We start from the raw sequence: 56837 nt of genomic DNA on the forward strand, positions 1-56837 counted from the left end.
CTGAGCATGTTTGGCGACACCGACGGCAAGCGTGACGCCATGCTGCGCTTCACCAAGCCGGTGACCGGCGGATATTACTTTGCGCCGTCGCTGGATCGTTTGCTGGCGCTGTAATGTTTGCCGGATGGCGGCTTTGCCTTATCCGGCCTACAAATACTACAAGTACAACGTCTGTTCCTGGCGCGCCGCGTAGGCCTGATAAGCGTAGCGCCATCAGGCGCGAATGCGTTGTTGTGCCGGATGATGGCTTCGCCTTATCCGGCACAACAGTGAAAAATACCAATCCCCGCCTTGGCGGGGATTATTTTTACCTAAGATTTACCTTAATTAGTGAGCTGTTACTCAGCACTTATCTGTTTTTACTGTATTTTCAGTGTTAATGGAGTGTGAGACTCCATTTTCACAAGGAGAGCATTGAAATGGGTAAACTCACGGGCAAAACAGCATTGATTACGGGCGCATCACAGGGCATTGGCGAAGGCATCGCCAAAGTATTTGCACGTCATGGCGCGAACTTAATCTTGCTGGATATCTCCGATGAGATTGAAAAGCTGGCCGATGAACTGGGTGGCCGCGGGCATCGCTGTACCGCAGTGATTGCGGATGTGACCAATCCCGCGTCTGTAGCAGCGGCGCTGAAGAAAGCGAAAGCGGTGGAAGGCCGCATCGACATTCTGGTCAACAATGCGGGCGTTTGCCGTCTGGGAAGCTTCCTCGACATGAGTGACGAAGACCGCGACTTCCACATTGATGTGAACATCAAAGGCGTCTGGAACGTGACCAAAGCCGTTCTGCCGGAGATGATCAAGCGTAAGGACGGGCGCATCGTGATGATGTCATCGGTTACCGGTGATATGGTGGCCGATCCGGGGGAAACCGCCTATGCGTTATCGAAAGCGGCAATCGTGGGACTGACCAAATCGTTGGCGGTTGAGTATGCCCAGGCGGGGATTCGCGTGAATGCGATTTGCCCGGGCTACGTGCGTACTCCGATGGCGGAAAGCATTGCGCAGCAGTCAAATCCCGCCGATCCGGAATCGGTACTGAGCGAAATGGCGAAGGCTATTCCGCTACGCCGACTGGCCTGTCCGCTGGAAGTGGGTGAACTGGCGGCCTTTCTCGCGTCCGATGAATCCAGCTATCTCACGGGCACGCAAAACGTGATTGATGGCGGCAGTACGCTGCCGGAGACCGTCAGCATCGGGGTCTGACGACCGCATAGCCCCTTCTGACACTCAGGAGGGGTTTTCTCTTATTCCCTTTTCAACTTTCAAATCAGCAAACGGTATATAAAACCGTTACTCCTTTCACACTCGTTATAAATATTATGGCTATTAGAAAGTCATCAAATTTATAAGGGTGCGCAATGGCCGTTAACTTACTGAAAAAAAGATATCTGACGCTGATGGCGTCGCTGTTACTGGTCGGTCAGGCGCAGGCGACGGAGCTATTGAACAGCTCGTATGACGTCTCCCGAGAACTGTTTGCCGCCCTCAACCCGCCGTTTGAACAGCAGTGGGCGAAAGATAACGGTGGCGATAAGCTGACCATTAAGCAGTCGCACGCGGGCTCCTCAAAGCAGGCGCTGGCGATTTTGCAGGGGCTGAAAGCCGACGTCGTGACCTACAACCAGGTGACTGACGTGCAGATCCTGCATGACAAAGGCAAGCTGATCCCGGCCGACTGGCAAAGTCGTCTGCCGAACAACAGTTCACCGTTCTACTCCACGATGGGATTCCTGGTACGTAAAGGCAACCCGAAGAACATCCATGACTGGAACGACCTTGTCCGCACTGACGTGAAACTGATCTTCCCGAATCCGAAAACGTCTGGTAACGCGCGTTACACATATCTGGCAGCATGGGGTGCAGCTGATAAAGCGGACGGCGGCGATAAAGCCAAAACCGAACAGTTCATGACGCAGTTCCTGAAAAACGTCGAAGTGTTTGATACCGGCGGTCGCGGCGCCACCACCACGTTTGCCGAACGCGGACTGGGCGATGTACTGATAAGCTTCGAGTCTGAAGTGAACAACATTCGCAAACAGTATGAAGCGCAGGGTTTTGAAGTCGTTATCCCGAAAACCAATATTCTGGCCGAGTTCCCGGTCGCCTGGGTGGATAAAAACGTCCAGGCTAACGGCACCGAGAAAGCGGCGAAAGCCTACCTGAACTGGCTATACAGCCCGCAGGCGCAAACCATCATCACGGACTACTACTATCGCGTGAACAACCCGGAAGTGATGGACAAGCTGAAAGACAAATTCCCGCAGACTGAACTGTTCCGCGTGGAAGATAAATTTGGCTCCTGGCCTGAGGTGATGAAAACCCATTTCACCAGCGGTGGTGAACTGGACAAACTGTTGGCGGCGGGGCGTAAGTAATGTTTGCAGTCTCCTCCCGACGCGTGCTGCCCGGCTTTACCTTAAGTCTGGGCACCAGTCTGCTGTTTGTTTGCCTGATTTTGCTGCTGCCGCTCAGTGCGCTGGTGATGCAACTGGCGCAGATGAGCTGGGCGCAATACTGGGAGGTGATCACCAATCCGCAGGTGGTCGCCGCCTATAAGGTGACGCTGCTGTCGGCGTTTGTGGCGTCGATTTTTAACGGCGTGTTTGGCCTGCTGATGGCGTGGATCTTAACCCGTTATCGTTTCCCGGGGCGGACGCTGCTGGATGCGCTGATGGATCTACCGTTTGCCCTGCCAACGGCAGTCGCAGGTCTGACGCTGGCCTCGTTGTTTTCCGTTAACGGTTTCTACGGCGAATGGCTGGCGAAGTTTGATATCAAGGTGACGTACACCTGGCTCGGCATCGCGGTGGCGATGGCGTTCACCAGTATTCCGTTCGTGGTGCGTACCGTGCAACCGGTGCTGGAAGAGTTAGGCCCGGAATACGAAGAAGCGGCGGAAACGCTGGGGGCCACGCGGCTGCAAAGCTTTCGCAAAGTGATACTGCCGGAACTGTCTCCGGCGCTGGTGGCGGGTATCGCGCTGTCGTTTACCCGCAGCCTCGGCGAGTTCGGCGCGGTGATTTTTATCGCCGGCAACATCGCCTGGAAAACGGAAGTCACCTCGCTGATGATTTTTGTCCGTTTGCAGGAGTTTGATTATCCTGCCGCCAGCGCCATTGCTTCAGTGATCCTCGCAGCATCGTTGCTGCTGCTGTTTTCGATTAACACCCTGCAAAGTCGCTTTGGCCGACGTGTGGTAGGTCACTAATGGCGGAAGTTACTCAATTGAAGCGTTATGACGCCCCCCGCATTAACTGGGGAAAATGGTTTCTGATTGGCACTGGCATGCTGGTGTCGGCATTCATCCTGCTGGTGCCGATGATCTACATCTTCGTCCAGGCGTTCAGCAAAGGGTTGCTGCCCGTGCTACAGAATCTGGCCGATCCGGATATGCTACATGCCATCTGGCTGACGGTGATGATCGCCCTGATTGCGGTGCCGGTGAACCTGGTGTTTGGCATTCTGCTGGCCTGGCTGGTGACCCGTTTTAACTTTCCAGGACGCCAGTTATTGCTGACGCTGCTGGATATTCCCTTCGCCGTCTCGCCGGTGGTAGCGGGGCTGGTATATCTGCTGTTCTACGGCTCCAATGGTCCGCTGGGCGGCTGGCTGGACGAGCATAACCTGCAAATAATGTTCTCCTGGCCGGGGATGGTGCTGGTCACTATCTTCGTCACCTGTCCATTTGTGGTACGTGAGCTGGTGCCGGTGATGCTCAGCCAGGGCAGCCAGGAGGATGAAGCGGCGATTTTACTGGGCGCATCCGGCTGGCAGATGTTCCGTCGCGTGACGTTACCGAACATCCGCTGGGCGCTGCTGTATGGCGTGGTGCTGACCAACGCCCGTGCGATTGGCGAGTTTGGCGCGGTGTCGGTAGTGTCCGGCTCGATTCGCGGCGAAACCCTGTCGCTGCCGTTACAGATTGAATTACTGGAGCAGGACTACAACACCGTCGGCTCTTTTACCGCCGCCGCGCTGCTAACGCTGATGGCGATTGTTACCCTGTTTTTGAAGAGCATGTTGCAATGGCGCCTGGAAAATCAGGAAAAACGCGCGCAACAGGAGGAAAATCATGAGCATTGAGATTGCCAATATTAAGAAGTCTTTTGGTCGCACCCAGGTGCTGAACGATATCTCACTGGATATTCCTTCAGGTCAGATGGTTGCCTTGCTGGGGCCGTCCGGTTCCGGTAAAACCACGTTGCTGCGTATTATTGCCGGGCTGGAGCATCAGTCCAGCGGCCATATTCGCTTTCACGGTACCGACGTCAGCCGCCTGCATGCCCGCGAACGTAAAGTCGGTTTTGTGTTCCAGCACTATGCGCTGTTCCGCCATATGACCGTATTCGACAATATCGCCTTTGGCCTGAACGTCCTGCCGCGTCGTGAACGCCCCAATGCGGCAGCGATCAAAGCGAAAGTGATGAAACTGCTGGAGATGGTGCAACTGGCACACCTGGCGGATCGCTTCCCGGCACAGCTTTCAGGGGGGCAAAAACAGCGTGTCGCTCTGGCCCGTGCCTTAGCCGTTGAACCACAAATTCTGCTGCTGGATGAACCGTTCGGCGCCCTTGATGCGCAGGTGCGTAAAGAGCTGCGTCGCTGGTTGCGTCAACTGCATGAAGAGCTGAAATTCACCAGCGTTTTTGTGACACACGACCAGGAGGAGGCCACCGAAGTGGCAGACCGCGTGGTGGTGATGAGCCAGGGCAATATTGAACAGGCCGATGCGCCGGATCAGGTCTGGCGTGAACCGGCGACCCGCTTTGTGCTGGAATTTATGGGCGAAGTTAATCGTCTGCAGGGCACGATTCGCGGCGGACAGTTCCATGTTGGCGCGCACCGCTGGCCGTTGGGCTATACGCCTGCGTATCAGGGGCCGGTGGATCTGTTCCTGCGTCCGTGGGAAGTCGACATTAGCCGCCGTACCAGTCTGGATTCGCCGTTGCCGGTACAGGTTATCGAAGCCAGCCCGAAGGGGCACTACACCCAGTTAATCGTGCAGCCGCTCGGGTGGTATCACGAACCGCTAACGGTGGTCATGCAGGGGGATGATGCCCCGGTGCGCGGCGAACGTCTGTTTGTCGGCCTGCAAAACGCGCGGTTGTATAACGGTGAGCAGCGTATTGAAGGTATTGTGCAGTTTGAACGTGAACTGTTTGAACAATCAGCTTAATCATTTCGATCTTCTCTTTTAAAGGCTCACCCGGTGGGCCTTTTTTATTTTATAGCCTCTTCTCCCTCACGAATTATTAAGAAAACTGACGATAATGTCACAGAGAGTTACGCATCAGTGCCATTTTTGCGTAATGACTTGGCATCGCTATTACTGTCTAATAAAACGATATCGCAAGGATATCATGTCTGTTAAATGTAAGGATATAAGCTGCGTCTCTTGGGGGAGTAATGGTTGATATCAAACAGTGTGAAGATTTTTTCCCCTCAGATGCTCATGCGTTTTGTGTTTTTATGCTAAACAACCAGTCAATGGCTGATTTGCACGGACATGAGTTTGATGAGCTGGTGATTGTGCGTGGCGGTAGTGGTTTTCATATTGTTAACGATCATGCTGAGATGATCCGTCGCGGTGATTTCTTTTTGGTGACAGCGAATGACGTCCATTATTATGAGTCAACCAGTGAACTTTGTCTTATTAATATTTTAATTCATCGGGGGCGTAATTTTAAATACATTAAAAATATCGATGATATGATTGATGCACTCAGTATTAGCACTCATCCTTTTAATGATAATTATCAGCCCCTGGTCGATGAAGTGTTGGATTCGGTAGTGATGCTGGCAGAAAGCATCAGCCAGCGCCGGGATGACGCTTTTGATGCGCTCTACTTTTCTGGTACGGAATCTTCATTTTTGAAAATATTAACCATTCTGTGCCAGTGTGTGATGGAATACAAAGGAATACCTATTGAAAGCAAAGGGAAATTTTATCTTCTGGATCAGGTCAGGCAAAAGTATGCGCAGGAGATCAACTGGAAAAGCGTCTGCGAAGAGAGCGGTATTGCCTTACGCACGCTGTACCGTTTTTTTCATGAAATGACCGGGCAAACCCCCGAGAAATTTCAACAGGTGTACCGTCTGTTAAAAGCACAAGAGTTATTGAGAACCACTGATATTCCTGTGAGTCGGATTGCGACATCGTGCGGGTTTTCTAATCCTACGCGTTTAACCGAGGCTTATCGCCGCTATTTTCGGCGCACGCCTTCGCGGGAACGACAGATGAGTTTATCTGTTCAGTCTGATTCATAATGATTTAACTGATTTTTGCCAGTAATGACTTAAAGGCGTTCAGACTTTGAGTTGGCTGACTTTTGTCTGGGGTAACGAGAGTGATATTCAGCATTTTTCATTCAGGAGTCTGTTTATTCGTTAATTAACATAAATGGAGTAACTATAATGCCTGAGATAAAAAAGCAGAATCCCTGGTATATTGGTGTGGTATCAGGGATGGCCTCATATATTGATTCTGCAGCCATTGTCTCTAATGGTACTGCGCTGGTTATTTATCAAAAATCGCTGGGAACGACATCCGCTGAAATTGGCACGCTTTCTGGTGTATTGACATTGTGTATAGCACTGGGCGCTTTTTTTGGTGGTCGCCTTGGAGATTATTACGGACGACGTACCGTTTTTATTATCACCATGGCAATGGTTCTGACGGGTTCTTTATTATTAGCCTTTGGTCCGAGCTTCACGTTACTACTGGTCGGCACTATTTTTGTCGGGCTGGCAACCGGGGCCGATCTGCCCGTCTCTCTGGCCACTATCTCAGAGGCGGCTTCAGATAAGAATCGGGGCAAAATTATCGGTCTGTCGAATTTACTCTGGTTTGCCGGTATTTGCTCGACCATGGCGCTTTCTGCCCTGATCGGTGGTTGGGGGAAGCCTGGCGCGCAAATTCTTTATATGCATGTTGGCGTTGTCGCCGCGCTTCTGCTGATCTTGCGGTGGTCTTTGCCGGAGTCGCCCATGTGGTTGATCGCGCGTAAAGAGCGACTAAGCGGAAAAGCGACGGTGCGGGCGCAAAAGAATTCTTATGCGGATTTGCTTCGCGGAAAGTACCTGTGGCCCTTTGTAGCACTCTGCCTGTTCTATATGTTCACCAATCTTGCGGCTAATACCGGCGGCCAATTTGGGGCTTACGTGGCGGTGAATGTGGTGGGAATCACAGTTGAAAAGAACGCACTGTGGAATTTACTGCTGATGCCCGTGGGGATGGTATCTGGGCTGCTGTTTATGAAGATGGTGGACACTGAAAAAAGGATGCGGGTGTTCATTATCGGCGCCTGCTTTTTTGCCGGGGGCTTCTTTATGCCGGTATTGCTGCAATTTTCGCCGGTGTCGTGGTTCTGCTGTCTGCTGTTCACCGCGATTGGCAGCGGGATGGCGTTTGAAGGGATTATGAAGGTCTGGTCGCAGGAATCTTTCCCGACCATGCTGCGCGCCACGGCGCAGGGCGCGATTGTCGGCCTTGCGCGGCTGACCTGCGGCGTGCTGGCCTTTGTCACGCCGGTGCTGCTCGATGCAGGCCCGATTGTTCTCTACACCATCCTTTCCGCCGTTGTGGCTTCAGGCATGTTAATTGGCTGGTTTTGTTTTCATGGCAAATCACGCAATGAGTTTTTGAGTGAGTCAGAGACGATTCAGGAAGCCACCTCACAAACTATGCCGGTCCCCGTGCGTACCTCTGTCCCCCATTAATGTTATCCGCAAGGAGAATTGAATCATGCTGTCAGTCAGTCAACTTACTTTGAATGGAGAAACGGCGTTAACCGGCGTGGATAGGCTGCCGCTTATCGGCTGGAAGATGCAGAGTACGCAACGCAACGTTTTGCAGCGTTCATGGCACTTGCAGTGCAGTACCCGGACTGATTTTTCAACGCTGGCTTTTGATAGCGGTGTTGTGAATAGCGAGACGTCGAATAATATCGAATTGAACGAATTCACGCTTCGGCCTTCTACGCGCTATTTTCTGCGGGTGCGTATTACCGCCAACAACGGCGAACGCAGCGAGTGGAGTCCGATGGCACAGTTCGTCACGGGGCTACTGGATTTACCCTGGAAAGGGACCTTTATCTCAGCGGAAACGCTGCAGGACAAGGCGAACTCAAAAGCCACACTGCTGCGAAAAGTCTTTTCAGTGACGGCTGAAAAGAAGGTGGCTAGCGCTTATGTGCATGCCACGGCATTAGGCATTTATCAGCTCTTTCTGAATGGGCAGCGAGTGGGAACGGATGAACTCACGCCGGGCTGGACCAGCTATCGGTACCACCTTTTGTACCAGACGTACGATATTACGGGGTTGTTGAACAGCGGGGAGAACGTAGTTGGTGCAGAGCTTGGGGCGGGCTGGTTCAAAGGGGATATGGGGTTCAGTCGCCACCGCAACTACTACGGGGAGCAGACGGCGTTATTGTGCCAACTGATGATTGAGTATGAAGACGGGTCTCAGCAGAGCGTGGTCAGCGACCTGTCATGGTGCGGCAGCGATTCTGCACGCCAGTTTGCCGAAATCTACGATGGTGAACGCTATGATGCCTCTCTGAATCGACAGGGCTGGCAGCAGCCGGACTTCAATGATTCGGCCTGGCGCAACGTTTCTGTGATTCCCTGGGAGAAAAACGCTCTGGTTGCCCAGGGTGCGGGCACCATCAAACAGATCGAACGTCTTCCTGTTGCTGCACTGATTGTGACGCCCCAGGGCGACAATGTGCTGGATTTCGGCCAGAACATGAGCGGTTGGGTGGAATTCCGTGTGAGGGGCAAGCCCGGTGACAACGTGGTGTTGCGTCATTTTGAGACGCTCGACGCCTGCGGCAATGTCTATCTCGACAATTTACGCAGCGCGAAGCAGCTTGTGGAATATACATTGAGCGGTGAGGGGGAAGAAGTCTGGCATCCTCGTTTTAGCTGGCAGGGATTCCGTTATGTGAAGGTTGAGGCGTACCCGGGCGAGCTCAACCCGAACAATTTTACCGCCATTGTCATTCATTCTGCGATGCAGGCAACCGGGCAGTTTGCCTGCTCAAATCCGGACCTGAATCAGCTTCACCACAATATTCTTTGGGGGTTGAAAAGCAATTTCGTCGATGTACCGACCGATTGTCCGCAGCGCGATGAACGTCTGGGCTGGACGGGCGACGCGCAAATCTTCTGTCGTACGGCCAGCTATCTGATGCAAACCCGCACCTTTTTTGCCAAATGGCTGACGGATCTGAAGTATGACCAGACGCCAGAAGGCGGGGTGCCGCATGTGATCCCGGATATTCTGACCGGGCATTGCAGTCAGGATAAATTCCTCGCAGAAGGTGGAACGCACTCAGCGACAGGCTGGGCGGATGCCGCCGTGATCAATCCGTGGACGATGTATCTGATGTATGGCGACAAGCGCATCCTGCAAAATCAGTATGCCAGCATGAAAGGTTGGGTCGATTTTATGCAGGCCCATGCTGACAATGATATCTGGCGCTATAAGCTACAGTTTGGTGACTGGGTGGCGCTGGATGCGCAGGAAGGCAGCTACTTCGGCGCCACGCCGGAAGACCTGCTGTGTACAGCCTGGTATGCCTTGTCGACGTCATTGTTTGCTAAGACGGCAGAGGTGTTGGGCCACGAAGACGATCATCGATATTACAGCGCACTACAGGCCAGAATTGTGAAACGCTTCCATGCGCGTTTCTTCACGCCAGAAGGCAATCTGACGGCGCAGACGCAAACGGCGCACATTGTCGCGCTTTGTTTCGATCTGACGCCCGTAACCCTTCGTCAGCGCGTGGCGGACAGGTTAGTCGCGTTGCTCAATGAGCACGACGGGCATCTGGTGACAGGTTTTCTGGGTACACCGTATTTCTGCCATGCGCTAAGTCAGAATGGTCGGGCAAAAGAAGCCTGGGCGCTGTTGCTGAAAGACGACTTCCCGTCCTGGTTGTATCAGGTGAAAGCCGGGGCGACGACGGTGTGGGAACATTGGGATGGCATCAAGCCAGACGGTTCCATGTGGAGTGCGGACATGAACTCATTTAATCATTACGCCTACGGCGCAGTGGGCGAATGGTTGTATCGAACTGTCGCAGGGATTGAGGCTGATGAATCAGCGCCTGGCTTTAAGCATGTGATGATTTCGCCTCTGCCCGGTGGCCAACTGAGCTGGGTTCAGGCAACCTATGAATCAATTTACGGTGAGATTGCCGTAAAATGGCAGGCTATCAATGGCAAGGTTGCCATGACTTTCCGCATTCCGGCGAATACCACTGCAACGGTGAAATTGCAGGCGGTAAAAGAGATCGAAAATTCAGACGGACTGGCATTTCGTCGCTCAGACGCGGGCTGGTCTGCGACGGCAGGTTCTGGTGAGTACCGTATCGACTATTTACCCGATGATTCAGTAGACCTGACTTTCACAGACTGATAGCTTTATTGCATCCTGATGTTGCCGGGTGACGCTCCGCTTACCCGGCATTTTTATTGGAATGCAGAAGTGACGACATTAGAAAACACCATTGGCAATACTCCTTTAGTCAAGCTCCAGCGCCTGACGCCGGACAACGGCAGTGAAATCTGGGTCAAACTGGAAGGTAATAACCCGGCAGGATCGGTGAAAGATCGCGCCGCGTTATCGATGATTGTTGAAGCGGAAAAACGCGGCGAGATTAAACCTGGCGACGTGTTAATTGAGGCCACCAGCGGGAACACCGGCATTGCGCTGGCCATGATTGCCGCGTTGAAGGGCTATCGCATGAAGCTGCTGATGCCGGACAACATGAGTCAGGAGCGTCGTGCGGCGATGCGCGCCTACGGTGCTGAGCTGGTTCTGGTCACCAAAGAGCAGGGGATGGAAGGAGCGCGTGATTTAGCGCTGGAAATGGCCCAGCGCGGCGAAGGTAAGCTGCTGGACCAGTTCAACAACCCTGATAACCCGTACGCGCACTACACCACCACAGGGCCGGAAATCTGGCAGCAAACGTCCGGACGCCTCACCCATTTTGTCTCCAGTATGGGGACTACCGGCACCATCACCGGGGTTTCCCGCTTTCTGCGCGAGCAGGCCAGCGCGGTCACCATTGTGGGGCTGCAACCGGAAGAGGGCAGCAGTATTCCGGGGATTCGCCGCTGGCCAGCGGAATACATGCCGGGCATTTTTAACGCTCAGCTTGTCGACCAGGTCGTGGATATTCACCAGCGGGAAGCGGAGAACACCATGCGTGAACTGGCCGTGCGTGAAGGGATCTTCTGTGGCGTCAGTTCAGGCGGTGCAGTCGCTGGCGCGATACGCATTGCGAAAGTGAATCCAGGCGCGGTGGTGGTGGCGATTATTTGCGATCGCGGCGATCGTTATCTCTCTACCGGTGTGTTTGGCGAAGAGCACTTCAGCCAGGGCGCAGGGATTTAATCATCTGCCTGGCCCGGCCCTGGCCGGGCTATGTGGACTAACTCTGGCGTTTTTTCACCAGCAGATCCAGGAACTGCCAGAGCTTTTCATTCATCTCCCGGTAATCCCATTCGCGCATTTCCGCATTCGAGCGAATAAAACGCTTCCCTTTGGCTTCTGCCAGCTCCTGTTCAGAGTGCTGGATCAGCCCTTCCACCGCCTCGGCGGTAAATTCCATGTGGCACTGGAAGCCATAGACGAAATTGCCGTACTGCACTATCTGCCGTGGACACCCAACGCTTGCGGCAAGTACCGTTGCTTGATCGGTAAGCCCTGGCATGTCGTTGTGCCAGTGACCGACGGTGAGCGGAGATCCGAAGTGGGCAAGCAGCGGATGCTGCTTGCCTGCTTCGCTCAGGGTGATGGGATAGTGACCAATCTCTTTCTCCGGGCTCTGGCAGACTCTGGCTCCCAGCGCCTCACCAATCAGCTGTGAGCCCAGGCAGATCCCGACCACAATACGACCCGCCGAGATGGCCTGGTTAATCAGATGCTGTTCGGCCAGAGAATCAAAGTAAGGGCACTCTGCGAGCGTGGTGCGGGGTGATTGTGGGCCGCCAAAAACGACCAGCATATCAAAGCCATCGGCGTTAGCCGGAACGGGTTCGCTGTCGTAGACGCGAGTCCAGGTGATGCTGTAGCCACGCGCTTCGGCCCACGGCAAATAAGCACCGGCCGATTCAAACGATTCGTGAATGATAAAATGGACGTGCACGGTGCTCTCCTGTTATTGGCCCAGCGCCTGATGAATGTGGGCGGCCAGGCGGTTGATGTCGTTGTCGTTGAGTGTGGAAAGGGTAATGCGCAGACCCTGTGCGGGCGTGTTGACGCCGAAGGCTTCGCCTTCACGCACCAGCCAGCCGAATTTCGCCAGCGCGAATGCGGTGTTCTGACTGGCTTCGGCGAGCGGTAGCCACAGGTTCAGGCCATCGCCGGGGAAAAAGTGGCTGATGCCTTTCGCGTGCAGCGCCTCAGCCAGTTTACGCTGTTGATCGGCATAAAACTGGCGGGTTTCCGTGAGGGTTTGCTGCCAGATGGGGTCTGCCAGACAGGCGTAAACCAGATCCTGCAAAATGTGGCTAACCCACTGACTGCCGGCGTTAAGGCGCAGGCGTAGCTTTGCCGAAGTAGCGGGATCGCTGGCGACAATGGCAAGACGCAGGTCCGGGCCCAGCGCTTTCGACATTGAGCGAACGACCGACCAGTGGAGCGTTTCTGCTGCAATCACCGGATGCCATGCGGAGGCTGAAAGTAGGGCAAAGTGGTCGTCAATAATCACCAGCACCTGCGGATATTGCGCAAGAATAGCCTGTAACGCGTCAGCGCGTGCGGCGCTTAAGCTGCATCCCGTCGGGTTGTGCGCCCGTGGCGTCACGATCACCGCGCGTGCACCTTTGCTCAGCGCCTGTTCGAGTCCTTCGGGGAGCATCCCTTCGCTATCGACGCTCACCGGGCTGGCGCTGAATCCGGCGTATCGCAGCATGTTGATGCTGCTTAAAAAACAAGGGTCCTCAACGACCACGCTATCGCCCGGCAGCAGATGGGCGCTCAGCAGGCGTTCAATGGCATCAATTGCGCCGCTGGTGATATCAATTTCGCCCGCAGTGGGAACGGCATTCTGCATCCACCGTGTCGCCCAGCGCGTTAGCTCCGGTGTTACCGGCGCGTCGCCGTACAGGCGGTGGCCGTGATGGAGAGTCGCAAAGTAGCGACTCAGGTCGGGTAGACGAGTCGGATCCGGATTCCCGCTGGAGAGGTCGTGCAGTGGTGTATGGAGGTCGCCGCCCTCCCACGCGATGGGCGTAGCGGCGCTTTTTATGACGGTACCGTTGCGGCCACGACTTTGCGCCAGTCCGGAAGTGACCAGGCGTTTGTAGGCCGCCGCGACGGTATTGCGATTGACGTTGAGCTGCGCGGCCAGTTCCCGCACCGGCGGCAGTGTTTCACCCGCAGACAACACGCCGCTGGTGACGTGCTGACGTATACTGTCAAAGATTTCGCTGGCGGTTTTTCCGTCGATCATTATTGACCTATGACAAAATGAATTTTAGCATATGACGATAATAGTGAGGCACCAGCCCGCTGTCCAGTGAGAGGAGAAGTCTATGGGGCAGGAGAGTGATATTCAATCAGTGCTCTTCGACGATAAGCATCGGGCGTTACAGACCGATATTGTCGCCGTTCAGTCACAGGTGGTGTATGGCAGCGTCGGCAACAGCATCGCTGTTCCTGCCATCAAAGCAAAGGGTTTGCGGGTGACGGCGGTGCCTACCGTCCTGTTCAGTAATACTCCGCACTATGACACGTTCTATGGGGGCGTGATTCCGGCTGACTGGTTCAGTGGCTATTTGCAGGCGCTCAATGAGCGTGATGCGCTGCGCGAGTTAAAGGCGGTGACGACCGGTTACATGGGTAGCGCGGAGCAAATTGCGCGACTGGCGCAGTGGCTGAAAACCGTGCGTGAATCGCATCCAGACGTCGCGGTTCTGGTCGATCCGGTGATTGGCGATATTGACAGCGGGATGTATGTGAAAGCCGAGATTCCGGATGCTTATCGCCGCCATCTGCTGCCGTTGGCGCAGGGGCTGACGCCGAATGTTTTTGAGCTGGAGATGCTCAGCGGCATGCCGTGCCGCACGCTGGAGGAGGCTGTCGTCGCGGCGAGATCGCTGCTGACCGACACGCTGAAGTGGATTGTGATCACCAGCGCGCCAGGACAGGACAGCGACACCATTACTGTGGCGGTGGTGACGGCGCAAACGCAGGATGTGATTGAACATCCGCGTGTAGAAACCGATCTGAAAGGGACCGGCGATCTGTTTTGTGCCGAGTTGATTAGCGGCATTGTGCTGGGAAAATCACTGACGCAGGCAACGCGACAGGCTGCGGAACGCGTGCTGGAGGTGATGACCTGGACGCAGCAATGCGGTTGTGACGAACTGATACTGCCTCCGGCAGGGGAGGCGCGATGAAGAGCTATCGGCTGGTGGTGCGCCAGCAGGGACGCATAGTAGGGCATTTTGAAACCAGCGGGCTGAATGCGCTGGAGGATGTTTGCGTGGCGCGCGCGATGTTTGGCATTACGGGCGGCTATCAGTGCGAACTGCTGGTTTCTGATTCAGAAAAGCGGATGCTGGAGAGCGGGCCGGAAGGGATGAAAATCCTGATGCGGGAAAAGTGTTATCGTCCGGTGACCTCGCCATTGTGACCGCAGCACCGATGCCGGATGGCGGCGCAAACGCCTTATCCGGCCTACAGGTCTAACTCCGTGGTGAAAAATCGCGTAGGCCTGATAAGCGCAGCACCGATGCCGGATGGCGGCGCAAACGCCTTATCCGGCCTACAGGTCTAACGCCGTGGTGAAAAGTTGCGTAGGCCTGATAAGCGCAGCGCCGATGCCGGATGGTGGCGCAAACGCCTTATCCGGCCTGGCGGTCCAACCCCGTGGTGAAAAGTCGCGTAGGCCTGATAAGCGCAGCACCGATGCCGGATGGCGGCGCAAACGCCTTATCCGGCCTACAGGTCTAACGCCGTGGTGAAAAGTCGCGTAGGCGCTGATAAGCGCAGCACCGATGCCGGATGGCGGCGCAAACGCCTTATCCGGCCTGGCGGTCCAACTCCGTGGTGAAAATCTCGTCGGCCTGATAAGCGCAGCACCGATACCGGATGGCGGCGCAAACGCCTTATCCGGCCTACAGGTCTAACTCCGTGGTGAAAAGTCGCGTAGGCCTGATAAGCGCAGCGCCATCAGGCAGGCCGGAAGCATCGTTGGTGGATGACGTGTATAAAAAAAATGGCGCCAGAAGGCGCCATTTTTTCCTGCGGCAAGAATTATTTCTTGATGCGGATAACCGGGGTTTCACCCACAGTCACGCTACCGGACAGTTTGATCAGTTCTTTGATTTCGTCCATGTTGGAGATAACAACCGGAGTCAGGGTAGACTTGGCTTTTTCTTCCAGCAGCGGCAGATCGAATTCAATAACCGGGTCACCCACTTTCACACGCTGGCCTTCTTCGGCGATGCGCTTAAAGCCTTCGCCTTTCAGCTCAACGGTGTCGATACCGAAGTGAACAAACAGTTCGATACCGCTATCGGATTCGATAGAGAACGCATGGTTGGTCTCAAAGATTTTGCCGATGGTACCGTCAACCGGTGCAACCATCTTGTTACCGGTTGGTTTGATAGCGATGCCATCACCCACGATTTTTTCAGCAAAAACGACATCCGGTACGTCTTCGATGTTGACGATCTCGCCAGAGAGCGGTGCAACAATCTCAATAGTTCCGGTGTCTTTCTTATCATCAGAAACCAGAGACTTCAGTTTATCGAACAAACCCATGATCTTCTCCTAAGCAGTAAATTGGGCCGCATCTCGTGGATTAGCAGATTGTTTTTTCTTCAATGAACTTGTTAACCAGCGTCATTAACTCGTCCGTTGTCGGTTGAGCAAGAGCCTGCTCTGCTAACACCTTCGCATCTTCGAAGTTCGTGTTACGGATAATCTTCTTAATGCGCGGGATAGAAATGGCGCTCATAGAGAATTCGTCCAGACCCATCCCCAGCAACAGAAGTGTAGCACGTTCGTCGCCTGCAAGCTCACCGCACATGCCAGTCCATTTACCTTCAGCATGAGAAGCATCAATAACTTGCTTGATAAGCGTCAGGACAGATGGTGACATTGGCTGGTAGAGATGTGAAATCATATCATTACCACGGTCAACTGCCAGGGTGTACTGCGTTAAATCATTGGTGCCGATACTAAAGAAATCAACTTCTTTGGCTAAATGACGAGCAATCGTTGCCGCAGCCGGTGTTTCCACCATCACGCCAATCTCAATGGTTTCGTCAAATGCTTTACCTTCGTCGCGCAGTTCCTGTTTGTAGATTTCGATCTCTTTGCGCAGTGCGCGAACTTCTTCAACAGAGATGATCATCGGGAACATAATGCGCAGTTTACCGAAAGCAGACGCGCGCAGGATAGCGCGAACCTGATCGCGCAGGATCTCTTTACGATCCATCGCGATACGCACGGCACGCCAGCCCAGGAACGGGTTCTCTTCTTTCGGGAAATTCATGTACGGCAGTTCTTTGTCGCCGCCGATGTCCATGGTACGCACGATCACGGCCTGGGAGCCACAGGCTTCAGCCACGGCTTTGTACGCCGCAAACTGTTCTTCTTCAGTCGGCAGCGCGTCGCGGTCCATAAACAGAAATTCAGTACGATACAGACCAACGCCTTCCGCACCATTGCGCTCTGCGCCTTCGACGTCACGCACGGTACCGATGTTGGCGCACACTTCAACCTGATGGCCATCCAGCGTGATTGCCGGCAGGTCTTTCAGTTTAGCCAGTTCCGCTTTTTCAGTGGCAACCTGCTCCTGAACGGCGCGCAGTTTTTCAATTTCTTCGTTGGTCGGGTTGACGTAAACCAGGTTGTTTACGGCATCCAGAATCAGATAGTCGTCGTTTTTCACCTGAGAGGTGACGCTACCGGTACCCACGATAGCCGGCAGTTCCAGAGAACGCGCCATGATAGAGGTGTGGGAGGTCCGGCCACCCGCGTCGGTAATGAAACCCAGCACCTTCTGCAGGTTCAGCTGTGCGGTTTCGGACGGGGTCAGATCAGCGGCAACCAAGATCACTTCGTCCTTGATTGCGCTCAGGTCGATAATTGCCAGCCCCAGGATGTTGCGCAGCAGGCGCTTACCGATATCACGTACGTCAGCCGCACGTTCTTTCAGGTATTCATCATCCAGTTCTTCCAGGGCAGTGGCCTGACCTTCGATAATTTCATGCGCAGCTGCGTCAGCCGTCATGTGTTTATCTTTAATCAGGGCTATGATTTCCTGCTCCAGCTCCTCATCTTCGAGCAGCATAATGTGCCCCTCGAAAATGGCTTCTTTTTCTTCACCGAACGTTTCACCAGCTTTCGTTTTGATCGCTTCTAACTGTGCAGATGCCTTGGCACGACCGCTCAGAAAACGTTCAACTTCCTGATCAACCTTGTCGGCAGAAATTTTTTTCCGGTCAATGACGATTTCGTCTTCTTTCAGCAAAAGTGCTTTGCCGAAAGCGATACCCGGGGATGCTAAAATGCCTGAAATCATAACCCTACCTTACTTGTGACTGATTTTTAAAAGAACCCGGAAAAACTTATTCCAGTTCCGCCATCAGCTTGACCAGATGTTCAACCGCTTTCTGCTCGTCTTCACCTTCTGCAGAGATAGTCACGACGGTACCCTGAGTCAGACCCAGAGTTTGCAGTTTAAACAGGCTTTTCGCGCTGGCGCTTTTGCCGTTGGAAGTCACAGTAATCTCAGAAGTGAAGCCTTTCGCTTCTTTAACAAACTGAGCAGCAGGGCGGGTGTGCAGACCGTTCGGAGCGGTAATGGTAACTTCTTGCTGGAACATTGTATTTCCCCAACTTATAGGTTTAGTGTTGTGGAACTAAAGTCTAGCCTGGCGGTTTGACTTTAGCCTGTATTGTTAGCGCCGGCGTAAACGGGCGCGACACACCAGGTGTTTTACGCAATCCGTTGCAGTCAACCTCTGGCCGCTGACGTTTCGCTCGTCATTAAACATTATGCCGCTAAATCAATACTTGAACCAAATCATAAAATCGATTCAGCCAGCAGTTTTCCTGTAACGATTAATTTCGCGCTTCAAAATAATTAATCAGGTTAAATACCAGACCTGGCGGGGTGAAGCAATGGCAGGTGGGGCTAAAGTTTGAAGCAGGCCACAAAAAAGCACCTGAAAAGGTGCTTTTTTACGCGTTTTTAACATGCTGGCATTACTGTTGCAATTCTTTCTCTGTGAAGAGATCGGCAAACAGTGCTGTGCTCAGATAACGCTCACCCGATGACGGTAGGATAACCACAATATTCTTGTTGGTAAAGGTTTCATCTTCCTGAAGTTTAAGTGCGGCAGCGACTGCGGCTCCTGAGGAGATACCGGCAAGAATGCCTTCTTCTTCCATCAGACGGCGAGCGGTGGAGATCGCCTCTTCGTTAGTGATGGCGACCACTTTATCGATCAGTTTCAGATCCAGGTTACCTGGAATAAAACCGGCACCAATACCCTGAATTTTGTGCGGACCTGGCTTCAGCTCTTCGCCAGCCAGCGCCTGAGCAATAACCGGGGAATCCGTCGGCTCAACGGCTACGGTAATCAGGTCGGCTTTGCCTTTGGTACCCTTAATATAGCGGGTGACGCCGGTCAGCGTACCGCCAGTACCCACGCCGGAGATAAAGACGTCAACCTGACCATCGGTATCTTCCCAGATTTCCGGGCCGGTGGTTTTTTCGTGAATTTCCGGGTTAGCCGGGTTGCTGAACTGCTGAAGCAGCAGATATTTCGCCGGATCGCTGGCGACAATTTCTTCTGCTTTCTGAATTGCGCCTTTCATACCTTTAGCGCCTTCGGTCAGCACCAGATTGGCACCCAGCGCTTTCAGCAGCTTGCGACGCTCGATACTCATGGTTTCGGGCATGGTCAGCGTCAGCTTATAGCCACGCGCAGCGGCGACATAGGCCAGTGCGATACCGGTGTTGCCGCTGGTAGGCTCAACCAGTTCGACGCCCGGTTTCAGCACGCCGCGTTTTTCAGCATCCCAAATCATATTGGCACCGATACGGCATTTCACGCTGAAGCTCGGGTTACGTGATTCCACCTTCGCCAGAATGCGTCCGTTACCGATACGGTTCAGTCGAACCAGCGGCGTATGACCGATAGTCAGCGAGTTGTCTTCAAAAATCTTACTCATGGCCTGTCCTTAACTGTATGAAATTGGGATACCTTCCCAGCATACCCTTCAGGCTGAGATGGGGAAGTAAAGATTTCGCATATCTATATGCTGTGGAGAAATAATGGGGATCAGTATGGAATAAGAGGTGGTATAAGCCACCTCTCGTTTACACATTTTTGCATTACTTCCATAACGCGTGCTTAGCACGATAGCAATCTACCCACATCGCCGTGGCGCCACAGACTGCCACCGGCATGATGAAGAGATTGAGTATCGGGATCAGAGTAAAGAGGCTGGTGAGCGCACCAAACTGCATATTGATGACCTTACGACTGCGCAGGGCGGTACGCATCTCTTTAAACGGCACTTTATGGTTATCAAAAGGGTAATCGCAATACTGAATCGCCAGCATCCAGGCACTGAACAGGAACCACAACACGGGGGCGACGGTTTGCCCGATACCGGGAATAAAATAGAGGATCAGCAGCACAATGGCGCGTGGCAAATACCAGGCGAGCTTTTGCCATTCGCGTTTCATAATGCGCGGCACATCTTTCATGATGCCCAGAACCCCGGTATCCGGCGGCGCTGCGCCAGTCAGACGCGCTTCCAGTTGCTCCGCCAGTAGCCCGTTAAACGGTGCGGCAATCCAGTTGGCCAGGGTCGAGAAAAAGTAACCAAACACCAGCAGTACAGAAAGGACGGCGATGGGCCACAGCAAATAGCTCAGCCATTGCAACCAGTCGGGGACGTGACGCATTAATGACGGGATCCAGACATCCAGTTGTGTGAATAACCACCAGAATGCACTGCCCATCAGCAGGATGTTTACCAGTAGCGGTAAAATGACATAGCGACGGATCCCCGGCTGCGAAACCAGTTTCCATCCCTGAGCAAAGTAGTAAAAACCGCTACGTGGTGCAGTGACAGATGATGACACCATAGTCAGGACATGCTCCTTTTAGTATAAGTCCTAAGTGAACACGGGTATCTTACCGGGTTATCGCATGCAGAACAGTTCAGAAATGTTCGAAAAAACAGCAAAAAGCACAATTTCGTTCATCTTTATGCTGTGAAAGCTAAGAGTACACTTGCACTTGACGTAATCGGCAAATACTCTTAGTGAGTAAATGTTTGCCGTGGTGGCAAGGTGTTAGAACAACAGAGAATATAATGATGCAGGATTTGCGTCTGATATTAATCATTGTTGGCGCGATCGCCATAATCGCTTTACTGGTACATGGTTTCTGGACCAGCCGTAAAGAACGATCTTCTATGTTCCGCGATCGTCCACTGAAACGCATGAAATCAAAACGCGACGACGACTCGTATGACGATGATGTTGAAGCTGACGAAGGCGTCGGTGAAGTTCGTGTTCACCGCGTGAATCATGCCCCTGGCAATCCGCAGGAGCATGAAGCTCCTCGCCAGTCGCCGCAACACCAGTACCAGCCGCCTTATGCGTCGGCTCAACCGCGTCAGCCGGTTCAGCAACCGCCTGAAACGCCGGTACAGCCGCAGCATGCCCAGCGTCCGCCGCAACAGCCGGTACAGCAGCCTGCGCCGCAGCAGTCCGCTCAGCCGCGACCAGTCCAGCAACCTGCGCCACAGCAACCTGTCCATCCGTCGCAGCCGGTTCAACAACAGCCCATCGCGCCGCAGGTTCAGCCTGTTCAGCCGACTGCGCCACAACCGTCTCAGCAGGCCTTCCAACCCGCGGAACCCGTGGTTGAGCCGCAGCCTGAGCCCGTCGTTGAAGAGGCGCCAGCTCCGGAAAAACCGCAGCGTAAAGAAGCGGTGATCATCATGAACGTCGCCGCCCATCATGGCAGCGAGTTGAACGGTGAAGTGCTGCTCAACAGCATTCAGCAGGCCGGTTTCAAATTTGGCGACATGAATATCTTCCATCGTCATCTGAGTCCGGATGGCAGTGGCCCGGCGTTGTTCAGCCTGGCGAATATGGTTAACCCGGGTACGTTTGATCCAGAAATGGTCGACTTCACCACGCCGGGCGTGACCATCTTCATGCAGGTGCCGTCTTATGGTGATGAACTGCAAAACTTCAAATTGATGCTGCAATCCGCACAGCACATTGCCGATGAAGTCGGCGGCGTGGTGCTCGACGATCAGCGTCGGATGATGACGCCGCAAAAATTGCGCGAGTATCAGGACCGTATCCGCGAAGTGAAAGACGCGAACGCCTGATACACTCAAGGCACGACAACTTCCTTTCTGAACCCCCGCCTGTCGGGGGTTTTTTATCATTGATGGTGCGATATGGAATCAATCGAACAACAACTGACTGAACTGCGAACCACGCTTCGCCATCATGAGTATCTTTACCATGTGATGGATGCGCCAGAAATCCCGGATGCAGAATACGACCGCCTGATGCGCGAACTGCGTGAACTGGAAGCGCAGCACCCGGAACTGATCACCCCGGATTCTCCGACCCAGCGCGTGGGCGCTGCGCCGCTGGCGTCTTTTAGCCAGATTCGTCATGAAGTGCCGATGTTGTCGCTGGACAACGTCTTTGATGAAGAGAGTTTCCTGGCATTTAATAAACGCGTCCAGGACCGTCTTAAGAGCAGCGATAAGGTGACCTGGTGCTGCGAACTGAAGCTGGACGGTCTGGCGGTCAGTATCCTCTACGAAAACGGGGTGCTGGTAAGCGCTGCAACCCGTGGCGATGGCACGACCGGTGAAGACATTACCTCAAACGTGCGGACGATCCGCGCCATTCCGTTAAAACTTCGCGGCGATAACATTCCGACGCGTCTGGAAGTGCGTGGCGAGGTGTTTTTGCCGCAGGCGGGTTTTGAAAAGATCAATGACGATGCTCGTCGGACGGGCGGTAAGCTGTTTGCTAACCCGCGTAACGCGGCGGCGGGTTCGCTGCGCCAGCTCGACCCGCGTATCACCGCGAAGCGACCGCTCACTTTCTTCTGCTATGGCGTTGGCGTGCTGGAAGGCGGCGAACTGCCCGATACCCATCTGGGCCGCCTGCTCCAGTTTAAAGCGTGGGGGCTGCCGGTCAGCGATCGCGTGACCCTGTGCGACTCCCCGGAAGCCGTGCTGGCGTTTTACCACAAAGTGGAAGAGGACCGTCCGACGCTGGGCTTCGACATTGACGGCGTTGTGATTAAGGTCAACTCGATGGCGCTTCAGGAGCAACTGGGCTTTGTCGCGCGCGCGCCGCGCTGGGCGGTGGCCTTTAAATTCCCGGCGCAGGAGCAGATGACCTTTGTTCGTGACGTGGAGTTCCAGGTGGGACGTACCGGAGCGATTACGCCCGTTGCGCGCCTTGAACCTGTTCAGGTTGCGGGCGTGCTGGTGAGTAATGCCACGCTGCATAACGCTGATGAAATCGAGCGTCTCGGGCTGCGTATTGGCGATAAAGTGGTGATTCGCCGTGCTGGCGATGTCATCCCGCAGGTGGTCAACGTGGTGCTTTCCGAACGTCCGGACGACACGCGGCCAGTGGAATTTCCGACGCATTGCCCGGTATGCAATTCCGACGTCGAACGCGTGGAAGGTGAAGCGGTCGCTCGCTGTACCGGTGGCCTGATTTGCGCCGCGCAGCGTAAAGAGTCCCTCAAGCATTTCGTCTCTCGACGGGCGATGGACGTGGACGGGATGGGTGACAAAATTATCGACCAACTGGTTGAGAAAGAGTATGTCCACACGCCGGCGGACTTGTTCAGGCTGACAGCCGGTAAACTGACCGGTCTCGACCGGATGGGGCCGAAGTCGGCGCAAAACGTGGTGGATGCGCTGGAAAAATCGAAAGAGACGACCTTTGCGCGCTTCCTGTATGCGCTGGGGATCCGGGAAGTCGGCGAGGCTACTGCGGCAGGGCTGGCGGCCTTTTTTGGTACGCTGGACGCGCTGGAAGCCGCTTCTATTGACGAACTGCAAAAAGTTCCGGACGTGGGCATTGTGGTCGCTACCCATGTGTTTAACTTTTTTGCCGAAGAGAGCAATCGCGAGGTGATCGCACAACTGCTGGCGGAAGGCATTCGCTGGCCCGCGCCGGTGGTTATCAATGCGGATGAAATCGACAGTCCTTTCGCCGGGAAAACGGTCGTTCTGACGGGGAGTCTGAGTCAGATGTCGCGCGATGATGCCAAAGCGCGGCTGGCGGAACTCGGGGCGAAAGTGGCGGGCAGCGTCTCGAAGAAGACCGATCTGGTCATTGCCGGCGAAGCGGCAGGTTCCAAGCTGGCAAAAGCGCAGGAGTTGGGGATTGCGGTCATTGACGAAGCGGAAATGCTCCGCCTGCTGGGTGTCTGAGATGGAGAAAGAGCAGCTCGTTGAGATTGCCAACACGGTGATGCCGTTTGGTAAATACAAAGGGCGTCGGCTGATCGATGTGCCGGAAGAGTATCTGTTGTGGTTTGCCCGCAAGGATGAGTTCCCGGCGGGTAAACTGGGCGAACTGATGCAAATCACGCTGCTGATCAAAACCGAAGGGCTGAGCCAACTGGTTCAGCCCCTGAAACGTCCGCTTTAAGCTTTTGCGGCGCGGCTGTCCTGCTGCGCCTGTAACTGTTCGGCCTGGCGCTTATAGCGACGCGCCAGTACCGCACAGACCATCAACTGGATCTGGTGGAAAATCATCAGCGGCAATACCATCATCCCAATGACGGACGTCGGAAAGAGGATGTTGGCCATGGGTACGCCGTTCGCCAGACTCTTTTTCGACCCGCAGAAGACAATCGTGATTTCGTCGGCCTTGTTGAAGCCGCATTTGCGTGCCACAAAGATGTTTACGGCAATCACGATGGCGAGCAGCACAATGCTGACTACGACGATAAACAGCAGCGATCCCCAGCCCACTTTGTGCCAGATCCCGTTAACCACGGCTTCGCTGAAGGCCGAATAGACCACCAGCAGAATCGACGTCTGATCCGTCTTCGCAATCCATTTTTTATTTCGCGCAACCCATTTGCCGATCCACGGACGGGAAAGGTGTCCGAGCACAAACGGCAACAGCAGTTGCAGCATGATTTTGCCGACCTGCTCCAGACTTCCTTCTGCGCCGTGAATGTTCATCACCACGCCGACCAGCAGCGGGGAGAGGAAAATCCCCAGCAGGCTGGAGGCCGACGCTGAGCAGACCGCCGCCGCAACGTTCCCTCCAGCCAGCGACGTAAAGGCAATTGCCGACTGCACCGTGGCGGGCAAAATGCACAGATACAGGAAACCGGTGTACAGCATTGGGTCAACGTTGACGGGCGCCCACCAGGCAAACAGTACACCGAGTACCGGGAACAGAATGAAGGTGCTGCACATCACCCACAGGTGCAAACGCCAGTGACTGCCGCCAGCGATAATGGCTTCGCGCGAGAGCTTCGCCCCGTGCATAAAGAACAGGAGCGCAATGGCGGCGGTGGTAATGCCTTCAACGACAGGAACAAAATCTCCCTCAGCTGGAAAAAATGAGGCCAGCAGGACGACCGCAACCAGGGTCAGGGTAAACGGATCAAGGATTCGAAAAATATTCATAAATACTCCAGGAATTCGGTGTCCTCATTTTGCGTTTTTCATTTTGAGAAATAAAATTGATTTATTGCATCTATATATGAATTGAGTTGATGAATTATTCTCTGCGTCAATTACGTGTGTTTGTTACCGTTGCTCAGGAGCGAAGTTTCAGCCGGGCCGGTGAGTTTATTGGTCTGAGCCAGTCGGCCGTCAGTCACAGTATCAAAGAACTGGAGCGCCAGACAGGAGTGAAGTTACTGAACCGCACGACGCGTGAAGTCGTGCTGACGGATGCCGGGCAACAACTGGCAGGCCGCCTGGAGCGGCTGCTGGATGAACTTCATATCACGCTACGGGAAGCGGGCAGAGTGGGCACGCAACTCGCCGGTACTGTCCGCGTGGCGGCAAGCCAGACTATCTCCGCCCATCTCATTCCGCAGTGTATTGCGCAAAGCAATCAGCGTTATCCGGCGATCGACTTTGTCCTGCACGATCGACCGCAGCAGTGGGTGCTGGAGAGTATCCGTCAGGGGGAAGTGGATTTTGGTATTGTGATTGATCCCGGTGCCGTGAGCGATTTGCAGTGTGAAGCAATACTGTCCGAACCCTTCCTTCTGCTCTGCCATCAGGCGCATCCGCTGGCGCAACAGGAGTGGGTGAGCTGGCAGGATCTCCAGCAGGAACGCCTGGTGTTGCAGGATTACGCGTCGGGAAGTCGGCCGCTCATTGACGCGGCGCTCGCGCACTTTGCGATAGAAGCCAATATTGTGCAGGAGATTGGTCATCCGGCGACGCTGTTTCCGATGGTGGAAGCGGGGATAGGCATTAGCATTTTGCCTGCGCTGGCCTTACCGCTTCCGCAGGGAAGTCATTTGCAGGTGAAGCGCCTGACGCCGGTGGTGGAACGACAGTTGATGCTGGCGCGGCGCAAAAATCGCTCGCTGTCGACGGCAGCCCAGGCGCTGTGGGAGGTGGTTCGCACCCAGGCGAATGAATTAACGGATTTACGTGCACAGGATCCGCTCTATCAGATATAGACATCAATCTGATGATCGTCAGAAGGATAATTAACGCCTTCTGCTTTAACCTGTGTTTGATCCTGCTTTTGCTGCGCCTCTTCGGCCTGCTGACGCTGTAACTGTGCCAGTTGCGCCTGCAACATTTTGATCTGCGTCTGGATCAACTCCTGCTGCTTCTGCTTCTCTTCGGCACTGCCGCTGCCGTCCGACACTTCTTTGAGCTTCTGCGTCAGTTGGGTGATTTTCTCTGCAATCTGCGCGATTTGTGCAGAGAGGCTGTTACCGGCGGCGGCTTTTGCCCCACCGCCACCGCTTTGTACGGAAGGGGTTGAGACGTTAATGGTGGTCATCGTGGTTTCCTTTTGCCATTAAAACTACGATATCGGCACAAGTCAGCAGACCTTCAGTACTCCCTGCCATTTCTGGCAGGGACGCTTTTTCTTACCCAACGGTTCTGATTTGCCATATCAATATATATTTACTATCGATCGGCAGGGAAAACTGTATTGGTAATCGATTGCGTGCTCTGGTTATAACCATTACCTCTCTCACTCAATGAGTGATTAGCCGATTATAAGGACATCTCATGACCGACTCCCACTTTTCCCAGAATCCCTGGAACAGCGCTGATATTATTCGCGGCTACAAGCCTGACTTCACGCCGCGCGTCGCCTTTATCCTTGGTTCGGGTTTAGGCGCGCTGGCTGAGCAGATAGAAGACGCGGTGGCGATTTCCTACGAGAAGCTGCCGGGTTTTCCGGTGAGTACCGTTCACGGGCATGCGGGCGAGTTAGTGCTCGGTCATCTGGCCGGGGTTCCCGTCGCCTGTATGAAAGGGCGCGGGCACTTCTACGAAGGACGCGGCATGACCGTGATGACCGACGCCATTCGCACGCTGAAGCTGCTGGGTTGCGAACTGCTGTTCTGCACCAACGCGGCGGGTTCTCTGCGTCCGGAAGTGGGGCCAGGGAGCCTGGTGGCACTGAGCGACCATATTAACACCATGCCGGGGACGCCGATGGTTGGGCCGAACGACGACCGCTTTGGCGAGCGTTTCTTCTCGCTGGCCAATGCTTACGACGCCGACTATCGCGCGGTTTTGCAGAGCGTCGCAGCCGACGAAGGTTTCGCGCTGAGCGAAGGGGTGTTTGTTTCCTATCCGGGGCCTAACTTTGAGACAGCAGCAGAGATCCGCATGATGCAGATTATCGGTGGTGATGTGGTGGGGATGTCGGTGGTACCTGAAGTCATCACCGCCCGCCATTGCGGACTGAAAGTGGTTGCCGTGTCGGCGATCACCAATCTGGCGGAAGGCCTGGGTGATGTGAAACTCTCGCATGCGCAAACCCTGGCGGCGGCTGAACTTTCACGACAGAACTTTATCGACCTGATTTGCGGGTTCCTGCGCAAACTGGCCTGAAACAGAGAATAATAATGACCCCGCCAGCAGGCGGGGTTCGTACTCTACGGCAAGGAAGAGAAAAATGGGTATTGCGTCCCGATTAAAGATCATGTCGTTTATGCAATATTTTATCTGGGGAAGCTGGCTGGTGACCCTGGGCTCATACATGATTAACACCCTTCATTTTACCGGTGCCAATGTGGGTATGGTGTACAGCTCAAAAGGGCTGGCGGCGATTATTATGCCCGGTATTATGGGGATTATTGCTGACAAGTGGCTGCGTGCGGAGCGCGCTTATATGTTCTGTCATCTGCTCTGCGCAGGCGTGTTGCTCTACGCGACCACGGTGACTGACCCGGACACCATGTTCTGGGTGATGTTGATCAACGCAATGGCCTTCATGCCGACTATTTCTCTCTCCAACAGCGTCTCCTATTCCTGTCTGGCGCAGGCAGGGCAGGATCCGGTAACGGCATTTCCTCCTATCCGCGTTTTCGGCACGATTGGCTTTATCGTTGCAATGTGGACTGTGAGCCTGATGGGATTGGAACTGAGCAGCGCGCAGCTGTACATTGCGTCCGGCGCATCACTGCTGCTGGCTATCTATGCACTCACGCTGCCAAAAATACCGGTGGCCGAGAAGAATGCGAGCGCGTCGCTTGCCAGTAAGCTGGGGCTGGATGCGTTCGTGTTGTTTAAAAATCCGCGGATGGCGATCTTCTTCCTGTTCGCCATGATGCTGGGTGCCGTGCTGCAAATTACCAACGTTTTCGGTAATCCCTTCCTGCACGACTTTGCCCGCGATCCGCAATTTGCCGATAGCTTTGTGGTGAAATACCCGTCCATCTTACTGTCCGTCTCGCAGATGGCGGAAGTGGGCTTTATTCTGACCATCCCGTTTTTCCTCAAACGTTTTGGCATCAAAACGGTCATGCTGATGAGTATGCTGGCGTGGACATTGCGCTTTGGTTTCTTTGCTTTTGGCGACCCGTCACCGTTCGGTTTCGTCCTGCTGCTGATGTCGATGATCGTCTACGGCTGTGCATTCGACTTCTTCAACATTTCTGGCTCCGTCTTCGTTGAGCAGGAAGTGGAATCTCGGATCCGTGCCAGCGCGCAGGGGTTGTTTATGACGATGGTCAACGGCGTCGGGGCGTGGGTTGGTTCCATCCTGAGCGGTATGGCGGTGGATTACTTCTCTGTGGAGGGTGTGAAGGACTGGCAAACTATCTGGCTCGTCTTTGCGGCGTATGCCCTGGCGCTGGCGGTGATTTTCGCGCTGTTCTTTAAGTATAAGCATGAGCCTGAAAAACTGACTCAGCACTCGCTGGCCCGTTAATCCTCCTTTGCGGCGGGCGAGTGTTGCCCGCCGTTCCAGTTCTGCGATGCAATGTGGTAACCTGGCGCATCACTCTTCCCCTCAGGAGCGCATTACCCATGGAACGCACGCATCGTATCGATCTCAAGTTACTGCGTTATTTTCTTGCCGTCGCCGAAGAGTTGCATTTTGGACGCGCCGCGGTTCGTCTGAATATGTCGCAGCCTCCGCTGAGCATTCATATTAAGGAGCTGGAACAGGAGCTTGGCACGCTGTTGTTTATCCGGCATTCCCGCAGCGTGGCGTTGACCCATGCGGGGAAAATCCTGATGGAAGAGTCGCGGCGTCTGCTTTCCAGCGCTAATCAGGTACTGGCACGAGTCGAACAGATTGGGCGCGGTGAAGCAGGGCGGATCGAACTGGGGGTGATCGGCACCGCGATGTGGGGAAAAATGCGCCCGGTCATGCGGCGATTCCTGAAGGCGAATCCCAACGTTGAGGTGTTGTTTCGCGAAAATATGCCGGCAATGCAGATGGCTATGCTGGAGCGACGTGAACTGGATGCTGGTGTCTGGCGAATGGCGATTGACCCTGCGCCTGGATTTACCAGCCTGCGGCTGCATGAATCCTCTTTTCTGGTTGCGATGCCGGAAGAACATCCGCTGACTGCCCGTGAGGCCGTGCCGTTAGCCGCACTGCGCAATGAATATTTCGTCACCATGCCGTCCATTCACACAGACTGGGCGTTTCTGCAACGCGTTTGTCAGAGCGCCGGATTCTCTCCAATGATTATTCGTGAAGTGATGGAGCCGCAAACCGTACTGGCGATGATTAGCATGGGGATCGGCATTACGCTGATTGCAGACAGTTATGCGCAGATGAACTGGCCGGGAGTGGTGTTCCGTCCATTAGAAGAGCGTATTCCGGCAGATTTGTACATTGTGTATGACCAGCAGCAGGCGACACCAGCACTGGACCATATGATTGTCGCCTTAACGACGTAACGGAGAACCGTAGACCTGATAAGCGTAGCGCCATCAGGTAAGCAGGTTTGAGCCTTGTGAATCCTGATATCGCCGGATGGCGACTGACGTCTTATCCGGCCTACGCGGCTTAACTGAGCAGTGTAGGCCTGATAAGCGAAGCGCCATCAGGCTCGAATCGTGACATTCTGCGCATAGCAAAAAGGCGCCTTTAGGGCGCCTTTCTACATTGGTGGGTCGTGCAGGATTCGAACCTGCGACCAATTGATTAAAAGTCAACTGCTCTACCAACTGAGCTAACGACCCGAAGTGGTGGGTGATGACGGGATCGAACCGCCGACCCCCTCCTTGTAAGGGAGGTGCTCTCCCAGCTGAGCTAATCACCCACTTCGGTACTTCACAATAAGAAATTTAGCTGGTGAGAAAGTGGTGGGTGATGACGGGATCGAACCGCCGACCCCCTCCTTGTAAGGGAGGTGCTCTCCCAGCTGAGCTAATCACCCACTTCTCAATTTCTTATCTACACGGCGGAGACTACATAAAGTAGTTGGTGGGTGATGACGGGATCGAACCGCCGACCCCCTCCTTGTAAGGGAGGTGCTCTCCCAGCTGAGCTAATCACCCCCGCTGTGTGGAGTCGCATTATAGGGAGAGTTGAAAATGAGTCAACGCCTTTTCTAAAGAAATTGTTCGTTCGTCGTAATTTTAAACAAAACGATAGCGAAACGGTCTCTGACGCATGATTTCTAAACAAAAACGTCTATGCGCGGCGTTTACCCGGTAACAACATTGAGGATTTACCTCACAGTGATAGAATATCGGCCATTCCATTTTCCCCGGATTTGCCGGTTGTCGGCATCTTTATAAACGTAAGGCCATTTCATGAAAATCAAAACTCGCTTCGCGCCAAGCCCGACAGGTTATCTGCACGTCGGTGGTGCGCGTACTGCTCTCTATTCCTGGCTTTTTGCACGTAATCACGGCGGTGAGTTTGTGCTGCGTATTGAAGACACCGATCTTGAACGTTCCACGCCGGAAGCGATCGAAGCCATTATGGATGGGATGAACTGGCTGAGCCTGGAATGGGACGAAGGTCCGTACTTCCAGACTAAGCGTTTCGATCGTTATAACGCAGTGATTGATGAGATGCTGGAAGCGGGCACAGCCTATAAATGCTACTGCTCCAAAGAGCGTCTGGACGCACTGCGTGAAGAGCAGATGGCGAAGGGCGAAAAGCCGCGTTACGACGGTCGCTGCCGTCATGGTCATGAACATCACGCAGATGACGAGCCTTGCGTTGTCCGTTTTGCCAACCCGCAGGACGGTTCTGTCATTTTTGACGACCAGATCCGTGGCCCGATCGAATTCAGTAATCAGGAGCTGGACGATCTGATTATCCGCCGCACCGACGGTTCCCCGACCTATAACTTCTGTGTTGTGGTGGACGACTGGGATATGGAGATCACCCACGTGATTCGTGGTGAAGACCATATCAACAATACTCCGCGCCAGATCAACATCCTTAAAGCGCTGAACGCACCGGTGCCGGTGTATGCCCACGTTTCCATGATCAACGGCGACGATGGTAAAAAACTGTCCAAACGTCACGGCGCGGTGAGCGTTATGCAGTATCGTGATGACGGTTATCTGCCGGAAGCCCTGTTGAACTACCTGGTGCGTCTGGGCTGGTCCAGCGGCGATCAGGAAATCTTCACCCGTGAAGAGATGATCAAGCTGTTCTCCCTCGGTGCGGTCAGCAAATCTGCCAGCGCGTTCAATACGGAAAAACTGCAGTGGCTGAACCATCACTACATTAACTCGCTGGCACCGGAGTATGTGGCAACGCATCTGCAGTGGCACATCGAGCAGGAAAACATCGACACGCGCAATGGTCCACAGCTGGCTGATCTGGTGAAACTGCTGGGCGAGCGTTGCAAGACTTTGAAAGAGATGGCGCAGAGCTGCCGTTACTTCTACGAAGACTTTGCCGAGTTTGATGCTGATGCTGCGAAGAAACACCTGCGTCCGGTTGCGCGTCAGCCGCTGGAAGTCGTGCGCGACAAACTGGCGGCCATTACCGAGTGGACGGCTGAAAACGTGCACCATGCCATTCAGGCGACCGCCGATGAGCTTGAAGTGGGGATGGGCAAAGTTGGTATGCCGCTGCGCGTTGCGGTAACCGGTGCGGGCCAGTCTCCTGGCTTAGACGTAACGGTACATGCGATTGGTAAAACCCGAAGCATCGAGCGTATCAATAAAGCACTGGCTTTTATTGCAGAGCGTGAAGCGCAGCAGTAAGCGATCGGCGCATTAGCAGAACGGCAGGGGAGACTCTGCCGTTTTTATTTGCGTCACTCAGAATCGTTCAGACCCAGGCGAGTAAGAAAACCGCGGATGCCTTCGCGTGAAAGAAACAGCGCTAACTTTTCCCGTTCCTCTTCGGACATATTTTCCACGGCATCAATAATCTGGCGATAGGCATGACTGCGTATGGCAGGGTTGTATTCAGCCAGCGACTCCTCAGCCTGATAAAATGCAGAATGGTTACGAAACGCCGGGATGTTCAGAATAAATTCTCGCACGCGCGTGTCGATATGAACGAGCCTTGCCCGACCACCTTTAACACCTGGAAATTTTTCCGTTTCCCATTTTTGCTCACGGATCCAGCGATTCACGGTTTGTTTAGCCACACCGAGACAATCCGCCAGTTCTTCGGTGGTCATTTTGCTGCGTAATCTTTTCATATTATTTGCTGTCGCGGATCCCTAAGCGTTGTAATAAACCGGTAATCCCTTCCCGCAGTAGCAAAGAGGTAAAGTGTTTTTGTTCGGCTGGTGTCATCTCTTTCACCAGTTTGACCAGTAGCGCTTCCAGTGAGGCATCGCCTGGGGGCGAGAAGGTGTCAGACAGCCCTTCCGCCGAGCGTTCTGCGCTGCGGATATATTCACGAACCTGTTCGTTAACATGCACCAGTCGTGCTTTACCGCCCTGGACGCCTGGTTTTGGTGATGTCGCCCAACCCTCTTTTCGTACCCACTTATTGATGGTCTGTCGGCTGTAACCCGTCAGATTAGCGAGTTCTTCTGGCGTCATCCGCTCCTTGAACATAAAGATTCCCTGAATAGTCGTATGGTTAATTAGTGGTTCATTTTATAGCACCATTTTAGTGGAAACCGTGACGTGTTTAACTACTGAATGCGAGTTGTTACGCATTGCTATTCAGTTGTCTGCTTTTTCAGCGATTAGAATCGGCGTTTTCAATTTGCCGTTGACACATGCGAAGGGAATTCATATGATGCCGCCCGTCAACTCGACAAGCTTTACGTAATGGGGCTATAGCTCAGCTGGGAGAGCGCTTGCATGGCATGCAAGAGGTCAGCGGTTCGATCCCGCTTAGCTCCACCAAAAATTGAACCCAACAATTTTGGTACGTAAACGCATCGTGGGGCTATAGCTCAGCTGGGAGAGCGCTTGCATGGCATGCAAGAGGTCAGCGGTTCGATCCCGCTTAGCTCCACCAAATTCAGAACCCTCGCTGTAAAGCGGGGGTTTTTTTATCTCTGCATACCTTCCATTTTTGTAATACAGTTGCTGATAAGCCAGAGTCTTTTCTGCAAATTGTGACATCTGTTTCTGGTGGGCATAGGTTTGCTTCGCGATGCGAATAAACTTATTATTAATGTGATTAATAGTTCGTTCCGTGAGAGCAGTCAATCCATGCCAGTCAAGCGCAACCTGATAAATAATATAAGAATATTCGCTCTTGCGATCGTGCTCTCCATCGCAGCCATCCAGTTTTCGCGTTTGATTTCCCCGCTTGCGATTGTGGATTCCAGTTATATCTATCTTTCGTGGTTGCCGCTGTGCGTCCTGCTGTCGATGATGTTTCTTTTCGGCAGGCGCGGTGTTCTGCCCGTCATGTTAGCGTTGTATATTACTAACCTCTGGAATCTTCATCTGCCGTTTGCCCAGGGGGCAGTACTTCTGTTTTGCCAGATGTCTGTTGTGGTGGGTGTTTGCGCTATTGCTCGCTGGCAATTGGGTTCGCGCTGGCGCTGTGGGCTACCCAATCGCAATATCTGGCGACGCGTCATTTTGTTCGGTTTTATTACCCCTGTGGGCATCAAAATCAGCATGTATCTGGCGGGTCATTATCTCGACTTTCCGGTGGCCGTCTCGACGTTCTTTGGTACTGCAGCCGCTATTTTCACGATTGTCGATATTCTAAGCCTGATCTCCGCGGTGCTAATTTTCACCATGCTTTTTTATTACCCGATGCGGATGATCGTGAGTCCACACTATGCCCGAACATTCTGGCGTAGAGATATCGCCCCCTGTTTCAAGAAGGAAATTCGCTTATTTACCTTGTGCTGGCTCGCTGTCATCGCTGTTTTGCTCATCCTGATGTGCACCCCGTATGACAACGATTACATCGCCGGGTATCTGGTTCCTGTTTTCTTTATCATTTTCACCTCCGGCGTGGGCAAGCTGACTTACCCTTTTTTGAACCTGAGCTGGGCGGTTTCAACGCTGTTCTTGCTGACCTACAACCGCAATTTTTTACAGGGCGTCGGGTCGGAGTATTCGTTGGCCTTCGTCCTGTCGGTATTGGTTTCGTTCAGTATTTGTCTGCTCTATATGATGCGTATCTACCAGCGTAGCGAATGGTTAAATCGTCGTTGGCATCAGCAGGCGCTTACCGATCCTTTAACCCGCTTGCCGAATCTGCGCGCGCTGGAACAGTTCCTGCAAAAAGGGGCCGGGCAGAGCGTCTGCTGTCTGCGCCTGGAGAATATGGAGTTTCTCAGTCGTCATTACGGCATGCTGATGCGCGTGCATAGCAAACGCACGGTGCACCGTATGCTGCAACCGTTGATGCTTGAGGATGAAAAAATCTTCCAGTTGCCCGGCAGTGAATTATTGCTGGTGCTCAATGGGTCGGAGGTGGACGCCCGCCTGCAACATATGCTCGACCTGTTGAACAGTCGTAAAATTTACTGGAACAACACCGGGCTGGACATGGGCTATGGCGCATCCTGGGGACAATGGGACGGTAAGCAGGAGACGTTGCAACCGCTGTTGGGTCAGTTGAGTTGGCTGGCGGAACAATCCTGCGCAAATCACCGGGTGCTGGCACTGACTCACAGCCAGGAAGTGGCGACAGGTCAGACAACCGAACGGGTGCTGCTGCTCAATAAAATACGTAAAGCACTCGATGGTGGCGATCTTCTGCTTTACGCGCAGCCTATCCGCGACGCTCAGGGCAAAGGATACGATGAAATTCTCGCGCGGCTGAAAAGCGATGAAGGCATCATGACCCCGGATCAATTTATCCCGCTAATAGCACAGTTTAACCTCAGCGCCCGCTTTGATCTGCAGGTAGTTGAAGCCTTGCTGAACTGGTTATCGGAGCATCCTTCTACTGAGCCAGGGCCGCTTTTTTCGGTCAATTTAATGCCGCTGACCTTGCTGCAAAAAGAGACGGCGCCGCGCATCATTCGCCTGTTTACCCGTTATGGTATCGCGCCAGAAACGGTGATCATTGAGATAACTGAAGAGCAGGCGTTTTCCAATTCGGAAACCAGCATGCAAAACATCGAACAGTTGCACAGGTTTGGCTTCAGGATTGCGATTGATGATTTTGGAACCGGCTATGCCAATTATGAGCGCCTGAAGCGCCTGCAGGCAGACATCATCAAAATCGATGGCGTGTTCGTAAAAGATATTATGACCGATTCTCTGGATGCGATGATCGTGAAGTCGATAACCGATCTGGCAAAAGCAAAGTCGTTAAGCGTGGTGGCGGAATATGTAGAGACGCCTGCGCAGCGGGAGCTGCTGTTAAGCCTGGGGGTGAACTACCTGCAAGGGTATTTGATTGGACGACCGAGGCCGTTAGGGGAATTACAGGGATAAAAAAACGGGGATGCGCTCCCCGTTTTTATGTCAGTGCTGTCTTACAGAACCAGTGCGGCGATAGATGCCGACAGGACGCTCACCAGCGTAGAGCCGTAAACCAGCTTCAGACCGAAGCGGGACACGACGTTACCTTGCTCTTCGTTCAGGCCTTTAATCGCGCCCGCGATGATACCGATAGAAGAGAAGTTGGCGAAGGAAACCAGGAACACTGAGAGGATACCTTCAGCGCGCGGAGAGAGCGTGGAGGCGATTTTCTGCAGGTCCATCATCGCAACAAATTCGTTGGAAACCAGTTTGGTCGCCATGATGCTGCCCACCTGCAGTGCTTCGCTGGACGGCACACCCATCACCCAGGCAATCGGATAGAAGATGTAGCCCAGGATGCCCTGGAAGGAGATGCTGTAGCCGAACCAGCCGGTCACGGTAGCGAACAGGGCGTTCAGCGCGGCGATCAGGGCGATGAAACCGATCAGCATGGCCGCAACGATAATCGCAACTTTGAAGCCAGCCAGGATGTATTCACCCAGCATTTCGAAGAAGCTCTGGCCTTCGTGCAGGTTGGACATCTGGATGTTTTCTTCGCTGGCGTCAACGCGATACGGGTTGATCAGCGACAGTACGATAAAGGTGCTGAACATGTTCAGAACCAGCGCCGCAACGACGTATTTTGGCTCCAGCATGGTCATGTACGCGCCGACGATAGACATGGAAACGGTGGACATTGCCGTTGCAGCCATGGTGTACATGCGGTTGCGGGACATTTTGCCCAGAATGTCTTTATACGCGATAAAGTTCTCAGACTGGCCAAGGATCAGCGAGCTGACGGCGTTGAAGGATTCCAGTTTGCCCATACCGTTGACTTTGGATAACAGGAAGCCAATAGAACGGATGATAATCGGCAGCACGCGAATATGCTGCAGAATACCGATCAACGCTGAAATGAAGACGATAGGGCACAGGACTTTCAGGAAGAAGAAGGCCAGGCCTTTGTCGTTCATACTGCCAAAGACGAAGTTCGTCCCTTCATTGGCGAATCCGAGCAGTTTTTCAAACATTTCGGAAAAGCCTCTAACGAAGCCGAGGCCGACGTCAGAGTTCAGGAAGAACCACGCCAGTAACACTTCGATAACAAGCAGTTGAACGACATAACGAATGCGAATTTTTTTACGGTCACTGCTTACCAGCAATGCGAGGATCGCAACAACGGCAAGTGCCAGGACAAAATGAAGGACGCGGTCCATATTTGCTCCAAATATGAGGCAGGTTAAATTTCCGTGCACATTCTATGCAACGCGTGCAAAGAAAACGAGATCTAACACACACTATAATCAGGACCTGTGACGAGATTCAAAAATAGTGATCCGGCATACACTTCTGTTATGTCTAATTCGAAAGTAAATAGTTAAGTTATTGTGCTAATATAATAACAATTATTAAACATGCTGCGCGCATTTCCTGTACCCGCACTCGTTATCGTTCCCGCCTGTCAGAGAAATCAAGGTTACCTTTATTACATGCACTTGATAACCATTCTCATCAGGCATAACATAAAACATAGCACAGGCTATGTTTCAGAGGCAGAAAATGACAAACGATCGCGTTGAGAGTAGCAGTGGAAGAGCAGCGCGCAAGTTAAGGCTCACATTAATGGGGCCTGCGTTCGTTGCGGCTATCGGGTATATCGACCCGGGCAACTTCGCGACGAATATTCAGGCCGGTGCCAGCTTTGGTTATCAACTGCTGTGGGTTGTGGTCTGGGCAAACCTGATGGCGATGCTTATCCAGGTCTTGTCAGCCAAACTGGGCATTGCCACGGGTAAGAATCTGGCTGAACAAATTCGCGATCGCTACCCGCGTCCGGTGGTCTGGTTCTATTGGGTACAGGCGGAGATCATCGCGATGGCGACCGATCTTGCTGAATTTATCGGTGCGGCAATAGGATTCAAACTGATCCTCGGCGTTTCGCTATTGCAGGGAGCGGTATTGACCGGGATCGCCACCTTCCTGATCCTGATGCTCCAGCGGCGCGGGCAAAAGCCGCTGGAAAAAGTGATCGGCGGCCTGCTGCTGTTCGTCGCCATGGCCTATATTGTTGAACTGATATTTTCCCAACCCAACTTTGTGCAACTGAGTAAAGGCATGATGATCCCCAGCTTGCCAAACTCTGAAGCGGTGTTTCTGGCTGCCGGGGTGTTGGGCGCAACCATCATGCCGCACGTCATCTACCTACACTCTTCGTTAACGCAACATCTGCACGGCGGTACTCGTCAGCAGCGCTATGCGGCGACAAAATGGGATGTGGCTATCGCCATGACCATTGCGGGGTTCGTCAATCTGGCGATGATGGCGACGGCTGCCGCAGCGTTTCACTTTAGTGGTCATACGGGTATTGCCGATCTGGATCAAGCCTATCTGACGCTGGAGCCGTTATTAAGCCACGCGGCGGCAACGGTATTCGGGCTGAGCCTGGTGGCGGCGGGACTGTCGTCAACGGTGGTGGGAACGCTGGCGGGGCAGGTTGTGATGCAGGGATTTGTCCGCTTTCATATCCCCTTGTGGGTGCGTCGTACCATCACCATGATGCCGTCATTTATCGTTATTCTGATAGGTCTTGACCCGACGCGTATTCTGGTGATGAGCCAGGTGCTGTTAAGCTTCGGTATCGCACTGGCGCTGGTGCCGCTGCTGATTTTTACCAGCGACAGTAAATTGATGGGCGATCTGGTGAACACTCGCTGGGTTAAACAGATTGGTTGGATGATTGTGGTGCTGGTGGTGGCGCTGAATCTGTGGCTACTGGTTGGCACGGCGCTGGGTTTGTAACCGGTAATGAAAAAGCCCGAGGCCTGCGCATCGGGCTTTCAATAAAAATGGAATTAATGACGGTGTCCGTGACCTTTGCCGCGACCCCGGTGGTCGTCGCGATCGCGCCAGCCTTCCCGGTATCCGCGCTCATAAGCATTACGCTTATCCCAGCCACGGTGATAGCCATTGTCATGTCGCCACCAGCGATTTTTACGCCATTCATAATTGCGATGCCAGTAGTCACGGTCACGCCAGTGTCCGCCGTCCCAGTAGTTACCGTAATTATCGCGATCGCCAATTTGTAATTTTATCGATGGCAACAGGGTGATTTCGCCCGCGTTTGCGGCAAGCGGTGTAAAAGCCAGTAAGGCTGCCGCCAGAATCAGTGACCTGAACATTCTTTATCTCCTTCACGATCGAAGCCGTAGTCGGCCTGTTAACGTAATATTACGGGGCCGTAAAGCCCCATTTCATCGCCTTAACTCTTAAATCATGAATGAGAGCACGAATTGCTAAAAATGCAGTTAACGCGTGCTGTTCAGAATGTTGTCGATATCGGCGCACTCCTGGTCGGTGAAATGACGATTGGCCAGCATGCCGACCGCATCTTCAATCTGCGTGGTTTTACTGGCACCAATCAGCACCGAGGTGACGTTATCGTTACGCAGTATCCACGCGAGCGCCATCTGCGACAGTTTTTGCCCACGTTTTTCGGCCAGCGTATTGAGCTGGCGTACGGTTTCCAGTTTCCCGGCGGTGAGCTGATCCGGATTCAGAAAACGGCTTCCGCTCGCGGCTCTGGAGTCAGCCGGGATCCCATTCAGGTAGCGATCGGTGAGTTGTCCTCCTGCCAGCGGTGAAAACGCGATACTTCCCACCCCTTTTTCCTGCAACATCTCCAGCAGTTCGTCCTCTACCCAGCGTTCAAACATCGAATATTTAGGCTGATGAATCAGACACGGTGTGCCCAAATCATTGAGGATATCGATAGCTTCACGGGCGCGGTCGGCAGGGTAATTGGAGAGCCCCACATACAGCGCTTTTCCCTGGCGCACGATGTGGTCCAGTGCTTTCATCGTCTCTTGCAGGGGCGTTTCAGGGTCGGGACGGTGGTGGTAGAAAATATCCACATATTCGAGCCCCATCCGCTTCAGACTTTGGTCAAGGCTGGCAATCAGATATTTGCGGGATCCCCAGTCGCCGTAAGGGCCTTCCCACATGGTATAACCCGCTTTGGTGGAGATTATCAGCTCATCGCGCCACGGCAAAAAATCTTCCTGAAGGAGACGGCCAAAGTTACGTTCCGCTGAACCCGGCGGAGGGCCGTAGTTATTTGCGAGGTCGAAGTGGGTGATCCCCAGATCAAACGCGCGCTGAAGCAGGGCCCGGCTGTTTTCCACCTGGGTGGTATCGCCGAAGTTATGCCACAGGCCAAGCGAGATAGCGGGTAGCTTCAGACCGTTCTGACCGCAGCGGCGAAATGCCATCCTCTGATAGCGATTTTCATCAGGCTGGTAAACCATTTTCTTCCCTCGCAGTGAATTCAGCTCTCAAGTGTATACGTTTACACTCATCATTTTTCAATGACATTTTCACCCCGGCCACTGTAAATTCTGCTTTCCACCCTCATCGCCGCCGCTTTCTGGACAGCCCCGACGCTTCTTCAATACTCAACATGAGGTTACCGTCAGAAGGAAAGCTGTCATGCAAACCCCTTATACCGTTGCGGATTACCTGCTCGACAGAATTGCCGGGTGCGGCATCGGGCATCTGTTTGGCGTACCGGGCGATTACAATTTGCAGTTTCTTGACCATGTGATCGATCATCCGCACGTGCGCTGGGTCGGGTGCGCAAACGAGCTTAATGCCGCCTATGCGGCGGACGGTTACGCACGGGTCGCTGGAGCAGGCGCGTTGCTGACCACGTTCGGCGTGGGTGAACTCAGTGCGATGAATGGCCTGGCGGGCAGCTATGCGGAATATGTCCCCGTTTTGCATATTGTTGGCGCCCCGTGTAGCGGCGCGCAGCGTCGGGGCGAACTGATGCACCACACGCTGGGCGACGGCGATTTCCAGCACTTCTACCGTATGAGCCAGTCCCTCTGTGCTGCCAGTGCGCTGCTGGATGAGCCAAACGCCTGTTACGAGATTGACCGCGTCCTGTGCGCGATGTTGACCGCCCATCGCCCGGGTTACCTGATGCTGCCTGCTGATGTAGCAAAACGTCCCGCATTGCCTCCCTCGGCGGAGCTGGCTCTCTCTGGGCCGGAATGGCAGGAGAACGTGGTGACGGCATTTCGCTACCATGCACGACAAATGCTGATCAACAGTCCACGCGTTGCGCTGCTGGCAGATTTTCTCGCCCATCGCTTTGGTCTACAACCGGTCCTGCAACGCTGGATGGTTGAGACGCCCATGGCCCACGCCACGCTGTTGATGGGGAAGGGGCTTTTCGACGAACAGCAACCGGGGTTTGTCGGCACTTACAGCGCGGGGGCCAGCAGTGACGATGTCCGTCAGGCGATAGAACAGGTGGATACCACGATTTGTGTGGGAACCCGATTCGTCGATACGCTGACTGCCGGTTTTACCCAGCAACTGGCGCTGGAACGTACCATTGAGGTTCAGCCGCAGGCATCGCGGGTGGGAGGAACCTGGTTCAGTGGTCTGTCTATGGAACAGGCGGTCACCACGTTGCGTGAGCTGTGTCTGGAGCTCTCTTTTGCGCCGCCGTCCGCTAAATCTGCGGCCGTGCAGCCGCACATCGAAAGAGGGGCGCTGACCCAGGAGAATTTCTGGCATACCGTGCAGCAGGCGCTGGTACCCGGCGATCTGATCCTCGCCGATCAGGGAACGGCGGCGTTTGGGGCCGCGTCTTTGTCGCTGCCTACGGGGGCGGAACTGATAGTACAACCGCTCTGGGGTTCGATAGGCTACTCGCTGCCCGCAGCGTTTGGCGCACAAACGGCGGCACCTGGACGTCGGGTTATTCTGATAACCGGCGACGGCGCAGCGCAACTGACGATCCAGGAAATAGGCTCCATGCTGCGTGACGGGCACACGCCGGTGATTCTGGTGCTCAATAACGACGGGTATACCGTTGAGCGAGCGATCCACGGGGAGAAACAGCGGTACAACGATATTGCTTCCTGGAACTGGACGCAGATCCCACGGGCATTCAGCCTTGCGGATCAGGCTGAATGCTGGCGGGTGACTCAGGCCATCCAACTCGAGGAGGTACTGGCCCGGCTGGAGCATCCACAGCGGCTCTCGCTAATTGAAGTTGTGCTACCGAAAGCCGACTTACCCACGCTGCTACGCAAGGTCACCCAGGCGCTGGAATCGCGTAACAGCGGATGACTATTTATCTTCCCGGTTGGCGACCATCATCGGCTTGCCCGCCAGTAACAGCCAGGCCGGAAGCATGACAATACACAGTAGCGGCAGCAGGGTGGTGTCCGGCACCACCACTGCGGCCATAAACAGGCTGAGCCAGCCGTCACGGGTGACGACCAGCACCAGTCCCAGAATCGCGCAGGAGACGGTAATGGCCGCCGGAACGGCTTCAACGTGGGCATGCAACATCAGCCCTAACGCTACGCCAATAAATACCGCCGGGAAGATTCGCCCTCCGCGAAAACCGCTGGCCGCCGCAATGACCAGCGCGGCGAGTTTAATCACCGCTAACATGAAGAAATCCGTTGCGCCGAGCGTCTGGCTGAACGCCATTTGCTGCATTTCATCCAGACCTTTAAACAACGTTAGCGGTCCTCCCACCACGCCGAGTATCCCTAAAAGGAAGCCGCCGACGCCAAGGAGCACCACCGGGTTCTTCAGGCGATGCAGTAAAGCGTGCAACCGGGGTAAGCACCAGACCGCCACCATCCCCGCCGCAATAGCAATCGCCGCCACCACGGCTCCGGAGAAAATGTCCACAATGCGCATCTGGGTGTAGTGGGCGATAGGGAGCGAGAAATGCGGATGAAAGAACAGGCTGGTGGTCAGCGAACCTGCCGCCGCCGCCATTAACGGCGCAAAGAGCCGATCCCATAAAGGGGTGTCATTAGAGCCGCTCAGGGTTTGCGAGAAAATCAATGCGGCGGCGACCGGTGTGCCAAACAGGGCGCCGATGGTGCCAGCAGAGGCCAGAATGGTCCAGTCGAGTGCGCCAATCCGCGGGAATAGCCGACGACCCAGGGCAACGGCTAACGCGATGTTAACAGCCATAATCGGATGCTCGGGACCGAGGCTGACCCCACCCGCCAGACCCAACACCAGCGCGATGATCAAGCCTGGCAACGCGGCAGGAGAAATCGGCGCGCCAATAAGCGGTTCAGTGGCCGGATCCGGACCGGCATGTCCGGTGCTGTAGCGAATCACCAGACCGACCATAACCCCGGTTAACGTCAGGGTGAGCATGATCCAGAGGGGAGAATCGGCAGCGATCCCCAGACTGCCCGGCAGACGTTGCCAGAGTATGCTCTGCAAGATGGACGCAAACTTCATGACCACAATCAGGACTAAACTGGATGCGACCCCCAGGATCAACGCGGGAAGCGACAATAACAACATGGTTCTGGCTCGCGGATGGAGCATGTTTTTTTCCTTAATGCCGTGTCTTGCGCTCAGTTTGCCGCGTCAGCCGGATGGCATCGCTGCAAATGGTGCTGAAACGATAAAGTTATTGTGTGACCTGGATCGATATTTTCAGGGGACTCGCTTTTCTGACATTGTTGTTATGCCCCCGTATATTTACAGTGTGGCAAAGACTTATTTTGACTTTAGCGGAGCAGTAGAAGAATGACAAAGTATGCTTTAGTAGGTGATGTCGGCGGCACCAACGCCCGTCTTGCTCTGTGTGATATCGACAGCGGTGAGATCTCGCAGGCCAAAACCTATTCCGGTCTGGACTATCCCAGCCTGGAAGCTGTTGTGCGAGTTTACCTCGATGAGCACAAGGTTAACGTGAACGCTGGCTGTATCGCGATTGCCTGCCCGATTACGGGGGACTGGGTCGCGATGACCAACCATACCTGGGCATTTTCTATTGCGGAGATGAAAAAGAATCTTGGTTTTAGCCATCTGGAAATCATTAATGATTTCACCGCGGTGTCGATGGCGATCCCGATGCTGAAAAAAGAGCATCTGATCCAGTTTGGCGGCGCGGAACCGGTTGAGGGTAAACCTATCGCGGTTTATGGTGCGGGCACCGGTCTGGGAGTATCGCATCTGGTCCATGTCGATAAGCGTTGGGTCAGCCTGCCGGGCGAGGGCGGTCACGTAGATTTCGCGCCGAACAGTGAAGAAGAGGCGATCATCCTGGAGGTACTGCGTGCCGAGATTGGTCATGTTTCTGCGGAACGCGTACTGTCCGGTCCAGGGCTGGTGAACTTGTACCGCGCCATCGTCAAATCCGACGGACGTCTGCCGGAAAATTTGCAGCCAAAAGATATTACCGAACGCGCCCTGGCCGACAGTTGCACTGACTGTCGCCGCGCGCTGTCGCTGTTTTGTGTGATCATGGGACGTTTCGGCGGCGATCTGGCGCTAACGTTAGGCACCTTTGGCGGCGTCTACATCGCCGGTGGCATCGTGCCGCGTTTCCTGGAATTCTTCAAAGCGTCGGGCTTCCGTGGTGGTTTTGAAGATAAAGGTCGTTTTAAGGCCTACGTGCAGGATATTCCGGTGTATCTGATCGTTCACGATAATCCTGGCCTGCTTGGCTCTGGCGCGCATTTGCGCCAGACGTTAGGTCAGATCCTATAAGCCACGTTAAACAGACAAACCGCGTACCTCACGCGGTTTTTTTCACCCATTTGATTAAGGAACCGACAGAATGAAAACGGTAGAACGCAAAAACTACCCTGAATTAGGTGACGTTAACGCGCCTTACGTTCATGCGGTGAAATACAATGGGACGCTCTATATTTCGGGGCTGACCGCCTTTGGCACGCCGGCTCAGCGCGGTGGTATCGCAGAACAGGCGGAAGAGATATTTGCTCAGATAAAGAAAGTGACCGCCGCAGAAGGCATCGATTTTTCCGCGCTGATAAAAGTGACTATTTTCATTACCTCATTTGATGAAATTAACACGTTGCGCGAGGTCCTTTACCGGCACTACGGTGAATATCTGCCTGCCAGTTCCCTCGTTGAAGTCAGCCGTCTTTTTGCACCCGATCTCAGAATCGAAATTGAGACAGTGTTCGCACTCTGATTCAGGGTTTATGGCTGAACAGCATTCGTAGTCCTGGTCCGATCATGACGATACCGGTGAAACGTGTCTGCCAACTGGTATCGCCTCAAATATTGCAGGTATAATTCCACCTATCATTCACCAGACTCAGAAGCAAAGATGACGAAACTTACCTTACAAGAGCAGATGCTCAAAGCGGGTTTAGTAACCAGCAAAAAGATGGCGAAAGTCCAGAGAACGGCTAAAAAATCACGCGTGCAGGCTCGTGAGGCAAGAGAGGCGGTCGAAGAAAATAAAAAGGCGCAGCTTGAGCGTGACAAACAGCTCAGCGAGCAGCAAAAACAGGCGACGCTGGCGAAAGAGTTTAAAGCCCAGGTGAAGCAACTGATTGAAATGAACCGGATCACTGTCGCAAAAGGCGACATTGGCTTTAACTTCACCGATAACAATCTCATCAAAAAAATCGAAGTGGATAAGCTAACTCAGGCGCAGTTGATCAACGGACGTCTGGCCATTGCGCGTCTGGCTACCGATAACAGCGACGAGAGCGAATACGCGATTATCCCGGCCAGCGTCGCCGATAAAATTGCGCAGCGCGATGCAAACAGCATCGTATTACACAGCGCGCTGAGTCAGGAAGAGCAGGATGAAGACGATCCGTATGCTGATTTTAAAGTGCCTGATGATTTGATGTGGTAAGACGCATTCAGAACGGCGCGGGGTGATGAGCATTGATGTGCTCCCCGCTGACGGGGTGAACAAAGCGCAGTTCGCTGGCGTGAAGCATCAGACGCGAAGCCTGTTCTGTACCGGGCTGCAGGCGGCCGCCATACAGGTCGCAGCCCAGAATGGGGTGCCCCACTCGCTGGCAGTGAATGCGTAGCTGATGCGTGCGTCCGGTCTCCGGCGTGAGTTGGACCCGCGTCAACGGCATCATGGTCCCATCGGCCAGTTGCCGGACAACGCGCTCAACGACCTGATAGCGAGACCGCGCGGGTTTGCCCTTGAGCGGGCAAATCGTCATCCGCGGGAACAGGGCTGGATCTTTGGCAATCGGTGCGTCGATCGTCCCCTCGTCAGCGTCCAGATGTCCGCAGAGCAGCGCGCTGTAGACTTTACTGACGGTGCGCTGGCTGAACTGGTGGCAGAGGGCGGCATTGATCGCCTTATTACGCGCCACCACCATCAGTCCGGACGTACCGAAATCCAGGCGGTGAACCAGCGTGCAGCCAGGAAATTGCTGAACCAGTCGATAGTGTACCGAATCGAGATTTTGCGGATGCTTTCCTGAAAGACTGAGCAGCCCAGCGGGTTTGTTGATCAACACCAGGTGATCGTCCTGATAGAGCGTCTCTATCTCGTCGTCGCACGGTGGGGCAATAAAGGTATCAATAATCGTAGACATCAGGCTGCCCGGCGGGAAAGTGGGTGCGGATGATAACCCATTTTCTGCTGACCGGCGAATGACGGCGACTTCACTTTCCCTCGCATCCCTGAAATTTATCATCCAGACTTAACCCAAAGACGTGGTCTGCGCAGGCATTGTGCTTTACACTGCGCGCTGCAAAAAATTGAGTAGATTAACCAGACGGTAATGGCGATGAACGGAACAATCACAACGTGGTTTAAAGATAAAGGTTTTGGATTTATCAAAGATGAGAACGGCGATAACCGCTATTTTCATGTGATTAAGGTTGCCAACCCTGAGCTGATTAAGAAAGATGCGGCGGTAACCTTTGAGCCAACGACCAATAACAAAGGTCTTTCCGCGTATGCGGTGAAGGTCGTGCCGGACAGCAAATATATCTATATCGCGGGCGAGCGGCTAAAGCTCACCTCGATTAAGTCATTCGTGGTGTTCAGCGAAGAAGTCCCGGCCGATACGCCGATTGATAAAGAAAATGCGGTGCTCTCTGTTGGACTGCTGATGAGCAGCATCAGACCGAAAACCGCGGAAAAAGCGGGTGAAATGCGCACGGTGAAAAAACTGGCGATCACCACCTTCCAGGGCACGACGCTGATCTTCTCGGAAGATGAGATTGATATCGAGTCCACGGTCAAAATGCTCAAAGTTTGATTTCTGCGCTGCCTGTCGACAGCACAGCGCAGTCCACTATAAATGCATTAGCTGGCGGAACTCTTTTACCTTGCTGCGGCTTACGGGAATCTCAAATTCCAGATCCTTGAGCCGCAGAATATAAGTATTGTTAAACCACGGCTCAATCTCGCGGATCTTGTTCAGGTTGACGCAGAACGAGCGGTGGCAGCGGAAAAAATGCGAGGGTGGCAGTTTGTTGCAGAACTCGGTGATATTGATGGGCATCACGTACGACTCCCGCCGCGTATAGACAAACGTCATTTTCTCATGTGCTTCGGCGTAATAAATATCGTTGATCGGCGTGACGATAATCCGCTCATCTTTGATCAGGTTGATGGTGTCGTTTTCACGCGTAACCGGCCCAACCGCTGCGGCGCCGGACTGTTGCTGTTGCCAGGCTGTCTCCAGCTTTTGCAGCATCCCGACGATCCGTGATTCCTGATACGGCTTGAGAATATAGTCAAACGCTTCCAGCTCAAACGCTTCAACCGCATGTTCTTTCCACGCGGTAATAAACACAATAAACGGCTTATGGGCGAACTGACTGATATTTTGCGCCAGCAGAACGCCGTCCAGAGACGGAATATTGATATCAAGAAAAATGGCGTCGACGCGGTGATGCTGCAAAAACTTCAGCACATCCAGACCGTCGTCAAACGTGCCGACAATCTCCATCTGGCTGTGTTCTTTAATCAGCCAACTGAGTTCCTGTTGGGCAAGGAATTCATCTTCAACGATGATGACTTTCACAGTGTTACTCCGGCTTAAAGCAATAACGTGGCGGGCGTCGCGGTCGCGGTGTGCTGGTTCGGCACATAAAAGGCGATTTCGGTACCTGGCTCCAGGCGGCGAATATGCAGACCTTCACCGTATAACAGCTTAACGCGATGATGGACATTAAGCAGACCAATTTTATTGCCCGGCATTTCGTTGGATTCCACACGCTCAATCACTTTTGGATCGATACCGTGGCCGGTGTCTCTTACGGCAATGCGCACCCGGTTACCACACTCGGCGACGCTAATCGTCACCACGCCTTTCCCTTTACAGGGCTGAATGCCATGGACAATGGCGTTCTCGACTAACGGTTGTATCAGCAGGCTGGGGATGGAGCAGTTGACCTCTTCATCAATATCATAAATCACGGTCAGCTTGTCACCAAAACGGGCCTGTTCAATGGCAATGTAATCCTTGATTTGGTACAGCTCTTTTTTGATGTCGATTTGCTCGTCATCCTTTAACTCAATGTTATAGCGCAGGTAACGCGACAAATTAAAAATGAGCTGACGGGCCGTGTCCGGATTAAGCCGAATCGATGACGAAATCGCGTTCAGGGCGTTAAACAGGAAATGAGGATTAATTTTACTTTGCAGCGCGCGTAGCTCTGCCTTATTTGCCATCTCCCGCAATTGCTCGGTGCGGGACACCTCGAGCTGGGTCGAGATAATTTGCGACAGACCTATTGCCATCTCCTGCAATGACGAGGTGATCTGATGGGCGTGGCAGTAATAAATTTTCAGCGTGCCGGTCACGACGCCTTTTTCCCATAATGGAATGACCAGCATGGAGTGAATTTCTGGCGTGCGGTGTGCTTCATCATTGTTTTTAATAATGATTTCACCGTGATTGATCGCCTGCTGGGTGGTCGGGCTGACGAAGTCATCGTGATTGCGGTAGTTGGCTTCTCCGACACCGACGTAGGCCAGCACGTGCTGGGTATTGGTAATTGCCACCGCATCGGCGTGGATATCGTGACGAATAATTTCGCAGATCTGGCGCAGCGATTCACTGTTGACCTGGCGAAACAAGGGCAGGGTTTTATTGGCGATATCCAGTGCCAGCTTGGCCTGCCGCGCGGCGCTCGCTTCCTTCTCACCCTCAACGCTCTGTACCAGCAGCACGATAAACCCGATACAGACGCTGCCGAGGATCATCGGAATACCGATTTTCGAGACGATATCCAGCCCCAGTTCGGTGGTTGGCGCCCAGAGGACAACCAGGATCATCGTCAGCGTTTCACAAAGCATGCCGCCTAAAATCCCGGCGCGCCAGTGTTGGGCTTTGGGGATCTTACGGTTAATCCAGCCGGCAAGACACCCCGCCAGAATACTGGTGATAAAGCAGGGGATCGCCGTCACGCCACCAATGTCGATCAGATAGCGGTGCGTCCCGGCAATCACCCCCGTAATAATACCTACCCACGGACCAAACAGGATCCCGCCTGACATCACGGCAATAATACGCACGTTCACCAGTGAACCTTCTACCGGCACGCCGGACCAGGTACTGAACAATGCGAACATCGAAAAAATGGCGGTAACGGCGAGCAGTTCTTTTGGCGTATGGGCAGACTTATGCAGCAGCTCGCGAAACAGGCGGATGCGGATGAGAAAGAACAGACAGAATAGCATCAGCGCAGCCCGGTCAAAGACGGCCAGCAGCATGGTAAATATTTCGTGCACGGGGGGACTCTTGCCAAAGGGTTAAAGGACTATGATAGGTAACCGCAGGGCGGATGACCAGCCTGCTGAGATCGGGTGGCTAATGAGGAAAAACCTCAATTTTAAAAGGGGATTGATGAATGATTGGTGTATTTACAATACATCTCATAAAACGCGGGCTTTCATGGTTACTACCATAACAACAGAGTGTTATAAAAACGTAACATTTAACGGCGACGAAAACGAATCACTTCCTCTTTTAAAATTGATATTCCTCTTTTGAGAAACAAAAAAATATTTTCCTTTCCCTCTCGACAGAGGGATTTTAATCAGGCTATTTTCTAAACATGCCACCATCGTGGCAGCGTCGCTCGGACGGTCCGGGCGCTAACGTGAATCTGAGGAAATTATGGCTGACTCTCGCCCTGAACGTCGCTTTACGCGTATTGATCGTCTCCCCCCCTACGTTTTTAACATCACGGCTGAACTGAAGATGGCTGCGCGTCGGCGCGGCGAAGATATTATCGACTTCAGCATGGGGAACCCGGACGGCCCAACGCCGCCTCACATCGTCGAAAAACTGTGTACCGTGGCGCAGCGCCCCGATACGCACGGTTATTCCACTTCTCGCGGTATCCCACGCCTGCGTCGGGCCATCTCCCGCTGGTATCAGGAACGCTATGAAGTTGATATCGATCCGGAATCTGAAGCGATCGTCACCATTGGCTCAAAAGAGGGGCTGGCGCACCTGATGCTGGCGACGCTCGATCATGGCGATACGGTGCTGGTGCCGAACCCCAGCTATCCCATCCATATCTACGGCGCGGTGATTGCTGGCGCTCAGGTGCGTTCTGTTCCGCTGGTGGAAGGTATCGATTTCTTCAACGAACTGGAACGCGCGATTCGCGAAAGTTATCCGAAACCGAAGATGATGATCCTCGGTTTCCCGTCTAACCCGACGGCGCAGTGCGTTGAGTTAGAATTTTTTGAGAAAGTGGTCGCGCTGGCGAAGCGTTACGATGTACTGGTGGTGCACGATTTGGCTTACGCCGACATCGTTTACGATGGCTGGAAAGCGCCGTCCATCATGCAGGTGCCAGGGGCGCGCGACGTGGCGGTAGAGTTTTTCACGCTGTCGAAAAGTTACAACATGGCCGGCTGGCGCATTGGCTTTATGGTGGGCAACAAAACGCTGGTCAATGCCCTGGCGCGGATTAAGAGCTATCACGACTACGGTACGTTTACCCCGCTGCAGGTTGCTGCCATTGCGGCGCTGGAAGGCGATCAGCAGTGCGTGCGTGATATCGCCGAGCAGTATAAGCGTCGCCGTGACGTGCTGGTGAAAGGGCTGCATGAGGCCGGGTGGATGGTCGAAATGCCGAAGGCCTCGATGTACGTGTGGGCGAAGATCCCGGAACAGTATGCCGGGATGGGGTCGCTGGACTTCGCGAAAAAACTATTGAACGACGCTAAAGTGTGCGTGTCGCCCGGAATTGGCTTTGGTGATTACGGTGATACCCATGTGCGTTTCGCGCTGATTGAGAACCGCGATCGTATCCGTCAGGCGATCAGAGGGATTAAATCGATGTTCCGCGCCGATGGCTTGCTGCCTGCCGGAACGAAATCGGCCTCTGAAACCCTCGAGTAAAACGTTCTGTCCATCCAAACGCAAACAGGAGCCATCGGCTCCTGTTTTTTTGCTGCATTGTTGTCTTTAGATCATCAGAGCAAACGTACCGGCCCAAACGATGACCATAAAAGAAATGCCCATAAAGAAATATTTCACTTTCATCTCTCCGCGTAATGACTGATACGCCTGAATGAATTTTATCTCATCTGATTATAGAGAGCTGATACCGGTAAAAACGAAACCCGGAATGTTCCCCGTTTCGTCTGCGGTATCACCTCAGAATTCTGTGCGTTGATTGCTCCAGACGGCGCTAATGTACGCCTAAAAAAGGGGCAAGACAATAGACATTTTCTTATTTACTTTTAGTAACTTACAACTGTCGGGATTCGGCGACAGTATAATTGCAGAGGGTAATAAATCACCATTGAGCGACGCGATTTATAGCGCAAAAAACGAGGATGAAAACCATAGCGTAATCAAGGTTGTTGGTGGGTGGCAGACAATAAAAAAGGCCTTGCGGCCTTCTTTAAATGTAGAGTGAGGCTTCACCCAATGGACGGGTTTTAAAGCGGCGGTGGATCCAGAGATATTGCTCAGGGGCGCGCATGATCTCTTTCTCGATAATCTTGTTCATATAGGCGGCTGCCAGGTTTTCATCTGCCGGGTAGCCCTTCATCTCAGGGGAGATATACAGACGGTATCCGGCGTTACCGGCTTTTCTGACCATCGTCACGGTGAGCATGGCCGAACCTGACAAGCGCGACAGCACATAGGTACCATTAGTGGTCGCCACGTCTTTAACGGCGAAGAACGGGGCGAATGAACTGCCTTTCGGGCCGTAATCCTGGTCCGGTGCAAACCAGACGGCTTCACCTTTCTTCAGGGCGCCGACGATGCCGCGCAGATTGTTTCTGCCGATCATGGCTTTATTCGAACGCATCCGTCCGCGGGTCTGTACCCACTCCATCAGCGGATTGTTGTGCGGACGATAGGTCGCCATCATCGGTTGGCAAAGACCCATCACCCGGCCACCGAGTTCCAGTGACATAAAGTGAACGCCAACAACCATCACGCCGCGATTTTGCGCTTGTGCGCGTTGCAGGTTGTCCAGTCCCTCAACATCAAACCATTTACGCACGCGACGGTCCGGCCAGAACCAGGCCATGCCGGTTTCCAGCAGCGCCATACCAAGAGAACGGAAATTCTCTTCGATCATCTTTTCTCTCTGTTCCTGAGAATAAGACGGGAAGCAGAGCTCAAGGTTTTTACGGGCGATGGATTCGCGACGTTTCAGAAAAGGGCGTGCCAGTGACCCCGTCCGGGTGCCGAGAAAGCACAAAACAGGGTAGGGAAGTTGCACCAATAACCAAAGCACACCGAGACCAAACCAGGTGAGCCAGTAACGCGGATGCAGAAACGCGCGGGAAAATTTGCATGTTGGGAACATAAATACCTTCTATTGATACCCATTTTTGTATCGCAGAAGACGTATTCTCCAACGCGGTACACTCAATGTTTTAGGCCATCATGTACGACAATGGTTCCTGCAAAGAGTGTAAAACTGCGTCAGGATAAAACCACGAGGGGCATGAATGCTGGACGTATAATGTACCATCCGGGGATTAATGTAAGCCACAAATAATTAATCAAGAAGCGTAAATATTTGCATTGCGTATAAAAAATAATGACGTTGTTTTTAATGGGTTGTTTTTAATAAGGTTAGAAAAGCACAATGCGGAATATTCGTATAATTACAATTGTTATAAATGGGTTATGAGATTTGCCGGAGGGGCCGCTTTAGCTTATGATTGAAAATATAAGGAGAGTAAGTATTTACGTTTTGAGTTCACGCAAAAAGGAGGTACAGCGATGATCTTTTTTTTAGCCTTTCTGCTCGTGAGTATGCTGGGCGTCAGCGGCTATATCGCGCAGGTTTTAGGTTGGGTATCAGCCATTAGCGCGTTTGTCGGCATGGTCATTCTGGCGGTGCTGATATACTACACCACGATGTGGTTGACTGCGGGTGATGAAATGGTCACAGGATTGTTTCTTTTTCTTTCACCTGCCTGCGGCCTGATCATTCGTTTTATGGTGGGGTACGGTAAGCGTTAATTGGCCCGGCAATAAAGCATTAATATTGATGATTGCCATTTTTTATATCGGGTGATCACGTCGTATGAGAAAGTGCCAGTTAACTGGCACTTTCGTTGTCAGGATCAACAAAACCGACCCGGTTAATTCCCTTCTTACTCCCTTCGCGCCTTAATCGGCGACTGACCACTCCTGCGGATAGCGTGCGGGCACGAAACGCAGCGTGAGCGCCATCAACCCGGCCACACAGAGGGCGTGGAACGTCCAGTCAAGCCAGTAATTGCCGCTCAGGCTACGCAAGATACCGGAGAACCAGGGAGAGAGGCCGGCGATAATAAAGCCAATCCCCTGCATAAAAGCGACTAATTTGCCAGATATTACCGGATGTTGGGCATGGTCGAGCGCCAGCACGAGGCATAAAGGAAATGCGCCGCCAAGGCCGATACCACAAACCACGGCCCAGAGGATTGGCAGTTGCGCAGGCCAGAGAATAAAACCGCAAAAGCCAAGCATCTGTAGGGCCAGCGTGAAGAGCAGCAGTTTACGGCGATCCTGATGACGCGCGAGCATCGGTAATACCAGCGCCCCCGCCGTCTGACCGACGGTCATCAGAGCCAGCAGCGTGCCGCTGAACTGCGCGCTTTCGCCCAACTGAATATAGTACGGTGGTAGCCAGGCGATCAGGCTACCGTAACCACCATTGATCACGCCAAAATAGAGTCCCAGCGTCCAGGCGCGGGGGTTGAGTACGACGCGCACGGCGGCACTTTTCGGGTGAGATGAAGGCATCTCTGTTGAGCGACGTTGCGCCAGCCAACCGACCAGGGCAACCAGCGCGGGCAGGGCCCACCATGCCAGCGAGCGGTGCCAGAGTTCACTGTGCTGTGCGATCCACGGCGTCATCGCCGCGCCGAGTCCCCCTCCGCCCATCAGTGCAGCTGACCAGAGCCCCATGACCTGCGGCATGCGACGGTGAAAAAGACGCTTAATCACCGTTGGCATTACGACCTGAACGATCCCAATACCGATACCGCCCAGCAGAGCGCTGCTGAGCAGCACAACGCTGTGCGGCGCCAGCTCGCGAAGCAACGCGCCAGCCATAATCATCAACAAACTTAAGGCGACGCTGAGACGCTCGCTGATATGGCGATTGATCCACCCACCGGCCAGCGCCAGCGCGCCCATGGCGATCATTGGTAATGCCGTGAGCAGCGACGCCACGGCAAAGCTCATACCGCTGGCGGCACGCAGTTGCGGCAGAAGCGGGCCGACAGAGGTCAGCAGCGGACGCATATTCAGGCCAATCAGTACCAGAACCAGCAGGACCAGGCCAACGCGCGGGGTTTTGTTCATGACTGTTTTTCAGCGAAGCGTTGGTAAACCGCCAGCCCATTGGGCTGTGGAAGATGATGAACAGGCAGGGTTTGTTGAGCGAGGGGCTGCTGTAATTGCTGATAAATTGCCGCAGTGGAGAGACGGAATGTTTCGCCATCGCCATTGCTGTTGGCGAACCAGACTTCTTTTACGCCGGTGAGATACATGGCGCTAAGGCACATCGGGCACGGCTGGCCGCTGGCGTAAACCACGCATTCACGAAGCGCCGCGCTGCCTGAATGGGCCGCAATCGCCCGAATGGCGTTGAGCTCAGCATGCCCGGTGGGATCATCATCCAGGTGCAGGGTGTTGACGGCTTCGGCGATCGCTTCGCCGTTGCGGACGATGATCGCGCCAAACGGGCGTCCACCCTGTTCAACGTTGCGGGCTGCCAGGGCCAGCGCCTGTTGCAGATAGTTATCATGTGCAGACATGCTTTACTCCTGTGAGCAGAGAAAAGAAGAACGATACGCCTGCGCGTACCGTTCTGATGGATTAGAAAGGCTTCGTCGGTAAATATTTGCCATCCAGGGTAATCACGGCGCGCTCGCCGCCTTCCGGGTCTGCCACTTTTTTTACATCCAGCTTGAAATTAATGGCGCTAATAATGCCGTCGCCAAATTTTTCGTGAACCAGCGCTTTCAGCGTGGTGCCGTAAACCTGCAACATCTCATAGAAACGGTACATCGTCGGGTCTGTCGGTACGCGATCGTCAATACTGCCGCGCAGTGGAATGGTCTGTAACAACAGTACCGCATCGTTGTCGAGGGCCAGTTTCTCGCCAACGAGACGCGCAGCATCGGCCGGGAGGGCGTGTTGACCGAGCAGTGCGGCAGTGACAAACGCTTCTGATAAGCCGGTGCCGTCCGCAAGTTGGGCAAACGTGAGATCTTTTCTGGCTTTGCTCAGCAGGATCTGATCGGCCAGGGCCAGGCGAATATCGCGGTTAATTTGCGACTGAATCATAATGGAACCTCTTTGATAGATTAATAAATAGCTCAGGCTGCGGATGACTGGCGATAAGGCATCGCGCAGGTGTTCGGGTTTTTTGCCAGTGAGACGAACCGTCCGCTGGCGCCGTCGTAAGCAGCAATCTCTGCGCTTTCGATGTCGTAGACCCAGCCGTGGAGCGCAACGCGCCCCTCTTCAAGCGCGAGACGCACTGAGGGGTGGGTCTGAATGTTGGCGAGTTGTGCGATGACGTTTTCACGCACCATCGAGGCCGTTTTCTCGGCCAAAGAGGCGTGCTCGCGTGACTCGTTGACCACGCGAGCGGAGTCCGCATAGCGCAACCAGTGATCGACGGCTGGCATGTGGTCCAGGCAGTGACATCCGGCTATCGCGGTCATCGCGCCGCAGTCGGAGTGCCCACAGATAACAATGTCGGTGACACGAAGCGCAGAGACGGCGTATTCCACTGAGGCGGTCACCCCGCCGGGTTCCGGTCCATATGACGGCACAATATTGCCGGCGTTGCGGATCACGAACAGATCGCCTGGCTCGCGCTGCGTGACCAGTTCGGGAACCAGACGGCTGTCCGAACAGGAGATGAATAACGCACGGGGGTTTTGTTGGGTAGCAAGGCGTCTGAATAATTCCGCGCGTTCAGGAAATACATTGCGCTGAAATTTCAGGAAACCATCAATAATCTCTTTCACGAATAATCCTCTGTCTCGCTATGCGATGAACACAGGCTACGCGCTTCGTATCATAAGATAAAAGACTCATTTATAATGGAGTCTATTGGAAAAATTTATAGGTAAAGGCGATGCTGGATCGACACACCCACTATTTTCTTGCCGTGGCGGAGCATCACGGATTCACCCGTGCAGCGGCGGCGCTGCACGTTTCGCAACCGGCGCTTTCGCAGCAAATCAGACAGCTGGAGGAGATGTTGGGCGTGCAGTTGTTCGATCGCAGCGGGCGTACGACCCGATTGACCGACGCGGGAGAGGTCTATCTGCGCTATGCGCGCAGCGCGCTACAGGCGCTGGAAGAGGGCAAACGCGCCATTCATGATGTGGAGGATCTGAGCCGGGGTTCCCTGCGCGTTGCGGTTACGCCGACCTTTACCGCCTGGTTTATTGGCCCGTTACTGGCTGAATTCTATACCCGCTATCCCAATATAACCTTACAGCTACAGGAAATATCGCAGGACAGAATCGAAGAGCGGCTGGTTAATGATGAACTGGATGTCGGTATTGCCTTCGACGAGGTTCACTCTCCGGATATTGACGCGCAGCCGCTGCTGACCGAAAACCTGGCTTTGGTCGTGGCGAATCACCATCCGCTGGCGGCGCAAACGTCGGTAGATTTGAGCGTGCTCAATGACGAAAAGTTGATTTTATTGAGCGCAGAGTTTGCTACCCGGGAACAGATTGACCGTTACTGCCGTCAGGCAGGGCTGCGACCGCAGATTCTCATGGAGGTCAACTCCATCAGCGCGGTGCTGGAACTGGTGCGGCGCACCGGATTATCCACGCTGCTGCCGGCGCCCATCGCCGCACAGAGTCACTATCTACAGGCGATTTCACTGACCCCACAACTCCTCGAACGCACGGCCGTATTAATGCAGCGAAAAGGTGCCTGGCGAACCGCTGCCGCCAGGGCGTTTGTCGCGATGGCGCAGGAAGGCGCGAAGGCAGTATCAACGGCGAGCTAAGCGGGGATCCGGCAAGGCAAACTGCGGATCAGATAGTGATTGCATAAGGAAATCAGTTTGGGTATTTTTATGCAGTAAATGTGCATAAAAATAACAGGAGAAGGGAATGTTCAGTCAGTGGATAAAAGCAGGATGTTTGATGATGGCGTTGACCGGGGCCGCTTTCGCAGCACAAGAAACTTACGTGGTCGGCGCGGGTGGCACCTATCGCC

The 56837-nt window shown here is 53.8% G+C and carries 56 protein-coding genes and 6 tRNA genes (2 of these 62 only partly in view); 34 read left to right on the plus strand and 28 right to left on the minus strand.

Going from position 1 to position 56837, the window contains the following annotated elements; all coding sequences use genetic code 11:
* The 10 genes from yfeX to cysM all read left to right on the plus strand — a co-directional run.
* A protein-coding gene (gene yfeX, locus GBC03_11815; protein ID QFS73981.1) for a porphyrinogen peroxidase crosses the window boundary here: on the plus strand, positions 1–114 show its 3' portion. Its footprint begins 786 nt before the window's first position; the window shows 114 of its 900 coding nt (coding positions 787–900); its start codon lies off the left edge, out of view; the stop codon is at positions 112–114.
* A gap of 305 nt (positions 115–419) precedes the next feature.
* Positions 420–1211, plus strand: coding sequence for an SDR family oxidoreductase UcpA (ucpA, locus tag GBC03_11820; protein ID QFS70847.1), 792 nt, complete (start codon positions 420–422; stop codon positions 1209–1211).
* A 155-nt stretch (positions 1212–1366) separates the two neighbouring features.
* Entirely contained in the window at positions 1367–2383 is a 1017-nt protein-coding gene (locus tag GBC03_11825; GenBank protein QFS70848.1) for a sulfate ABC transporter substrate-binding protein, read from the plus strand.
* Positions 2383–3216 carry a sulfate/thiosulfate ABC transporter permease CysT gene (gene cysT, locus GBC03_11830; protein QFS70849.1) on the plus strand — a complete coding sequence of 278 codons (834 nt, stop codon included), beginning with the start codon at positions 2383–2385 and terminating at the stop codon, positions 3214–3216. Before GBC03_11825 ends, cysT begins: the two co-directional genes overlap by 1 nt.
* Positions 3216–4091, plus strand: coding sequence for a sulfate/thiosulfate ABC transporter permease CysW (cysW, locus tag GBC03_11835; GenBank protein ID QFS70850.1), 876 nt, complete (start codon positions 3216–3218; stop codon positions 4089–4091). Before cysT ends, cysW begins: the two co-directional genes overlap by 1 nt.
* Complete coding sequence (gene cysA / locus GBC03_11840) at positions 4081–5184, plus strand: sulfate/thiosulfate ABC transporter ATP-binding protein CysA (GenBank protein QFS70851.1); 1104 nt, start codon at positions 4081–4083, stop codon at positions 5182–5184. The genes cysW and cysA overlap by 11 nt, the downstream gene beginning before the upstream one ends.
* A gap of 230 nt (positions 5185–5414) precedes the next feature.
* Positions 5415–6275 (plus strand): helix-turn-helix domain-containing protein, encoded by an 861-nt coding sequence (locus tag GBC03_11845; GenBank protein ID QFS70852.1) that lies wholly within the window; start codon positions 5415–5417, stop codon positions 6273–6275.
* A gap of 147 nt (positions 6276–6422) precedes the next feature.
* Positions 6423–7727: an MFS transporter gene (locus tag GBC03_11850; GenBank protein QFS70853.1), complete on the plus strand. Its 1305-nt coding sequence runs from the start codon at positions 6423–6425 to the stop codon at positions 7725–7727.
* A gap of 25 nt (positions 7728–7752) precedes the next feature.
* Positions 7753–10434 carry a Bacterial alpha-L-rhamnosidase gene (locus GBC03_11855; GenBank protein QFS70854.1) on the plus strand — a complete coding sequence of 894 codons (2682 nt, stop codon included), beginning with the start codon at positions 7753–7755 and terminating at the stop codon, positions 10432–10434.
* Positions 10435–10503: 69 nt separating this feature from the next.
* A complete protein-coding gene (gene cysM / locus GBC03_11860) occupies positions 10504–11415 on the plus strand; it encodes a cysteine synthase CysM (protein ID QFS70855.1) in 912 nt (303 codons plus the stop codon).
* Positions 11416–11452: 37 nt separating this feature from the next.
* Here the strand turns inward: cysM and GBC03_11865 are convergent, their stop codons facing one another.
* Both GBC03_11865 and ptsJ read right to left on the minus strand, forming a co-directional pair.
* A complete protein-coding gene (locus GBC03_11865; GenBank protein ID QFS70856.1) occupies positions 11453–12169 on the minus strand; it encodes a glutamine amidotransferase in 717 nt (238 codons plus the stop codon).
* A 12-nt stretch (positions 12170–12181) separates the two neighbouring features.
* On the minus strand, positions 12182–13477 hold the full coding sequence (gene ptsJ / locus GBC03_11870) for a transcriptional regulator PtsJ (protein QFS70857.1): 1296 nt from the start codon (positions 13475–13477) through the stop codon (positions 12182–12184).
* Between the two features lie 82 nt (positions 13478–13559).
* Here ptsJ and pdxK point away from each other — a divergent pair, with 82 nt between their 5' ends.
* Both pdxK and GBC03_11880 read left to right on the plus strand, forming a co-directional pair.
* Positions 13560–14426, plus strand: a complete 867-nt coding sequence (pdxK, locus tag GBC03_11875; GenBank protein ID QFS70858.1) for a pyridoxine/pyridoxal/pyridoxamine kinase — start codon at positions 13560–13562, stop codon at positions 14424–14426.
* Complete coding sequence (locus GBC03_11880; protein ID QFS70859.1) at positions 14423–14662, plus strand: cytoplasmic protein; 240 nt, start codon at positions 14423–14425, stop codon at positions 14660–14662. The genes pdxK and GBC03_11880 overlap by 4 nt, the downstream gene beginning before the upstream one ends.
* 623 nt (positions 14663–15285) lie before the next feature.
* Here GBC03_11880 and GBC03_11885 read toward each other — a convergent pair.
* The 5 genes from GBC03_11885 to cysZ all read right to left on the minus strand — a co-directional run bounded on the left by GBC03_11885 (position 15286) and on the right by cysZ (position 20146).
* On the minus strand, positions 15286–15795 hold the full coding sequence (locus tag GBC03_11885; GenBank protein QFS70860.1) for a PTS glucose transporter subunit IIA: 510 nt from the start codon (positions 15793–15795) through the stop codon (positions 15286–15288).
* Positions 15796–15835: 40 nt separating this feature from the next.
* Complete coding sequence (ptsI, locus tag GBC03_11890; protein QFS70861.1) at positions 15836–17563, minus strand: phosphoenolpyruvate-protein phosphotransferase PtsI; 1728 nt, start codon at positions 17561–17563, stop codon at positions 15836–15838.
* Positions 17564–17609: 46 nt separating this feature from the next.
* Entirely contained in the window at positions 17610–17867 is a 258-nt protein-coding gene (gene ptsH, locus GBC03_11895) for a phosphocarrier protein Hpr (protein QFS70862.1), read from the minus strand.
* A gap of 382 nt (positions 17868–18249) precedes the next feature.
* Positions 18250–19221 carry a cysteine synthase A gene (gene cysK, locus GBC03_11900; GenBank protein QFS70863.1) on the minus strand — a complete coding sequence of 324 codons (972 nt, stop codon included), beginning with the start codon at positions 19219–19221 and terminating at the stop codon, positions 18250–18252.
* Positions 19222–19384: 163 nt separating this feature from the next.
* Complete coding sequence (cysZ, locus tag GBC03_11905) at positions 19385–20146, minus strand: sulfate transporter CysZ (GenBank protein QFS70864.1); 762 nt, start codon at positions 20144–20146, stop codon at positions 19385–19387.
* 230 nt (positions 20147–20376) lie between these two features.
* On the opposite strand from cysZ, the gene zipA reads away from it, so the two are divergent.
* From zipA to GBC03_11920, 3 genes are all read left to right on the plus strand, one after another.
* The gene (gene zipA, locus GBC03_11910; GenBank protein ID QFS70865.1) at positions 20377–21408 is read left to right on the plus strand and encodes a cell division protein ZipA; all 1032 of its coding nucleotides are present in this window, start codon (positions 20377–20379) and stop codon (positions 21406–21408) included.
* Positions 21409–21480: 72 nt separating this feature from the next.
* Complete coding sequence (ligA, locus tag GBC03_11915) at positions 21481–23496, plus strand: NAD-dependent DNA ligase LigA (GenBank protein QFS70866.1); 2016 nt, start codon at positions 21481–21483, stop codon at positions 23494–23496.
* A 1-nt stretch (position 23497) separates the two neighbouring features.
* A complete protein-coding gene (locus tag GBC03_11920; protein QFS70867.1) occupies positions 23498–23716 on the plus strand; it encodes a hypothetical protein in 219 nt (72 codons plus the stop codon).
* Here GBC03_11920 and GBC03_11925 read toward each other — a convergent pair.
* Positions 23713–24711, minus strand: coding sequence for a bile acid:sodium symporter (locus tag GBC03_11925; protein QFS70868.1), 999 nt, complete (start codon positions 24709–24711; stop codon positions 23713–23715). The genes GBC03_11920 and GBC03_11925 overlap by 4 nt on opposite strands.
* An 89-nt stretch (positions 24712–24800) precedes the next feature.
* Between GBC03_11925 and GBC03_11930 the strand changes: the two genes are divergently transcribed.
* Positions 24801–25727: a LysR family transcriptional regulator gene (locus tag GBC03_11930; protein QFS70869.1), complete on the plus strand. Its 927-nt coding sequence runs from the start codon at positions 24801–24803 to the stop codon at positions 25725–25727.
* On the opposite strand, the gene GBC03_11935 is transcribed toward GBC03_11930, so the two are convergent.
* Positions 25718–26059, minus strand: coding sequence for a FlxA protein (locus GBC03_11935; GenBank protein ID QFS70870.1), 342 nt, complete (start codon positions 26057–26059; stop codon positions 25718–25720). The genes GBC03_11930 and GBC03_11935 overlap by 10 nt on opposite strands.
* A 236-nt stretch (positions 26060–26295) precedes the next feature.
* On the opposite strand from GBC03_11935, the gene xapA reads away from it, so the two are divergent.
* The 3 genes from xapA (at position 26296) to GBC03_11950 (ending at position 29433) form a co-directional block, all read left to right on the plus strand.
* Positions 26296–27129, plus strand: a complete 834-nt coding sequence (gene xapA, locus GBC03_11940) for a xanthosine phosphorylase (protein ID QFS70871.1) — start codon at positions 26296–26298, stop codon at positions 27127–27129.
* Between the two features lie 64 nt (positions 27130–27193).
* Positions 27194–28450, plus strand: a complete 1257-nt coding sequence (locus GBC03_11945; GenBank protein ID QFS70872.1) for an MFS transporter — start codon at positions 27194–27196, stop codon at positions 28448–28450.
* A 98-nt stretch (positions 28451–28548) separates the two neighbouring features.
* Complete coding sequence (locus GBC03_11950) at positions 28549–29433, plus strand: LysR family transcriptional regulator (GenBank protein ID QFS70873.1); 885 nt, start codon at positions 28549–28551, stop codon at positions 29431–29433.
* Between the two features lie 209 nt (positions 29434–29642).
* Here the strand turns inward: GBC03_11950 and GBC03_11955 are convergent.
* The 4 genes from GBC03_11955 to GBC03_11970 form a co-directional block, all read right to left on the minus strand.
* Positions 29643–29718 (minus strand) — tRNA-Lys (locus GBC03_11955).
* A 4-nt stretch (positions 29719–29722) separates the two neighbouring features.
* A tRNA-Val gene (locus GBC03_11960) sits at positions 29723–29798 on the minus strand.
* A gap of 41 nt (positions 29799–29839) precedes the next feature.
* Positions 29840–29915 (minus strand) — tRNA-Val (locus GBC03_11965).
* A 45-nt stretch (positions 29916–29960) separates the two neighbouring features.
* Positions 29961–30036: transfer RNA gene (locus tag GBC03_11970), tRNA-Val, on the minus strand.
* Positions 30037–30294: 258 nt separating this feature from the next.
* Here GBC03_11970 and gltX point away from each other — a divergent pair.
* Positions 30295–31710, plus strand: coding sequence for a glutamate--tRNA ligase (gene gltX / locus GBC03_11975; protein ID QFS70874.1), 1416 nt, complete (start codon positions 30295–30297; stop codon positions 31708–31710).
* Between the two features lie 53 nt (positions 31711–31763).
* Here the strand turns inward: gltX and GBC03_11980 are convergent, their stop codons facing one another.
* Positions 31764–32156 carry a putative DNA-binding transcriptional regulator gene (locus GBC03_11980; GenBank protein QFS70875.1) on the minus strand — a complete coding sequence of 131 codons (393 nt, stop codon included), beginning with the start codon at positions 32154–32156 and terminating at the stop codon, positions 31764–31766.
* 1 nt (position 32157) lies between these two features.
* Complete coding sequence (locus tag GBC03_11985; GenBank protein QFS70876.1) at positions 32158–32520, minus strand: putative DNA-binding transcriptional regulator; 363 nt, start codon at positions 32518–32520, stop codon at positions 32158–32160.
* A 221-nt stretch (positions 32521–32741) separates the two neighbouring features.
* Here GBC03_11985 and GBC03_11990 point away from each other — a divergent pair.
* The 3 genes from GBC03_11990 (at position 32742) to GBC03_12000 (ending at position 35328) form a co-directional block, all read left to right on the plus strand.
* Positions 32742–32817: transfer RNA gene (locus GBC03_11990), tRNA-Ala, on the plus strand.
* 39 nt (positions 32818–32856) lie between these two features.
* Positions 32857–32932 (plus strand) — tRNA-Ala (locus GBC03_11995).
* A gap of 197 nt (positions 32933–33129) precedes the next feature.
* Positions 33130–35328 carry an EAL domain-containing protein gene (locus GBC03_12000; protein QFS70877.1) on the plus strand — a complete coding sequence of 733 codons (2199 nt, stop codon included), beginning with the start codon at positions 33130–33132 and terminating at the stop codon, positions 35326–35328.
* A 41-nt stretch (positions 35329–35369) separates the two neighbouring features.
* Here GBC03_12000 and nupC read toward each other — a convergent pair whose 3' ends face one another.
* A complete protein-coding gene (nupC, locus tag GBC03_12005; protein ID QFS70878.1) occupies positions 35370–36572 on the minus strand; it encodes a nucleoside permease NupC in 1203 nt (400 codons plus the stop codon).
* A gap of 343 nt (positions 36573–36915) precedes the next feature.
* On the opposite strand from nupC, the gene mntH reads away from it, so the two are divergent.
* Complete coding sequence (gene mntH / locus GBC03_12010; protein QFS70879.1) at positions 36916–38154, plus strand: Mn(2+) uptake NRAMP transporter MntH; 1239 nt, start codon at positions 36916–36918, stop codon at positions 38152–38154.
* Between the two features lie 53 nt (positions 38155–38207).
* Here the strand turns inward: mntH and GBC03_12015 are convergent, their stop codons facing one another.
* Both GBC03_12015 and mgrA read right to left on the minus strand, forming a co-directional pair.
* Positions 38208–38534: a DUF2502 domain-containing protein gene (locus GBC03_12015; protein QFS70880.1), complete on the minus strand. Its 327-nt coding sequence runs from the start codon at positions 38532–38534 to the stop codon at positions 38208–38210.
* Between the two features lie 126 nt (positions 38535–38660).
* Positions 38661–39659 carry an L-glyceraldehyde 3-phosphate reductase gene (gene mgrA / locus GBC03_12020; GenBank protein ID QFS70881.1) on the minus strand — a complete coding sequence of 333 codons (999 nt, stop codon included), beginning with the start codon at positions 39657–39659 and terminating at the stop codon, positions 38661–38663.
* Between the two features lie 181 nt (positions 39660–39840).
* On the opposite strand from mgrA, the gene GBC03_12025 reads away from it, so the two are divergent.
* Positions 39841–41496: an indolepyruvate decarboxylase gene (locus GBC03_12025; GenBank protein QFS70882.1), complete on the plus strand. Its 1656-nt coding sequence runs from the start codon at positions 39841–39843 to the stop codon at positions 41494–41496.
* On the opposite strand, the gene GBC03_12030 is transcribed toward GBC03_12025, so the two are convergent.
* Positions 41497–42732 (minus strand): ion channel protein, encoded by a 1236-nt coding sequence (locus GBC03_12030; GenBank protein ID QFS70883.1) that lies wholly within the window; start codon positions 42730–42732, stop codon positions 41497–41499.
* Between GBC03_12030 and GBC03_12035 the strand changes: the two genes are divergently transcribed.
* The 4 genes from GBC03_12035 to GBC03_12050 all read left to right on the plus strand — a co-directional run bounded on the left by GBC03_12035 (position 42731) and on the right by GBC03_12050 (position 45028).
* The gene (locus GBC03_12035) at positions 42731–42940 is read left to right on the plus strand and encodes a hypothetical protein (protein QFS70884.1); all 210 of its coding nucleotides are present in this window, start codon (positions 42731–42733) and stop codon (positions 42938–42940) included. The genes GBC03_12030 and GBC03_12035 overlap by 2 nt on opposite strands.
* The gene (locus GBC03_12040) at positions 42937–43902 is read left to right on the plus strand and encodes a glucokinase (protein QFS70885.1); all 966 of its coding nucleotides are present in this window, start codon (positions 42937–42939) and stop codon (positions 43900–43902) included. Before GBC03_12035 ends, GBC03_12040 begins: the two co-directional genes overlap by 4 nt.
* 70 nt (positions 43903–43972) lie before the next feature.
* Positions 43973–44350, plus strand: a complete 378-nt coding sequence (locus GBC03_12045; GenBank protein QFS70886.1) for a RidA family protein — start codon at positions 43973–43975, stop codon at positions 44348–44350.
* Between the two features lie 138 nt (positions 44351–44488).
* Positions 44489–45028, plus strand: a complete 540-nt coding sequence (locus tag GBC03_12050; GenBank protein ID QFS70887.1) for a DUF2058 family protein — start codon at positions 44489–44491, stop codon at positions 45026–45028.
* A gap of 7 nt (positions 45029–45035) precedes the next feature.
* Here the strand turns inward: GBC03_12050 and GBC03_12055 are convergent, their stop codons facing one another.
* The gene (locus GBC03_12055; GenBank protein ID QFS70888.1) at positions 45036–45734 is read right to left on the minus strand and encodes an RluA family pseudouridine synthase; all 699 of its coding nucleotides are present in this window, start codon (positions 45732–45734) and stop codon (positions 45036–45038) included.
* A gap of 189 nt (positions 45735–45923) precedes the next feature.
* Here GBC03_12055 and GBC03_12060 point away from each other — a divergent pair, with 189 nt between their 5' ends.
* Complete coding sequence (locus GBC03_12060; protein QFS70889.1) at positions 45924–46406, plus strand: cold shock domain-containing protein; 483 nt, start codon at positions 45924–45926, stop codon at positions 46404–46406.
* Between the two features lie 36 nt (positions 46407–46442).
* Here the strand turns inward: GBC03_12060 and GBC03_12065 are convergent, their stop codons facing one another.
* Together GBC03_12065 and GBC03_12070 are read right to left on the minus strand one after the other, a co-directional pair.
* Positions 46443–47177, minus strand: a complete 735-nt coding sequence (locus GBC03_12065; GenBank protein QFS70890.1) for a response regulator — start codon at positions 47175–47177, stop codon at positions 46443–46445.
* 14 nt (positions 47178–47191) lie between these two features.
* On the minus strand, positions 47192–48889 hold the full coding sequence (locus GBC03_12070; protein QFS70891.1) for a GAF domain-containing protein: 1698 nt from the start codon (positions 48887–48889) through the stop codon (positions 47192–47194).
* Between the two features lie 388 nt (positions 48890–49277).
* On the opposite strand from GBC03_12070, the gene GBC03_12075 reads away from it, so the two are divergent.
* Complete coding sequence (locus GBC03_12075) at positions 49278–50516, plus strand: alanine transaminase (protein ID QFS70892.1); 1239 nt, start codon at positions 49278–49280, stop codon at positions 50514–50516.
* A 66-nt stretch (positions 50517–50582) separates the two neighbouring features.
* Here GBC03_12075 and ypdK read toward each other — a convergent pair whose 3' ends face one another.
* Together ypdK and lpxP are read right to left on the minus strand one after the other, a co-directional pair.
* Positions 50583–50654 carry a membrane protein YpdK gene (gene ypdK / locus GBC03_12080; protein QFS73982.1) on the minus strand — a complete coding sequence of 24 codons (72 nt, stop codon included), beginning with the start codon at positions 50652–50654 and terminating at the stop codon, positions 50583–50585.
* Between the two features lie 370 nt (positions 50655–51024).
* On the minus strand, positions 51025–51945 hold the full coding sequence (gene lpxP / locus GBC03_12085; protein ID QFS70893.1) for a kdo(2)-lipid IV(A) palmitoleoyltransferase: 921 nt from the start codon (positions 51943–51945) through the stop codon (positions 51025–51027).
* Positions 51946–52367: 422 nt separating this feature from the next.
* On the opposite strand from lpxP, the gene GBC03_12090 reads away from it, so the two are divergent.
* The gene (locus GBC03_12090; GenBank protein ID QFS70894.1) at positions 52368–52610 is read left to right on the plus strand and encodes a DUF2545 family protein; all 243 of its coding nucleotides are present in this window, start codon (positions 52368–52370) and stop codon (positions 52608–52610) included.
* Positions 52611–52760: 150 nt separating this feature from the next.
* Here GBC03_12090 and GBC03_12095 read toward each other — a convergent pair whose 3' ends face one another.
* The 4 genes from GBC03_12095 to GBC03_12110 form a co-directional block, all read right to left on the minus strand.
* Complete coding sequence (locus tag GBC03_12095) at positions 52761–53942, minus strand: MFS transporter (GenBank protein ID QFS70895.1); 1182 nt, start codon at positions 53940–53942, stop codon at positions 52761–52763.
* Positions 53939–54397, minus strand: a complete 459-nt coding sequence (locus GBC03_12100; GenBank protein QFS70896.1) for a nucleoside deaminase — start codon at positions 54395–54397, stop codon at positions 53939–53941. Before GBC03_12100 ends, GBC03_12095 begins: the two co-directional genes overlap by 4 nt.
* A gap of 61 nt (positions 54398–54458) precedes the next feature.
* Positions 54459–54929 (minus strand): cyanase, encoded by a 471-nt coding sequence (gene cynS / locus GBC03_12105; GenBank protein ID QFS70897.1) that lies wholly within the window; start codon positions 54927–54929, stop codon positions 54459–54461.
* A 32-nt stretch (positions 54930–54961) separates the two neighbouring features.
* Positions 54962–55621: a carbonic anhydrase gene (locus GBC03_12110; protein QFS70898.1), complete on the minus strand. Its 660-nt coding sequence runs from the start codon at positions 55619–55621 to the stop codon at positions 54962–54964.
* Between the two features lie 110 nt (positions 55622–55731).
* Here GBC03_12110 and cynR point away from each other — a divergent pair, with 110 nt between their 5' ends.
* Positions 55732–56625: a transcriptional regulator CynR gene (gene cynR, locus GBC03_12115; GenBank protein QFS70899.1), complete on the plus strand. Its 894-nt coding sequence runs from the start codon at positions 55732–55734 to the stop codon at positions 56623–56625.
* A 106-nt stretch (positions 56626–56731) separates the two neighbouring features.
* On the plus strand, positions 56732–56837 hold the 5' end (the start) of the coding sequence (locus tag GBC03_12120; GenBank protein ID QFS70900.1) for a transporter substrate-binding domain-containing protein. The gene runs 662 nt beyond the window's last position; the window shows 106 of its 768 coding nt (coding positions 1–106); the start codon lies at positions 56732–56734; its stop codon lies off the right edge, out of view.

It is taken from the genome of Citrobacter telavivensis (genome assembly GCA_009363175.1).
Lineage (GTDB): Bacteria > Pseudomonadota > Gammaproteobacteria > Enterobacterales > Enterobacteriaceae > Citrobacter_A > Citrobacter_A telavivensis.

Bases quoted from the DNA above. Each gene is read 5' to 3' on its own strand.
- ucpA (QFS70847.1), top strand. From the start codon at position 420: ATGGGTAAACTCACGGGCAAAACAGCATTGATTACGGGCGCATCACAG.
- GBC03_11825 (QFS70848.1), top strand. From the start codon at position 1,367: ATGGCCGTTAACTTACTGAAAAAAAGATATCTGACGCTGATGGCGTCG.
- cysT (QFS70849.1), top strand. From the start codon at position 2,383: ATGTTTGCAGTCTCCTCCCGACGCGTGCTGCCCGGCTTTACCTTAAGT.
- cysW (QFS70850.1), top strand. From the start codon at position 3,216: ATGGCGGAAGTTACTCAATTGAAGCGTTATGACGCCCCCCGCATTAAC.
- cysA (QFS70851.1), top strand. From the start codon at position 4,081: ATGAGCATTGAGATTGCCAATATTAAGAAGTCTTTTGGTCGCACCCAG.
- GBC03_11845 (QFS70852.1), top strand. From the start codon at position 5,415: ATGGTTGATATCAAACAGTGTGAAGATTTTTTCCCCTCAGATGCTCAT.
- GBC03_11850 (QFS70853.1), top strand. From the start codon at position 6,423: ATGCCTGAGATAAAAAAGCAGAATCCCTGGTATATTGGTGTGGTATCA.
- GBC03_11855 (QFS70854.1), top strand. From the start codon at position 7,753: ATGCTGTCAGTCAGTCAACTTACTTTGAATGGAGAAACGGCGTTAACC.
- ptsJ (QFS70857.1), bottom strand. From the start codon at position 13,477: ATGATCGACGGAAAAACCGCCAGCGAAATCTTTGACAGTATACGTCAG.
- pdxK (QFS70858.1), top strand. From the start codon at position 13,560: ATGGGGCAGGAGAGTGATATTCAATCAGTGCTCTTCGACGATAAGCAT.
- GBC03_11880 (QFS70859.1), top strand. From the start codon at position 14,423: ATGAAGAGCTATCGGCTGGTGGTGCGCCAGCAGGGACGCATAGTAGGG.
- GBC03_11885 (QFS70860.1), bottom strand. From the start codon at position 15,795: ATGGGTTTGTTCGATAAACTGAAGTCTCTGGTTTCTGATGATAAGAAA.
- ptsI (QFS70861.1), bottom strand. From the start codon at position 17,563: ATGATTTCAGGCATTTTAGCATCCCCGGGTATCGCTTTCGGCAAAGCA.
- ptsH (QFS70862.1), bottom strand. From the start codon at position 17,867: ATGTTCCAGCAAGAAGTTACCATTACCGCTCCGAACGGTCTGCACACC.
- cysK (QFS70863.1), bottom strand. From the start codon at position 19,221: ATGAGTAAGATTTTTGAAGACAACTCGCTGACTATCGGTCATACGCCG.
- cysZ (QFS70864.1), bottom strand. From the start codon at position 20,146: ATGGTGTCATCATCTGTCACTGCACCACGTAGCGGTTTTTACTACTTT.
- zipA (QFS70865.1), top strand. From the start codon at position 20,377: ATGATGCAGGATTTGCGTCTGATATTAATCATTGTTGGCGCGATCGCC.
- ligA (QFS70866.1), top strand. From the start codon at position 21,481: ATGGAATCAATCGAACAACAACTGACTGAACTGCGAACCACGCTTCGC.
- GBC03_11920 (QFS70867.1), top strand. From the start codon at position 23,498: ATGGAGAAAGAGCAGCTCGTTGAGATTGCCAACACGGTGATGCCGTTT.
- GBC03_11925 (QFS70868.1), bottom strand. From the start codon at position 24,711: ATGAATATTTTTCGAATCCTTGATCCGTTTACCCTGACCCTGGTTGCG.
- GBC03_11930 (QFS70869.1), top strand. From the start codon at position 24,801: ATGAATTATTCTCTGCGTCAATTACGTGTGTTTGTTACCGTTGCTCAG.
- GBC03_11935 (QFS70870.1), bottom strand. From the start codon at position 26,059: ATGACCACCATTAACGTCTCAACCCCTTCCGTACAAAGCGGTGGCGGT.
- xapA (QFS70871.1), top strand. From the start codon at position 26,296: ATGACCGACTCCCACTTTTCCCAGAATCCCTGGAACAGCGCTGATATT.
- GBC03_11945 (QFS70872.1), top strand. From the start codon at position 27,194: ATGGGTATTGCGTCCCGATTAAAGATCATGTCGTTTATGCAATATTTT.
- GBC03_11950 (QFS70873.1), top strand. From the start codon at position 28,549: ATGGAACGCACGCATCGTATCGATCTCAAGTTACTGCGTTATTTTCTT.
- gltX (QFS70874.1), top strand. From the start codon at position 30,295: ATGAAAATCAAAACTCGCTTCGCGCCAAGCCCGACAGGTTATCTGCAC.
- GBC03_11980 (QFS70875.1), bottom strand. From the start codon at position 32,156: ATGAAAAGATTACGCAGCAAAATGACCACCGAAGAACTGGCGGATTGT.
- GBC03_11985 (QFS70876.1), bottom strand. From the start codon at position 32,520: ATGTTCAAGGAGCGGATGACGCCAGAAGAACTCGCTAATCTGACGGGT.
- GBC03_12000 (QFS70877.1), top strand. From the start codon at position 33,130: ATGCCAGTCAAGCGCAACCTGATAAATAATATAAGAATATTCGCTCTT.
- nupC (QFS70878.1), bottom strand. From the start codon at position 36,572: ATGGACCGCGTCCTTCATTTTGTCCTGGCACTTGCCGTTGTTGCGATC.
- mntH (QFS70879.1), top strand. From the start codon at position 36,916: ATGACAAACGATCGCGTTGAGAGTAGCAGTGGAAGAGCAGCGCGCAAG.
- GBC03_12015 (QFS70880.1), bottom strand. From the start codon at position 38,534: ATGTTCAGGTCACTGATTCTGGCGGCAGCCTTACTGGCTTTTACACCG.
- mgrA (QFS70881.1), bottom strand. From the start codon at position 39,659: ATGGTTTACCAGCCTGATGAAAATCGCTATCAGAGGATGGCATTTCGC.
- GBC03_12025 (QFS70882.1), top strand. From the start codon at position 39,841: ATGCAAACCCCTTATACCGTTGCGGATTACCTGCTCGACAGAATTGCC.
- GBC03_12035 (QFS70884.1), top strand. From the start codon at position 42,731: ATGTTTTTTTCCTTAATGCCGTGTCTTGCGCTCAGTTTGCCGCGTCAG.
- GBC03_12030 (QFS70883.1), bottom strand. From the start codon at position 42,732: ATGCTCCATCCGCGAGCCAGAACCATGTTGTTATTGTCGCTTCCCGCG.
- GBC03_12040 (QFS70885.1), top strand. From the start codon at position 42,937: ATGACAAAGTATGCTTTAGTAGGTGATGTCGGCGGCACCAACGCCCGT.
- GBC03_12045 (QFS70886.1), top strand. From the start codon at position 43,973: ATGAAAACGGTAGAACGCAAAAACTACCCTGAATTAGGTGACGTTAAC.
- GBC03_12050 (QFS70887.1), top strand. From the start codon at position 44,489: ATGACGAAACTTACCTTACAAGAGCAGATGCTCAAAGCGGGTTTAGTA.
- GBC03_12055 (QFS70888.1), bottom strand. From the start codon at position 45,734: ATGTCTACGATTATTGATACCTTTATTGCCCCACCGTGCGACGACGAG.
- GBC03_12060 (QFS70889.1), top strand. From the start codon at position 45,924: ATGGCGATGAACGGAACAATCACAACGTGGTTTAAAGATAAAGGTTTT.
- GBC03_12075 (QFS70892.1), top strand. From the start codon at position 49,278: ATGGCTGACTCTCGCCCTGAACGTCGCTTTACGCGTATTGATCGTCTC.
- lpxP (QFS70893.1), bottom strand. From the start codon at position 51,945: ATGTTCCCAACATGCAAATTTTCCCGCGCGTTTCTGCATCCGCGTTAC.
- GBC03_12090 (QFS70894.1), top strand. From the start codon at position 52,368: ATGATCTTTTTTTTAGCCTTTCTGCTCGTGAGTATGCTGGGCGTCAGC.
- GBC03_12095 (QFS70895.1), bottom strand. From the start codon at position 53,942: ATGAACAAAACCCCGCGCGTTGGCCTGGTCCTGCTGGTTCTGGTACTG.
- GBC03_12100 (QFS70896.1), bottom strand. From the start codon at position 54,397: ATGTCTGCACATGATAACTATCTGCAACAGGCGCTGGCCCTGGCAGCC.
- cynS (QFS70897.1), bottom strand. From the start codon at position 54,929: ATGATTCAGTCGCAAATTAACCGCGATATTCGCCTGGCCCTGGCCGAT.
- cynR (QFS70899.1), top strand. From the start codon at position 55,732: ATGCTGGATCGACACACCCACTATTTTCTTGCCGTGGCGGAGCATCAC.